The organism is Saccharothrix deserti, assembly GCF_009769385.1.
GTDB lineage: Bacteria > Actinomycetota > Actinomycetes > Mycobacteriales > Pseudonocardiaceae > Actinosynnema > Actinosynnema deserti.
This window is the reverse complement of sequence record NZ_ML775963.1, coordinates 1-56,530: the sequence shown is the minus strand read 5'-3', so window position 1 is coordinate 56,530 and position 56,530 is coordinate 1. Positions and strand designations below refer to the sequence as shown.

Annotated in this window: 58 protein-coding genes, 1 tRNA gene and 2 pseudogenes (1 of these 61 cut by a window edge); 31 read left to right on the top strand and 30 right to left on the bottom strand. The window is 70.2% G+C overall.

The window, feature by feature from the left end; genetic code table 11:
* A protein-coding gene (locus FM051_RS08955) for a S41 family peptidase (protein ID WP_202918750.1) crosses the window boundary here: on the top strand, window positions 1–489 show its 3' portion. The gene continues 2,685 nt to the left of window position 1, outside the view; only the last 489 of its 3,174 coding nucleotides appear in the window; its start codon lies beyond the left edge, outside the window; the stop codon is at window positions 487–489.
* 234 nt (window positions 490–723) lie between these two features.
* Here the strand turns inward: FM051_RS08955 and FM051_RS08950 are convergent, their stop codons facing one another.
* The 4 genes and pseudogenes from FM051_RS08950 to FM051_RS08935 form a co-directional block, all read right to left on the bottom strand.
* Entirely contained in the window at window positions 724–1,143 is a 420-nt protein-coding gene (locus tag FM051_RS08950) for a hypothetical protein (RefSeq protein WP_158842449.1), read from the bottom strand.
* A gap of 325 nt (window positions 1,144–1,468) precedes the next feature.
* Window positions 1,469–2,665: a Dyp-type peroxidase gene (locus FM051_RS08945; RefSeq protein WP_158842448.1), complete on the bottom strand. Its 1,197-nt coding sequence runs from the start codon at window positions 2,663–2,665 to the stop codon at window positions 1,469–1,471.
* Window positions 2,662–3,147 (bottom strand): cupredoxin domain-containing protein, encoded by a 486-nt coding sequence (locus FM051_RS08940; protein WP_420803579.1) that lies wholly within the window; start codon window positions 3,145–3,147, stop codon window positions 2,662–2,664. Before FM051_RS08940 ends, FM051_RS08945 begins: the two co-directional genes overlap by 4 nt.
* Window positions 3,148–3,290: 143 nt before the next feature.
* Window positions 3,291–3,767, bottom strand: a pseudogene (locus FM051_RS08935) (FTR1 family iron permease); the annotation flags it as partial.
* 165 nt (window positions 3,768–3,932) lie between these two features.
* Between FM051_RS08935 and FM051_RS51580 the strand changes: the two are divergent.
* Window positions 3,933–4,781, top strand: coding sequence for a lytic transglycosylase domain-containing protein (locus FM051_RS51580; RefSeq protein WP_238412246.1), 849 nt, complete (start codon window positions 3,933–3,935; stop codon window positions 4,779–4,781).
* An 11-nt stretch (window positions 4,782–4,792) separates the two neighbouring features.
* On the opposite strand, the gene FM051_RS08925 is transcribed toward FM051_RS51580, so the two are convergent.
* The 3 genes from FM051_RS08925 to FM051_RS08915 form a co-directional block, all read right to left on the bottom strand.
* Complete coding sequence (locus tag FM051_RS08925; RefSeq protein WP_158842447.1) at window positions 4,793–5,500, bottom strand: isopentenyl transferase family protein; 708 nt, start codon at window positions 5,498–5,500, stop codon at window positions 4,793–4,795.
* 282 nt (window positions 5,501–5,782) lie between these two features.
* Window positions 5,783–6,160 carry a tetratricopeptide repeat protein gene (locus FM051_RS08920; RefSeq protein WP_158842446.1) on the bottom strand — a complete coding sequence of 126 codons (378 nt, stop codon included), beginning with the start codon at window positions 6,158–6,160 and terminating at the stop codon, window positions 5,783–5,785.
* Window positions 6,161–6,228: 68 nt separating this feature from the next.
* Window positions 6,229–6,942: an alpha/beta fold hydrolase gene (locus FM051_RS08915; RefSeq protein WP_238412245.1), complete on the bottom strand. Its 714-nt coding sequence runs from the start codon at window positions 6,940–6,942 to the stop codon at window positions 6,229–6,231.
* A gap of 109 nt (window positions 6,943–7,051) precedes the next feature.
* Here FM051_RS08915 and eno point away from each other — a divergent pair, with 109 nt between their 5' ends.
* From eno to FM051_RS08890, 5 genes are all read left to right on the top strand, one after another.
* Window positions 7,052–8,338, top strand: a complete 1,287-nt coding sequence (gene eno, locus FM051_RS08910) for a phosphopyruvate hydratase (RefSeq protein WP_158842444.1) — start codon at window positions 7,052–7,054, stop codon at window positions 8,336–8,338.
* Window positions 8,338–8,991, top strand: coding sequence for an FtsB family cell division protein (locus FM051_RS51575; RefSeq protein ID WP_238412244.1), 654 nt, complete (start codon window positions 8,338–8,340; stop codon window positions 8,989–8,991). Before eno ends, FM051_RS51575 begins: the two co-directional genes overlap by 1 nt.
* Window positions 8,988–9,479, top strand: coding sequence for a DUF501 domain-containing protein (locus FM051_RS08900; RefSeq protein WP_158842443.1), 492 nt, complete (start codon window positions 8,988–8,990; stop codon window positions 9,477–9,479). The genes FM051_RS51575 and FM051_RS08900 overlap by 4 nt, the downstream gene beginning before the upstream one ends.
* Window positions 9,480–9,644: 165 nt before the next feature.
* On the top strand, window positions 9,645–11,264 hold the full coding sequence (locus FM051_RS08895; protein ID WP_158842442.1) for a lytic transglycosylase domain-containing protein: 1,620 nt from the start codon (window positions 9,645–9,647) through the stop codon (window positions 11,262–11,264).
* A 293-nt stretch (window positions 11,265–11,557) separates the two neighbouring features.
* The gene (locus tag FM051_RS08890; protein ID WP_158842441.1) at window positions 11,558–12,508 is read left to right on the top strand and encodes a Ppx/GppA phosphatase family protein; all 951 of its coding nucleotides are present in this window, start codon (window positions 11,558–11,560) and stop codon (window positions 12,506–12,508) included.
* A gap of 525 nt (window positions 12,509–13,033) precedes the next feature.
* Here FM051_RS08890 and FM051_RS08885 read toward each other — a convergent pair.
* A complete protein-coding gene (locus FM051_RS08885) occupies window positions 13,034–14,521 on the bottom strand; it encodes a S10 family peptidase (RefSeq protein WP_158842440.1) in 1,488 nt (495 codons plus the stop codon).
* Between the two features lie 30 nt (window positions 14,522–14,551).
* Here FM051_RS08885 and FM051_RS08880 point away from each other — a divergent pair, with 30 nt between their 5' ends.
* From FM051_RS08880 to FM051_RS08825, 13 genes are all read left to right on the top strand, one after another.
* Window positions 14,552–15,262 (top strand): uracil-DNA glycosylase, encoded by a 711-nt coding sequence (locus tag FM051_RS08880; RefSeq protein WP_158842439.1) that lies wholly within the window; start codon window positions 14,552–14,554, stop codon window positions 15,260–15,262.
* Between the two features lie 92 nt (window positions 15,263–15,354).
* A complete protein-coding gene (locus FM051_RS08875) occupies window positions 15,355–16,419 on the top strand; it encodes a type IV toxin-antitoxin system AbiEi family antitoxin (protein WP_158842438.1) in 1,065 nt (354 codons plus the stop codon).
* Window positions 16,416–17,231, top strand: coding sequence for a nucleotidyltransferase family protein (locus FM051_RS08870; protein WP_202918749.1), 816 nt, complete (start codon window positions 16,416–16,418; stop codon window positions 17,229–17,231). Before FM051_RS08875 ends, FM051_RS08870 begins: the two co-directional genes overlap by 4 nt.
* A 138-nt stretch (window positions 17,232–17,369) precedes the next feature.
* Window positions 17,370–18,029, top strand: coding sequence for a DUF4129 domain-containing protein (locus FM051_RS08865; protein ID WP_158842437.1), 660 nt, complete (start codon window positions 17,370–17,372; stop codon window positions 18,027–18,029).
* Complete coding sequence (locus FM051_RS08860; protein WP_158842436.1) at window positions 18,026–18,493, top strand: hypothetical protein; 468 nt, start codon at window positions 18,026–18,028, stop codon at window positions 18,491–18,493. Before FM051_RS08865 ends, FM051_RS08860 begins: the two co-directional genes overlap by 4 nt.
* Window positions 18,490–19,476, top strand: coding sequence for an AAA family ATPase (locus tag FM051_RS08855; RefSeq protein ID WP_158842435.1), 987 nt, complete (start codon window positions 18,490–18,492; stop codon window positions 19,474–19,476). The genes FM051_RS08860 and FM051_RS08855 overlap by 4 nt, the downstream gene beginning before the upstream one ends.
* Before the next feature lie 13 nt (window positions 19,477–19,489).
* Window positions 19,490–20,890, top strand: coding sequence for a DUF58 domain-containing protein (locus FM051_RS08850; protein ID WP_158842434.1), 1,401 nt, complete (start codon window positions 19,490–19,492; stop codon window positions 20,888–20,890).
* A 196-nt stretch (window positions 20,891–21,086) separates the two neighbouring features.
* Complete coding sequence (locus FM051_RS08845) at window positions 21,087–21,593, top strand: hypothetical protein (protein ID WP_158842433.1); 507 nt, start codon at window positions 21,087–21,089, stop codon at window positions 21,591–21,593.
* 170 nt (window positions 21,594–21,763) lie between these two features.
* Complete coding sequence (locus FM051_RS08840) at window positions 21,764–23,089, top strand: NAD(P)/FAD-dependent oxidoreductase (RefSeq protein WP_158842432.1); 1,326 nt, start codon at window positions 21,764–21,766, stop codon at window positions 23,087–23,089.
* A gap of 194 nt (window positions 23,090–23,283) precedes the next feature.
* Window positions 23,284–23,406, top strand: a complete 123-nt coding sequence (locus FM051_RS53070) for a hypothetical protein (protein ID WP_267935188.1) — start codon at window positions 23,284–23,286, stop codon at window positions 23,404–23,406.
* Between the two features lie 3 nt (window positions 23,407–23,409).
* On the top strand, window positions 23,410–24,528 hold the full coding sequence (locus tag FM051_RS08835; RefSeq protein WP_158842431.1) for an ATP-grasp domain-containing protein: 1,119 nt from the start codon (window positions 23,410–23,412) through the stop codon (window positions 24,526–24,528).
* The gene (locus FM051_RS08830; protein ID WP_158842430.1) at window positions 24,509–25,594 is read left to right on the top strand and encodes a SagB/ThcOx family dehydrogenase; all 1,086 of its coding nucleotides are present in this window, start codon (window positions 24,509–24,511) and stop codon (window positions 25,592–25,594) included. Before FM051_RS08835 ends, FM051_RS08830 begins: the two co-directional genes overlap by 20 nt.
* An 87-nt stretch (window positions 25,595–25,681) precedes the next feature.
* A tRNA-Leu gene (locus tag FM051_RS08825) sits at window positions 25,682–25,755 on the top strand.
* 102 nt (window positions 25,756–25,857) lie between these two features.
* Here the strand turns inward: FM051_RS08825 and FM051_RS08820 are convergent.
* From FM051_RS08820 to FM051_RS08770, 11 genes are all read right to left on the bottom strand, one after another.
* The gene (locus tag FM051_RS08820; RefSeq protein ID WP_158842429.1) at window positions 25,858–27,498 is read right to left on the bottom strand and encodes a DUF885 domain-containing protein; all 1,641 of its coding nucleotides are present in this window, start codon (window positions 27,496–27,498) and stop codon (window positions 25,858–25,860) included.
* A gap of 53 nt (window positions 27,499–27,551) precedes the next feature.
* On the bottom strand, window positions 27,552–28,199 hold the full coding sequence (locus FM051_RS08815; RefSeq protein WP_158842428.1) for a LuxR C-terminal-related transcriptional regulator: 648 nt from the start codon (window positions 28,197–28,199) through the stop codon (window positions 27,552–27,554).
* Entirely contained in the window at window positions 28,151–29,431 is a 1,281-nt protein-coding gene (locus FM051_RS08810) for a sensor histidine kinase (protein ID WP_158842427.1), read from the bottom strand. Before FM051_RS08810 ends, FM051_RS08815 begins: the two co-directional genes overlap by 49 nt.
* 266 nt (window positions 29,432–29,697) lie before the next feature.
* Window positions 29,698–30,573 (bottom strand): pyrroloquinoline quinone biosynthesis protein PqqB, encoded by an 876-nt coding sequence (gene pqqB, locus FM051_RS08805; RefSeq protein ID WP_158842426.1) that lies wholly within the window; start codon window positions 30,571–30,573, stop codon window positions 29,698–29,700.
* 30 nt (window positions 30,574–30,603) lie between these two features.
* Window positions 30,604–31,659, bottom strand: coding sequence for a pyrroloquinoline quinone biosynthesis protein PqqE (gene pqqE / locus FM051_RS08800; protein ID WP_158842425.1), 1,056 nt, complete (start codon window positions 31,657–31,659; stop codon window positions 30,604–30,606).
* Window positions 31,652–31,921, bottom strand: coding sequence for a pyrroloquinoline quinone biosynthesis peptide chaperone PqqD (gene pqqD / locus FM051_RS08795; RefSeq protein ID WP_158842424.1), 270 nt, complete (start codon window positions 31,919–31,921; stop codon window positions 31,652–31,654). The genes pqqE and pqqD overlap by 8 nt, the downstream gene beginning before the upstream one ends.
* Window positions 31,918–32,625 (bottom strand): pyrroloquinoline-quinone synthase PqqC, encoded by a 708-nt coding sequence (gene pqqC, locus FM051_RS08790; protein WP_238412243.1) that lies wholly within the window; start codon window positions 32,623–32,625, stop codon window positions 31,918–31,920. Before pqqC ends, pqqD begins: the two co-directional genes overlap by 4 nt.
* A gap of 73 nt (window positions 32,626–32,698) precedes the next feature.
* Window positions 32,699–32,794 (bottom strand): pyrroloquinoline quinone precursor peptide PqqA, encoded by a 96-nt coding sequence (gene pqqA / locus FM051_RS08785; protein WP_077008179.1) that lies wholly within the window; start codon window positions 32,792–32,794, stop codon window positions 32,699–32,701.
* A 142-nt stretch (window positions 32,795–32,936) separates the two neighbouring features.
* Window positions 32,937–34,091 (bottom strand): polysaccharide deacetylase family protein, encoded by a 1,155-nt coding sequence (locus tag FM051_RS08780; RefSeq protein WP_158842423.1) that lies wholly within the window; start codon window positions 34,089–34,091, stop codon window positions 32,937–32,939.
* Between the two features lie 88 nt (window positions 34,092–34,179).
* Complete coding sequence (locus FM051_RS08775; RefSeq protein ID WP_420803578.1) at window positions 34,180–34,896, bottom strand: class F sortase; 717 nt, start codon at window positions 34,894–34,896, stop codon at window positions 34,180–34,182.
* Complete coding sequence (locus FM051_RS08770; protein WP_238412241.1) at window positions 34,893–36,329, bottom strand: MSCRAMM family protein; 1,437 nt, start codon at window positions 36,327–36,329, stop codon at window positions 34,893–34,895. The genes FM051_RS08775 and FM051_RS08770 overlap by 4 nt, the downstream gene beginning before the upstream one ends.
* 229 nt (window positions 36,330–36,558) lie before the next feature.
* On the opposite strand from FM051_RS08770, the gene FM051_RS08765 reads away from it, so the two are divergent.
* On the top strand, window positions 36,559–37,359 hold the full coding sequence (locus FM051_RS08765) for a Bax inhibitor-1/YccA family protein (RefSeq protein ID WP_158842422.1): 801 nt from the start codon (window positions 36,559–36,561) through the stop codon (window positions 37,357–37,359).
* A gap of 157 nt (window positions 37,360–37,516) precedes the next feature.
* Here the strand turns inward: FM051_RS08765 and FM051_RS08760 are convergent, their stop codons facing one another.
* The 3 genes from FM051_RS08760 to FM051_RS08750 are packed head-to-tail and all read right to left on the bottom strand — an operon-like array spanning window position 37,517 to window position 39,914.
* Window positions 37,517–37,729 (bottom strand): hypothetical protein, encoded by a 213-nt coding sequence (locus tag FM051_RS08760; protein ID WP_158842421.1) that lies wholly within the window; start codon window positions 37,727–37,729, stop codon window positions 37,517–37,519.
* 56 nt (window positions 37,730–37,785) lie between these two features.
* Window positions 37,786–39,006: an acetyl-CoA C-acetyltransferase gene (locus FM051_RS08755; RefSeq protein ID WP_158842420.1), complete on the bottom strand. Its 1,221-nt coding sequence runs from the start codon at window positions 39,004–39,006 to the stop codon at window positions 37,786–37,788.
* 56 nt (window positions 39,007–39,062) lie between these two features.
* The gene (locus tag FM051_RS08750) at window positions 39,063–39,914 is read right to left on the bottom strand and encodes an SGNH/GDSL hydrolase family protein (protein WP_158842419.1); all 852 of its coding nucleotides are present in this window, start codon (window positions 39,912–39,914) and stop codon (window positions 39,063–39,065) included.
* Between the two features lie 148 nt (window positions 39,915–40,062).
* Between FM051_RS08750 and FM051_RS08745 the strand changes: the two genes are divergently transcribed.
* The 3 genes from FM051_RS08745 to FM051_RS08735 all read left to right on the top strand — a co-directional run bounded on the left by FM051_RS08745 (window position 40,063) and on the right by FM051_RS08735 (window position 43,945).
* Complete coding sequence (locus FM051_RS08745) at window positions 40,063–41,433, top strand: cystathionine beta-synthase (RefSeq protein WP_158842418.1); 1,371 nt, start codon at window positions 40,063–40,065, stop codon at window positions 41,431–41,433.
* A gap of 105 nt (window positions 41,434–41,538) precedes the next feature.
* Entirely contained in the window at window positions 41,539–42,678 is a 1,140-nt protein-coding gene (locus FM051_RS08740) for an RDD family protein (RefSeq protein ID WP_158842417.1), read from the top strand.
* A gap of 115 nt (window positions 42,679–42,793) precedes the next feature.
* Window positions 42,794–43,945 carry a cystathionine gamma-synthase gene (locus tag FM051_RS08735; protein ID WP_158842416.1) on the top strand — a complete coding sequence of 384 codons (1,152 nt, stop codon included), beginning with the start codon at window positions 42,794–42,796 and terminating at the stop codon, window positions 43,943–43,945.
* Window positions 43,946–44,168: 223 nt separating this feature from the next.
* Here the strand turns inward: FM051_RS08735 and FM051_RS08730 are convergent, their stop codons facing one another.
* From FM051_RS08730 to hppD, 3 genes are all read right to left on the bottom strand, one after another.
* Entirely contained in the window at window positions 44,169–44,441 is a 273-nt protein-coding gene (locus FM051_RS08730) for a DUF2277 domain-containing protein (protein ID WP_158842415.1), read from the bottom strand.
* A 22-nt stretch (window positions 44,442–44,463) separates the two neighbouring features.
* Window positions 44,464–44,694, bottom strand: a complete 231-nt coding sequence (locus tag FM051_RS08725; RefSeq protein ID WP_158842414.1) for a hypothetical protein — start codon at window positions 44,692–44,694, stop codon at window positions 44,464–44,466.
* Between the two features lie 145 nt (window positions 44,695–44,839).
* Entirely contained in the window at window positions 44,840–46,021 is a 1,182-nt protein-coding gene (hppD, locus tag FM051_RS08720; RefSeq protein ID WP_158842413.1) for a 4-hydroxyphenylpyruvate dioxygenase, read from the bottom strand.
* Between the two features lie 75 nt (window positions 46,022–46,096).
* Here hppD and FM051_RS08715 point away from each other — a divergent pair, with 75 nt between their 5' ends.
* Entirely contained in the window at window positions 46,097–46,591 is a 495-nt protein-coding gene (locus FM051_RS08715) for an Lrp/AsnC family transcriptional regulator (RefSeq protein ID WP_158842412.1), read from the top strand.
* A 218-nt stretch (window positions 46,592–46,809) separates the two neighbouring features.
* Here FM051_RS08715 and greA read toward each other — a convergent pair whose 3' ends face one another.
* Together greA and FM051_RS08705 are read right to left on the bottom strand one after the other, a co-directional pair.
* Complete coding sequence (gene greA, locus FM051_RS08710) at window positions 46,810–47,304, bottom strand: transcription elongation factor GreA (protein WP_158842411.1); 495 nt, start codon at window positions 47,302–47,304, stop codon at window positions 46,810–46,812.
* A 185-nt stretch (window positions 47,305–47,489) separates the two neighbouring features.
* Window positions 47,490–47,900, bottom strand: coding sequence for a DUF4307 domain-containing protein (locus tag FM051_RS08705; protein ID WP_158842410.1), 411 nt, complete (start codon window positions 47,898–47,900; stop codon window positions 47,490–47,492).
* 111 nt (window positions 47,901–48,011) lie between these two features.
* Here FM051_RS08705 and mca point away from each other — a divergent pair, with 111 nt between their 5' ends.
* Window positions 48,012–48,893 (top strand): mycothiol conjugate amidase Mca, encoded by an 882-nt coding sequence (mca, locus tag FM051_RS08700; RefSeq protein WP_158842409.1) that lies wholly within the window; start codon window positions 48,012–48,014, stop codon window positions 48,891–48,893.
* 14 nt (window positions 48,894–48,907) lie between these two features.
* The gene (locus FM051_RS08695) at window positions 48,908–49,198 is read left to right on the top strand and encodes a hypothetical protein (RefSeq protein ID WP_158842601.1); all 291 of its coding nucleotides are present in this window, start codon (window positions 48,908–48,910) and stop codon (window positions 49,196–49,198) included.
* 187 nt (window positions 49,199–49,385) lie between these two features.
* Here the strand turns inward: FM051_RS08695 and FM051_RS08690 are convergent.
* A pseudogene (locus tag FM051_RS08690) lies at window positions 49,386–50,108 on the bottom strand (metallophosphoesterase); the annotation flags it as partial.
* 68 nt (window positions 50,109–50,176) lie between these two features.
* On the opposite strand from FM051_RS08690, the gene FM051_RS08685 reads away from it, so the two are divergent.
* The 3 genes from FM051_RS08685 (at window position 50,177) to FM051_RS08675 (ending at window position 53,842) form a co-directional block, all read left to right on the top strand.
* On the top strand, window positions 50,177–52,144 hold the full coding sequence (locus tag FM051_RS08685; RefSeq protein ID WP_158842407.1) for a thioredoxin domain-containing protein: 1,968 nt from the start codon (window positions 50,177–50,179) through the stop codon (window positions 52,142–52,144).
* Between the two features lie 74 nt (window positions 52,145–52,218).
* On the top strand, window positions 52,219–52,776 hold the full coding sequence (locus tag FM051_RS08680) for a hypothetical protein (RefSeq protein ID WP_158842406.1): 558 nt from the start codon (window positions 52,219–52,221) through the stop codon (window positions 52,774–52,776).
* A gap of 43 nt (window positions 52,777–52,819) precedes the next feature.
* Window positions 52,820–53,842, top strand: coding sequence for a M1 family metallopeptidase (locus tag FM051_RS08675; RefSeq protein ID WP_158842405.1), 1,023 nt, complete (start codon window positions 52,820–52,822; stop codon window positions 53,840–53,842).
* Window positions 53,843–53,849: 7 nt separating this feature from the next.
* Here the strand turns inward: FM051_RS08675 and trhA are convergent, their stop codons facing one another.
* Window positions 53,850–54,527: a PAQR family membrane homeostasis protein TrhA gene (trhA, locus tag FM051_RS08670; protein ID WP_202918748.1), complete on the bottom strand. Its 678-nt coding sequence runs from the start codon at window positions 54,525–54,527 to the stop codon at window positions 53,850–53,852.
* 82 nt (window positions 54,528–54,609) lie between these two features.
* Between trhA and FM051_RS08665 the strand changes: the two genes are divergently transcribed.
* Complete coding sequence (locus tag FM051_RS08665; protein ID WP_158842404.1) at window positions 54,610–55,389, top strand: isoprenyl transferase; 780 nt, start codon at window positions 54,610–54,612, stop codon at window positions 55,387–55,389.
* A 718-nt stretch (window positions 55,390–56,107) separates the two neighbouring features.
* Here FM051_RS08665 and FM051_RS08660 read toward each other — a convergent pair.
* Window positions 56,108–56,455 (bottom strand): hypothetical protein, encoded by a 348-nt coding sequence (locus tag FM051_RS08660; protein WP_158842403.1) that lies wholly within the window; start codon window positions 56,453–56,455, stop codon window positions 56,108–56,110.
* Window positions 56,456–56,530 lie beyond the last annotated feature (75 nt).

Here is a 56,530-nt window from a genome sequence, read left to right as displayed (position 1 = left end):
GAGAACGGCGGCGGGCACACGTCCGAGCTGGTGGTGGAGAAGCTGGGGCGCAAGATCATCGGCTGGTCGGTGGCCCGCGGGTACACGACCGCGGACAGCTACCCCGGTGACGCGCCGCGCGGGCCGGTGGTGGCGATCGCGGACGAGTTCGCCGGGTCCGACGGGGACATCGTGAACGTGGCGATCAAGGAGATGGGCATCGGGCCGGTCGTCGGCACCCGCACGTGGGGTGGCGTGATCGGTATCGACATGCAGTACCACCTGGTCGACGGGACGTTGGTGACGCAGCCCCGGTACGCGACGTGGTTCGCCGGGCCGGGGTGGGGCGTGGAGAACCACGGCGTCGACCCGGACGTCGAGGTGGTGATCACGCCGCAGGACCGGGTGGCCGGTCGTGACCCGCAGTTGGACACGGCGGTGCGGCTGGCCCTGGAGGCGTTGGCGTCGCGTCCGGCGGCCACTCCGCCGCAGCTCCCGCCCCTCACCTGAGCAAGACCACCCGGGCGTGTGACGCCGAGGTGGTTGCGGCTGGTGGCCCGATCCCGATCAATGAGTAGCACGCAGGATCGTGGTCGGGGGTTCGGTGAGTCATCGCGAGTTTCCGCGCAGTGGGCGCGGGTGTTTTTCGGCAGTCGTCGTGTTGCCGTTGGTCGCCGTGGGCGGGGTGGCGGCGCTGGTGTTGACCGTCGGTCAACCCGAGTCGCCACCGCACGAGTCGGGTAGTCAGGTGGACGTGACGGGCCGCCAGACGCTGGTGAGCGTCCGCACCAGCGTGCCGCCCGTCCCGGTGCCCCAGGCGGGCCAACCGTCCCAGCCGGGCCAACCACCGGACCGCCGGGAGATCCACAAGGGCAAGACACCGCCGTCCGGCAAACCGTCCACACCGGACGGCACGCCGCACCCCGCCTTCCCGCCTGTCCCAGGTGTACCGGGCGTACCGGGCGTGCCACCGCCGTTCGCGACACTCCTGCCACCGGAGCCGTCTTCGTGGACGTTGAGCCCCAAGCCGACGCCCACCACCACAACCGTTCCCACCACCACCCAACCGCCGGCCACCACCACGCCCTCACAACCGCCCCTGGACCCGACCCAGCCCGACCACTCCACCGCACCCACGTCCCCCGGCACGAGCCCCCCGACCACCGAACCCACCCCCACCCCAACTCCCACCCCACCAACCCCCTAACCCCAAGCGCCGAACCCTCCGCCCCCGAGAGTCGAACGCTCAAGTCCCGAGAGTCGAACGCTCACGTGCCGTGAGTCGAACACTCAGGTGCCGTGAGTCCTACGTTCAGAACGCGTGTGTCCTACCTTCGCAACACGTGTGTCCTACATTCGGGACAGGGACCGACGCACCTGAGTGTTGAACTCAGGTGCTCTGAACGTAGGACTCTCGCTACGCGAACGTAGGACACACGCGTTCTGGAGGTTCGACTCTCGGCGCCTGAACGTAGGACTCTCGGGTTGGTCAGGGGAAAGGGGTGTCGCCCCAGTGGCCGCCCTCGCGCACGCCGGGCGGGACGGCGAAGTGGCCGGAGCCGTTGTGCTCCAGGTACTCCATCATCTCGTCCTTGGTGGCCAGCGCCGTCTGCATCGGCACGAACTGCGCGCCCGTGTCCCGGTTGAAGCAGATGAAGAACAGCCCCGCGTCGAGGTGCCCGAGCCCGTCCGACCCGTCGGTGAAGTTGTAGCCACGCCGCAGGATGCGCACGCCGCCCAAGTGCTCGGCCGACGCGAGCCGCACGTGCGCCACCTCGCCGACGCCCTTGGTGCGCCCGACGATCGCCTCCTGCTCGGCCAACGACGTCCGGTCCCAGATCTCGACGTGCATCCGGATCCGCCGTGCCACCAGGTGCGTGCCGCCGACGAGCCAGTCCGGCCCGTCGCCGGGCGCGACCCACACGTGCGTGCGCAGCGCGTCGCCGTCCTCGGCCTTGACGTTGTTCGTTCCGTCCTTGAACCCGAACAGGTTGCGCGGTGTGACCTGCGACGTCGACGTGGACGACGTGCGGCCGAACCCGAGCTGCGACCAGCGCACCGCCACCCGCCCGAACCCGATCCGGACGAGGTTGCGGATCGCGTGCACGGCCACCTGCGGGTCGTTCGCGCACGCCTGGACGCACAGGTCGCCACCGGTCCGCCGCGGGTCCAGGTCGTCACCGGGGAACCTCGGCAGGTCGATCAGCTTCGCCGGCTTGAGCGAGCTCAACCCGAACCGGTCGTCGAACAGCGACGGCCCGAACCCGATGGTCAACGTCAACGCGGACGCCGGCAGGTCCAACGCCTCACCGGTGTCCTTCGGCGGCGCCTGCACGTTGCCGCCGACCGCACCGCCCTCGGCCGCCTCCAGCCCCGCCGTCATCCGACGCGCCGCCTCGGTCCACTCCTTCAGCAACGAGACCAGCTCGGCACGCTTGGTCGTGGTCACGTCCAGCGCCACGAAGTGCATCCGGTCCTGCGCGGGCGTGACGATCCCGGCCTGGTGCTCCCCGTGGAACGGCACCGCCTCCGCACCGGTCAGCCGCACCTCGTCACCCGAGCCACCCGAGCCACCAGAGCCACCCGACCCGGACGCCGACAACGCGCCCGCCGCCGCACCCGCGCCCGCCAGCGCGACACCCGCCCCGGCGAACCCGAGGAGCCTCCGTCGAGGGACCCCGGTCACTGCGACACCACCTCGGCGACCTTGCTGATCGGCTCACCGAGCGCGTCCACCGCCGCGGCCAGCGCCTTGACCTCGTCCTCGGTCAGCTCGGTGTAGAGCTTGAAACCGTCACCGGCGCGGTGCGTCTCCAGCTGCGAGTTCACGTACCGCTGGTAGCTCTTGGTGGCCTCGGCGAGCTTGGCGTTCGTGTCGGTGGACTTCTTGCCGTCACCCGAAACGGTGAACTCGCCGCGGATGCCGTCGCCCTTCATGCCGGGCTTGCACGCGGTCTGGAGCCTGCCCGCCTCGGTGACCTCCACGATCAGCCGTCTGGTCAGGCCGGGGCCGATGTTCTCCACCTCGCCGAGGATCCGGTCGCCCTCGGCGTACAGGTAGAACTCGGTGACCTTGGTGCCCTTGTTGGTCACCTCGAACGTCACGTTGCCGGTGTTCGCGGTGTTGCGGGCGACCTTGCAGGCGTCGTCGGATGCCTCGACGGCGATGGGACCGTCGGCCCCGGCGGGCGCGGCCTGGTTGCCGCAGGCGGCGAGCAGGAGCGGCGAGCAGGAGCAGTGAGCCGAGGGCAGTGGCGCGGACGGCCGAGTTGCGGACCGCAGTGGGAACGGACACGGGTGGGTCTCCGGTTTCAGCTCTTCGCCGCGACGCGCGGGCGGATCAGGAACAGCGGCAGGACGATCACGACGTACGCGGTCCAGGCGGTGGCTTGGAGCACGGTGGTGCGCTGCGAGTAGTTGAAGATGCCCTTGAGCAGCGCCCCGTACCAGGAGTCCTCGGGGATGGTCTCGCTCAGGTCGAACGCGAGCGTGTCGAGGCCGGGCAGGATCGCGGCTTCCTGGAGGTCGTGCAGGCCGTAGGCGAGCACGACCGCCGCGACGAACACCAGCAGCGCGCCGGTCCAGGTGAAGAACTTGCCGAGGTCTAAGCGGATCGCACCCCGGTAGAGCAGGTAGGCGAGCGCGATCGCGGTGCCGATGCCGATCAGGAACCCGATCATCGGCTGGGTCGTGCTGCCCGCGCTCTGCACGCTGGAGTAGAAGAAGACGGCGGTCTCCAGGCCTTCACGCCCGACCGCGAGGAACGCCAGGGTGACGACGGCGGCCGGGCGTCGTCCTCACGGGAGTTGACTACCAAGGCCCGTCGAACTTAGGCAAGGCTAGGCTGTCCGTCTAGAGGTTCAAACGGGGGCTCAACCTGCGAAAACGGTCATCGGGGACGTATCGCGGTGTGATCCGGGCCCGGCCGGGCCACAAACCCGTAGCCTGGGGTGGTGGTTGTCCCGCCGACGTCGAAGTCCCAGCCGCGCCCTCCCGCCCGCGGCGGTGCGGGCAACTTCGTCGGACGCCTGGCGCTGGTGCTGCTCCTGCTGGCCTTCGTGGCCGGTGGCGCGTGGGCCCTGGGCACGTTCAACCGACTCGGTCCGAGGACCGCCGTCGACCCGCCGTTCCCGATCCCGTTCCAGGCGGTCGAACCGGGCGTCGCCGCGCCGGGCTCGGCGGGTGAGCTGCCGGCCGGTCAACCACAGGCGTCACCCGCCGTCACGGGCACCGCCGAACCCCTCACCGCGTGGGCGGCTGCTTTAGCCGAGAAAACCGACATCCCGCCCCGCGCCCTGCGCGCCTACGCCATCGCCGACCTGCTGATGCGCGCCCAGAAGCCCGCCTGCCGGGTGTCGTGGGCGACGCTGGCGGGCATCGGCAGGGTCGAGTCGCGGCACGGCACCATCGGCGGCCGGAGCCTCGGCGAGGACGGCAGACCGTCGCGCCCGATCACCGGCGTCCCGCTCGACGGCTCACCGGGTGTGAAGGCGATCCCCGACAGCGACGGCGGCACCCTGGACGGCGACACCACCTGGGACCGCGCGGTCGGCCCGATGCAGTTCATCCCGACCACCTGGGCCCGCTACGCGGTCCGCGCCAACGGCGACGGCCAGGCCCCGGACCCGCACAACATCGACGACGCCGCCCTCACCGCCGCCCGCTACCTCTGCTCGGGCACCCGGGACCTGGCCACCGGCGCGGGCTGGTGGGCCGCGGTCCTCGATTACAACAACTCGACCGAATACGGTCAGAACGTCTTCAGCGGAGCCGACGCCTACGCCCGCGCCAGCCTCGGCTGACCGTTCCGCGGTCAGGCGTGATTCCAGCCGAACAGCCGGGTGAACAACGCGTCCTGTTCGAGGCTGTGTTCCAGGTGCACTTCCGCGACCCGGTCGGCCAGTTCGGACGTCACCCGTTCGTCGTGGTCGAGCCCGGCCAGGTCGTCCGGTGTCATGTTCTTGTCCGCACACCACCGCGCCAGCGCTTCCAGTCCGTTGACGGAGGCGACGAACGGCCGCTGTTCCCGGTGCTGCCAGGCTTTCGCGAATTCGGTCAGCATCCCGTCGGCGAACATTTGCAACGCCCGGGTGCGCAATTGGGTGAAATGAGCCGATTCGTCCCGCACGCCGAGCACCTGGGCGGTCAGGTGGAACGGGAACCGGCCGCGGCAGTCGGCGAACCGGCGCAGCAGCGACATCGAGCCGCCCTCGACCACGACGAGCGGGTGGTGCCTGGTCAACGCCTCGACCCGGAGCAGCAGCGCCTGTGCCGCCAGGTGGGACGGGTAATCGCCGTCCGACACCGTCCGGGCGCCGAGGTGGTAGCGGCGGGGTCCGTCCGGGTCGGTGAACCGCGCGCTGGTGACGGGCAGGTCCACGTAGCACTGGATCCGGTCGGCGACCACCACCGGCGCTTTCCGCTTGGTGGCCAATTCGACCGCCACTTCCGTTTTGCCGGTTCCGGTGGCGCCGACGATGAGGTGGACTTGGGGCGGCTTGGAGGAATCGTCCGATTTCACTGCTTCGCTCCCTCGCGACGAGCCGACGAATGCCTTTCGCATTCGGACGGTACGCCGGGAGGGGTTTCCGTTTTGAGGGCTATGCCGGGGAATTCGCGTGATGCCCGGAAACGCGTTCCAGCTTATACGGATTCTTAACGCCGACCAGTGCGCGGAAAGCGTTGGCGGGGACGGCGTTGCGGGCGTGGTGCTGCGGGGATGGCGTTGCGGACATGGCGTTGCGGGGATGGCGTTGCGGGGATGGCGTTGCGGGGATGGCGTCGGGGGCCGACCCGGTGGGCGTCAGCGGTCGCGTTCGACCGCGAGGCGGGCGCTGACCTCGCCCAACGCCTCTTGGTACTCCGGTGACGGGTTCATCGCCGCCGCGATCCGCAGCTGCGTCAACGCCTCGGTCAACCGGCTCTGCCGCTGCAACGTCCGACCCAGCGCGAACCGCGCGTAGTGGTCGCTCGGATCGATCTCCACGACCTTCCGGAACGCCGCCTCGGCGCGGACGAACTGGGCCGAACCCAGGTAGGCCCGTCCCGCGAGCAGCTGCACGCTCGCCCGGTTCGGCGCCGCTTCGAGCACGACCCGCAGCTCGCGCAACGCCTCCAGCGGTCGGCGTTTCGCGAGCAGCTCCTCGGCTCGGCGGAACGCCTCGAAGGTGCTGTCCGTCATGGTTCGATCAACGCTACCCGCGCATCCGGTCGCAGTACGACAGCCGACCGGATGAAGGGACGGGCGTGTCACATCACGAGAGCGCCGTGCAGCCGGTCCAGCACGGGCTTGACCGACGCGGGTTGCTCCACATGGGCGTTGTGACCGACCCCTGGCAGGACTATTCCACCCGGCTGCGCCGCTCTCAGGTGCTCCGGCGGGCACATGTCGTCCGACTCGCCGGCCGCCAGCACCACCGGCGCCTTCGCCACCGCCAGCAACCCCGCCACGTCCGGCTCGCCCACCCCGAACGCCGCCGGGTCCAACGCCGCCCGCCAGCCGCCGTCCACCTCGACCACGCCGTCCTCCAACGGCACACCGGCCAGCCGGGACGCCCACGCCGACGCCTCCTCGCGCGTTCCGAACACCCGAGCGGGCTTCGCGGCCAGCGACGCCGCCCGCCCGAGCTCCTCCGACGTCCACCGGAGCTTGATCCCCAACCCGCCCGCGGCCCGCACGTCCACCCCGAACCACCCGCTGGCCAGCGTCAACGCCACCACGCCACCCAACGAGTGCCCCAGCACCGCCACCGGCCCCGAACCGATCGCCGACGCCACCGAAGCCGCCAACGACCCGAACGAGTACCGCTCCGGAACCGGAGACCGACCGTGCCCCGGCAGATCCACCGCCAACCACGACCCGGGCCACGAATCCGCAGCTCCACGCCACACCGACCCGGTCGCACCCAGCCCGTGCAGCAGCACCAGCAGCGGCCCGTCCCCACCCCGCGTCACGTGAACCACGCGTGAATCCCTTCCGACCGGCGCCCCAACAACCGAGCCGGGGCCGTCCCACACCTTGCACCAACTAGGCTCGACACCGATACACAGATGGTCTGACGAGGGAGCGCACGTGGCGGTCATCGAGCAGGTCGGCGCCCGCGAGATCCTGGACTCGCGAGGCAACCCGACCGTCGAGGTAGAGGTGGCGTTGGACGACGGCACGCTGGAGCGCGCCGCGGTCCCGTCCGGCGCGTCGACCGGCGAGCACGAGGCGGTCGAGCTGCGGGACGGCGACCCCAAGCGCTACCTGGGCAAGGGCGTCGAGCGCGCGGTCACGGCGGTGCTCGACGAGATCGGTCCCGAGCTGGTCGGCATCGAGGCCGTCGAGCAGCGCGTGGTGGACCAGAAGCTGGTCGACCTGGACGGCACCCCGGACAAGTCCCGCCTGGGCGCGAACGCCATCCTCGGCGTGTCGCTCGCCGTGGCGAAGGCGGCGGCGGCGTCCAGCGGCCTGGAGCTGTTCCGGTACGTCGGCGGCCCGAACGCGCACGTCCTGCCGGTGCCGATGCTCAACATCCTCAACGGTGGCGCGCACGCCGACACCGATGTGGACATCCAGGAGTTCATGATCGCGCCGATCGGCGCGGAGAGCTTCCGCGAGGCCCTGCGCTGGGGCGCCGAGACGTACCACGCGCTGAAGTCCGTGCTGAAGTCGAAGGGCCTGGGCACCGGCCTGGGCGACGAGGGCGGCTTCGCGCCGTCCCTGTCGAGCAACCGCGACGCGCTCGACCTGATCCTGGTCGCGATCGAGAAGGCCGGCTTCACGCCGGGCCGCGACATCGCGCTCGCCCTGGACGTGGCCGCCACCGAGTTCTACTCCGACGGCGCCTACACGTTCGAGAAGACCAAGCGCAGCGCCGAGCAGATGACCGGCTACTACACCGAGCTGGTCAATGCCTACCCGATGGTGTCGATCGAGGACCCGCTGTCCGAGGACGACTGGGACGGCTGGGTGCAGATGACCGCCGAGCTGGGCGAGCGCGTGCAGATCGTCGGCGACGACCTGTTCGTGACCAACCCGGAGCGGCTGGAGGAGGGCATCTCCCGCCGCGCGGCGAACGCGCTGCTGGTGAAGGTCAACCAGATCGGCACGCTGTCCGAGACGCTGGACGCGGTCGCGCTGGCCACGTCCTACGGCTACAAGTCGATGATGTCGCACCGGTCCGGCGAGACCGAGGACACCACGATCGCCGACCTCGCGGTGGCCGTCGGCGCGGGCCAGATCAAGACCGGCGCCCCCGCCCGCGGTGAGCGCACCGCGAAGTACAACCAGCTCCTGCGCATCGAGGAGGCCCTGGGCGACGCCGCGCGCTACGCCGGTGACCTGGCCTTCCCGCGGTACACGCCGGAGAGCTGATGGCTCGACGGGAACGGGACCCTCGGCGTGGCCGCGACGGCACGCCGAGGGCCCGCCCTGCGCGGGCACAGGCCCGCGACGGTGAACCCCGAAAGGGTGAGCCGCGGAAGGCCGAGCCGCGTCGAGGCGAGCCGCGCAAGGGCGAGCCGCGCAAGGCGGGGTCTCGGAAGCCGGGGACGCAGTCGGCGAGCAGGAGCGAGGCACCGCCCCGCACGCGCCCGGCCACCCGCAAGCCGCAGTCCAGGGCCCGGACCAGGGCGGGCGCGGGCACCGGCGGCGCGTTCGGCATGACCGGCACCCGCCGCGCCGCGTTGCTGGCGATGGTGGTGTGCGCGCTGGCGTTGAGCATCGCCGTGCCGCTGCAGACGTACCTGGCGCAACGCGAGGAACTGCGCGAGGTCAACGCCTCGCAGGAGACCCTGCGCGCCGAGGTCTCCCAACTGGAGCAGCGCAAGCAGGAACTGGCCGACCCGGCCCACGTGGAGGCCGAGGCACGACGCCGGCTGCACTACGTGCGACCCGGTGAGACGCCCTACATCGTGCAGCTCCCCGGTGACGCGGAGCGCGAACTGGACGAACAGCGACCGGCCACCAAACCGGCCGAGGACAAGGCGTGGTACGAGCAGTTGTGGGATTCGGTGGCGGCACGATGACGGTGAGCGACGAGGACCGGGCGGCGGTCGCGGCGCAGTTGGGCCGCGCGCCCCGTGGCATGCGGGAGGTCGCCGCGCGGTGCCCCAGCGGGCACCCGGCGGTCGTGCAGACCAGCCCCCGGTTGGAGGACGGCACCCCGTTCCCCACCCTGTACTACCTGACCTGCTCGCGGTTGAACTCCTACGTCAGCAGGCTCGAAGGGGCCGGGCTGATGAAGGAGATGACCGACCGGTTGGCCGTGGACGAAGAGCTGGCGGAGCGCTACCGCCACGCCCACGAGTCCTACCTGGCCGAACGGGACGCGATCGAACCGCTCGGCACGACCGTCACCGCGGGCGGCATGCCCAGCCGGGTCAAGTGCCTGCACGTCCACGTGGCGCACTCGCTGGCCGTCGGCCGGGGCGTGAACCCGTTCGGCGACGAGGCCCTGGACCTGCTCGCGCAGTGGTGGCCTAGCGGGGAATGCGCGTCAACGGTGAATAACTGACCGTACGGGCAGTTCTTTGGACATAAAGCCGGCGCACGCCCGTGACACGGCCGTTCTTATCAGGCAGGCTGGGTTACGGGCCGGGTGACGACTATTGGGGAGTTCGTGGCTGTGCCGAAGTCGAAGCGTCGGGGGCGGAAGCGGACCGAGGTCCATCCGGGCACGATGACGCCACGGCAATGGGGCTTCGCCGCCACGGCCACGGCCGCGATGCTGGTCCCCGCGCTGCTGCACGGCGTGAGCCCGATCGACTGGGTCAACCTCGCCAACCCGTCCGAGGTCGAGGCCATCCCGCCCGGCCCCGGTGACGTGCTCGGCACGCTCGCCCTCAAGGACAGCGGGAAGCTCGGCGCGACCGGCAAGCTGCCCGAGACCGACGAACTGAGCGCGGAACTGCTCTCCGACGCCGACGACCCGTCGGAGTTCGAGGACGACCTGCCCCCGTTGGAGGGCGGGTTCCTGCGCGAGGGCCAGCACGGCATCCCCGGTGTCGTGCTCGACGCGTACATGCGGGCGGCGGACCGGCTCGCCCAGACCACGCCCGGGTGCAACCTGGACTGGCCGTTGCTGGCGAGCATCGGCCGCATCGAATCCGGCCACGCCCGCGGCGGTCGGGTGACCGAGGACGGCACCACGGTCGACCCGATCGTCGGTCCCGTGCTCAACGGCGGTCAGGGCGTCGCGGCGATCCCCGACTCGGACGACGGCCGGTACGACGGCGACTCCACGTGGGACCGGGCTGTCGGCCCGATGCAGTTCATCCCGACCACGTGGGCCGGTTATGCCGCCGACGGCAACGAGGACGGCGAGCGGAACCCGAACAACATCTACGACGCCACCGTCGGCGCGGGCAACTACCTGTGCGCGTACGGGGCGAATCTGGGCGATCCGGTGCAGCGCGCGCGTTCGGTGTTCCGCTACAACCAGTCCGAAGAGTACGTACGGACGGTGTTGTACTGGGCGGACGTGTACGCGAACGGCGTGACCCCGCTGCCCGACCTGGTCGGCTCGGACGACGACTTCGGGCAGGGCCTGAACAACGGCACCCCGCCTGGCACCACGCCTCCCGGTACCACCCCGCCTGGTACGACGCCGCCGCCGTCGCAGGGCACGTCGAACCCGCCGACCACGACCACCACGAGCCGTCCCGGCGTGACGATCACCGTGGTGCCGACCGCGCCGACGAGCACCACGACACCGCCGGTGTGCCCCACGCCGCCGACGAGCACGACGACCAGCACGAGCACGACGGCGCCCACCACGACGCCCTCGATCCCGCCGGGCTGCCCGACGCCGACCACTACCACCACTACCACCACGACGACTACGACGACTACGACGACCGAGGCCGCCAGCAGCCCGGCCGAGACGACTCCGGCCCAGACGACTCCGGCCCAGACGACTCCGGCCCAGACGACTCCGGCGCAGACCACCGTGCCCGGTAGCACGTCGGGTGGGAGTTCCGACGGTTCCTCGTTGTCGTCCTTCTCCTCCGGGGAGTCGTCGATGACGTCGTCTACGACGACTACGACGACGCCGACCACCACCACGACTACGACCACGACGACTACGACTACGACAACGCCGACCACCACCACCACCACGACTACGACGACTACGACGACCGAGGCCGCCAGCAGCCCGGCCGAGACGACTCCGGCGCAGACGTCCCCGGCGCAGACCACTGTGCCTGGTAGCACGTCGGGTGGGAGTTCCGGCGGTTCCTCGTTGTCGTCCTTCTCCGCCCGGTCGTCGTCGATGACGTCGTCCATGAAGGCCGTCTGAGCCCGGCACGCCCCAGCTCGAACCCCTCGTTCGGGCCGCTGAGCCTGCCGCACCCCCGGCGCGACCGCCCGAAATTGTCGGACCTCTCTGGCAAGATAAAAGCAGGGGTCCCCTTGGCGAGGACCCCTGCGAAGCACGACCGCACACCACGTCGGCGCTGTTCGTGGACGGCGGCGGCGCCGACTCAGGGCGGTGGCGCCGGTTCGGAGCGGTGGCGGACGTGGCCGGGGCCAGGGTGGTGCGGCGACTAGTCTGCTGGGAGCAGCACCAACCGGCAGGGAAGGAAACCGGGCATGGCACGCGTGGCCGCGATCGATTGCGGGACCAACTCGATCCGCCTGCTGGTCGCCGACGTGACCACTTCGGACACTGGTGAACGGTGGCTGCGCGACGTGCACCGCGAGATGCGCGTAGTCCGGCTCGGACAAGGCGTCGACGCCACCGGCGAACTGCACCCCGACGCCATCGCCCGCACCCGCGCCGCGCTCATCGACTACACGAACGTGTTGCGCCGCAAGGGAACCGAACGCGTCCGCATGGTGGCGACCTCCGCCACCCGGGACGCCGCCAACAAAGCCGCCTTCTTCGACATGACCCGTGAAGTCCTCGGCGTCGAAGCCGAGGTCATCACCGGCGACGAGGAAGCCCGCCTCTCGTTCACCGGCGCGGTGTCCGATCTGGACGCCGACGAAGGCCCGTTCCTGGTCTCCGACATCGGAGGCGGGTCCACTGAACTGGTCCTGGGCACGTGGGACGGCGTACGCGGCGAAGTCGAGGCCGCACGTTCCGTCGACATCGGCTGCGTCCGGCTCACCGAACGCTGCCTGCACACAGATCCGCCGACCGAAGCCGAGGTCGAGGACGCGGTCCGGGTGACCAGGGACGTCCTGGCCGAGGCGTTCGCCGCCGTGCCCACCGCCAAGACCAAGACGTGGATCGGCGTGGCCGGTACCGTCACGACCCTCGTCGCCCTGACCAAGGAACTACCCCGGTACGACCCGGAAGTGATCCACCTCGCCCGCGTGAGCATCGACCAGATCCGCGAGACCACCGCCAAGCTGCTCACCATGAGTCACGACGAGCGCGCCGCACTGGGCCCCATGCACCCAGGTCGCGTGGACGTGATCTGCGGCGGCGCACTGATCGTCCGCACACTGGCCGACCACCTGGAATCGCAGGGCGTGACCGAACTGGTCGCCAGCGAGCACGACATTCTCGACGGCATCGCGTTCGCCATCGCCTGACAACACCCCACCGCGCCGCACCCCACCGCGCCGGTCCACTGGTCGCACCCCCGTCGCGCCGGCCGCACCTCGTCGACCGCACCCATGCCGCGCCGACCTCACCCCCGCCGCGCGATCCGCCGCACTAGCGAATGCCGCGAACACCCGCCGAGCTTCCGCACAGAACCGCTTGACATCCGCGACGTCCGGCTCCTCACCGCTATCCATCATCCGCGCCTGTCCCGCCGCGAGCCGTTCCTCTTGGCCTGCGGCGGGACAGGGTGGGTGTGCGCGGGTGGCCAGGGCTGGCGGGTGGTCGGAGGCAACCGAGTGTCGAACCCGAGTGTCGAACCCAGGTGTCGAACCCCGGGTGTCGAACCGGGGGTCGATGGGCTCGGGTGTCTCTGCCTACGGGTCCCGCCGTGTGCGCCGCCTCCATATTTCCGGCAACGAATCCGGCGATGACATTGATCCCGTTCGACGGCCGGTTAGCACGTCCAGGTGATCTTGGTGAAGTCCATTCACATCCTGGACCCCACCGCAGACCTAGCGGTTCGAGGCGGATTGGACGAACTCGGCCAAGTCCTTCGACTGCTGCACCCGTGACGGCTCGTGCACGTACATCATATGTCCGGCGGGGTAGTAGGCGGCCTCGATGTTGGTGTGCAGTTCCTCCGGGATCTGCAAGTGCGCCACCACGTGCTCGGCCGCGTAGTAAGGCGTCGCACCATCCAGGTACCCGTATGCGATGTGCACCCGCAGGTGGGGGTTGGCGCGCATCGCCGACGACAGCTTGTTCGCCACCGTCACGTGCACCCCCTCGAACTCCTTGAACGACCAGGGCCGCACGTTCATCGTCAAGATCTCGTACGGCAAGTCGTTCTCGTACTCCAACTCCGCCCGCACGTAGTGGTTCAACGCCGCCGTGTACGGCCCGAGGATCGCCGAGTACGAGGGGTCCTCGCTGAAGTGCTCCCGACCGTAATCCCCGTCCGGCCCGGTGAACCGCGAGTCCAACCGCCCGACGACCTTGCGCTCCGACCGCAGCAACTCGGTGAAGAACCGCACGTGCTCGATCCGCAGGTTCACCCGGTCCACGTAGTCCTCGCTGAGACCGGTGAGCCGCGCCAGCCGCGCCACCACGTCCGCACGCTCCTCTGTGGACAGTCGGCTGCCACGCGCCAGCGCCCACGGGTAATCGCGCGACGCGAAGTCCTCCGCCTCGGCCAGCACCTCCTCCAGAGGACGCGACCCGTGCAGCCCGTGGTAGTGCGCGATCGCCGCGTAAGTCGGCATGAACAACGTGTGCGGCAGGTCGTTGCCCTCGCTGAAGTCCAACGTCGCGAAGTCCAGCACCGACGAGATGAGCATCAACCCGTTGAGGTACATCCCGTACCGCGATTGCAGGTACTCGGCCAACCCGGCCGCCCGCGTCGTGCCGTACGACTCGCCGGCCAGGAACTTCGGCGACATCCACCGCCCGTTGCGCGACGTCCACAACCGGATGACCTCGCCGACCGACTCCAGATCGCCCTGGAACCCGTGGTACTGGTCGGGCTTCTCGCCCTTCACCGCCCGTGAGTACCCGGTGGACACCGGGTCGATGAACACGAGGTCGCTGTGCGCGAGCAGCGTCTCGGCGTTGTCGACCACCTCGTACGGCGGCGGCGTGAGGGAACCGACGTCACCGGACACCACCCGGCGCGGCCCGAGCAGCCCGAGGTGCAGCCACACGCTGGACGAACCGGGCCCGCCGTTGAACGCGAACGTCACCGGCCGCTTCCCCGGGTCGGCCCCGTCCAACGTGTACGCGGTGACGAAGACCTCCGCCTTCGGCTGGTGCCCGTCGAACTTGCCCTCGGTCAGCACCTCCTGGCGCAACACCACCCGGCCGGTGGTCGTGGTGTAGTTCAACTTGCGCCGCTTGACGGTGATGCTGTGCTGGGTGGTGACGAGGTCGTCGGCCGGGAGGTCCTTCTCGTCGCCGAGATCGTCCTTGGCGGTCTTCTCGTCGCCGTTGTCCTTGTCGGTCATGGTCGAACTCTACGATCGGAGTCGCGGTCGGTGCTCCCGCTTTCCGCTCTTGACGAACGGGTTACCAGTTGCCGGGCATGCCCGCGGTTGGTGGCGTGGCGCGAGGAGGTGGCGCGGGTCAAGCGGGCGGCGTTCCGGGATCAGGAGTACTGGGGACGTCCGGTGCCGGGTTTCGGACCGGCCGACGCCTCCCTCGCGATCATCGGCCTGGCCCCGGCCGCGCACGGAGCCAACCGCACGGGCCGCATGTTCACCGGGGACCGTTCCGGTGACTTCCTGTACGCCGCGATGCACGCGGTCGGCCTGGCGACCCAGCCGACGTCGACCCACGTCGACGACGGCCTCCAGCTGATCGGCACCCGGATCACGGCCCCGGTGAAGTGCGCGCCGCCGGAGAACAAGCCGACCCCGGAGGAACGCGACAACTGCCGTCCGTGGTTGATTCGGGAACTCGAACTGCTCCGCCCGACGTTGCGCGCGGTGCTCGCGCTGGGCGCGTTCGGCTGGCAGGCGGTGCTGCCGGTGCTGGCCGCGTGCTGGCAGGTGCCCCGCCCGCGTCCCGTCTTCGGCCACGGGGTGCGCTACACACTGGCCGCGCAGGACGGCGGCGCGCCACTGCACCTGTTCGGCGCGTACCACGTGAGCCAGCAGAACACGTTCACCGGCAAGCTCACCCAACCGATGCTCCAGGACGTCCTGCGCGCGGCGGCGCACGCGAGCGGGCTCCTCACCAACGAGTGACACGGGTACGGTCGACAACCGGTGTTCCGCAAAACATACTGTTCCATGTGTCACGGAACAGCGCTGAACATGGAACGACCAGCTCGGAACTCATGGAGCTGGTCGAGCAGGCGCTCCAATCGGCCTTGCCTTCCGGGTGGCGGGTCCACAGCAGGCGTGAAGTGCGGGTCGAAACGCCGAGGGGCATCGTCCGGCCCGATCTGATCGTCGCCATCACCGCGCCCGACGGGACCGGATCCGAGGTGCTGATCGAGGTCAAACGCACCGCAGTGCCAAGAGACGTCGCCAACGTGGCTGCCCGGCTCAACGCTCTCGCCTATCCGGCCGGGGGGAGGATGCTGGTGGCGGAATTCGTGTCCCCCGCCACCCGCGCGTACCTCGACCAGGTCGGGATGGGGTGGTTCGACCCAACCGGGAACATGCGGTTGAGGCTGGACAAGCCGGCGGTGTTCATCGACCGTGCGGGGGCAGATCGAGGCGGGACGCGCGACCCCGCCGAGCGATTGCTCAAGTCCCTTCGTGGTTCGGCCGCCGCAAAGGTGGTGCTCGAACTCCTGGAGACCGCCCTTCCCGTCGGTGTGCGCGAACTGGCCGGCCGAGCTCGAGTCGGTCCGGCGACGAGTGCCAGGGTGCTGGAGTTGCTGGACCGGGACGCGGCCATCGTCCGGAGTGACGACGGGTCGGTCACCACGGTCCGGAAACGCGCACTGGTCGATCGGTGGACAGCCGACTACAGCGTCATGAAGCACAACGAGGTCATGACCACGCTCGACCCGCGTGGGGTGAGTCATGCGATGAACGCGTTGTCGACCGCGAAGGCGCGCATCACGGTGACCGGCTCGGCAGCTGCCAGGGCTTACCTGCCGGAAGGCGTGACGCCGGTGTCGCCACTGGTCTCACTGAGTCTTTACGCCGAAGACCCGATGGGCCTGTTGCGACAGTTGGGGCTCAAGAAAGTCGAACGAGGGATGAACGTGCTGGTGATGCAGCCGTACGACGAGGTCGTGCACGCGAAGGCGCGACTGGTCGGCGGACTGAGGTGTGCCGCCCCTGCGCAGGTCGTGGCGGATCTCTTGACCGGGCCTGGTCGATCAGGTGAAGAAGCGGAGCAGTTGATGGCCGCGCTCGCGGTGACGGACCCCGGGTGGTTGTCGTGATCCCGGTCGAATACGTGATGGCCCGATCCGTGCTGCTCGACGCCCTCGACGCGTTGGGGCCGCATCGCGATGCCGCCGTCCTGGTGGGTGCGCAGGCGGTTTACCTGCACAGCGGCGACGCGGACCTGTCGACCGCACCGACCACGACGGATGCCGACCTGGCGCTTTCGCCTGACCGGCTGGCCGACGAGCCGCTGATCGCGGCGGCCATGGGCGGGGCCGGTTTCGTGCCGGGCGGGCAGCCGGGTACTTGGCTGGGACGTGGTCTGGTCGCGGTCGACCTCATGGTGCCCGAGGCGCTCAGCGGTGCCGGTGGAAGACGAGGGGCGCGGCTTCCCGGACACGGGAATCGCGTCGCCCGGAGGACCTCGGGGCTCGAAGCCGCGATCGTGGACAACGACGTCCACCTGATCAGCGCTCTTGAGGACCAGGACACGAGGTCGTTCCCGATCAAGGTGGCCGGGCCTGCGGCCTTGGTCGTGTCGAAGATGATCAAGATCGTCGAACGGCGGGATCAACCGGGTCGGTTGAAACCGAAGGACGGGCTCGACATCCTCAGGTTGCTGCGGACAGCCGATCCGGCGGGGCTGGCCGGGACACTCCACGACCTCGCGTCGGACGACTTGGCGGGAGCGGTGGTCGTGAACGCCCTTGAGGCGATGCGGGTCCACGGAACGGACCCGGAGGGTGTGTTGCCGGTTCTGGCGGCTGCCGCGGAACAGGGTTTCGAGGACACCGATGTGATCAAGATGTCCACGGTGGCGCTCGTGGAGGACCTGCTGCGTGAGCTGGAAGCCGTGGCAACGCCCTGAAACCGGTTGAGGACGCCGGCTGCGAGGGTGAAGACGGATCCGTCTTCACCCCCGGCCGGGCGGCTTCGGTTGTGATCTCGACGATCGTCTTGTCGGGAAGCGCGAACGCGGAGGCGGGGCGGCGGGCATCCTTGGTTCATGAAGCCCCGGCTCGCGCTCGTCCTCGCGGTGGGGGCCGTGCTCGTGTTGATCGCCCTCGCCGCGAGGGGGACTTCGCCGGTCCGGTACGGGGAACGGCCTGCCGCCGTGGAGGAGACGACCGCACCGCCCACCGCGTCGGTCGACGTGCTGGACAGCGAGCTCGACGGGTCGGCGGCGGCCGGGTCGCTGCTCGTCCTGCTGATCGTGATGATCGTGGTGGCGGTGATCGGGGTGATCGCGTTGCTCGTCTCGTTCGGCGGGTTCCGGCGTAAACGGCGGCGTGGCGCGGGGCCCGCGGCCGATGCGCCCGATCTGCCCGAGGGGAACGCGGATCCGCCGGCGATCCTCGTCAGGCGTGCGACGGAAGCGCTCGAAGAGCTGCGCGACCACGAGCGACGTCCGCCCGGTGACGCGGTGATCGCGGCCTGGCTCAGCCTGGAACGTGCCGCCGAGGACAGTGGTGTGCCACGTCAGGGCCACCAGACGGCGACCGAGTTCACCGGTGACCTGCTGCGCCGCTACCGGGTGGACGAGAACGCGGCCGGCACGCTCAAGCGCGTCTACCAGCGGGCCCGGTTCGGCACGGCCGAGGTGACGGCGGCGGACGCGCGGACGGCGACCGAGGCGTTGGAGCACATCGTGCGGGACCTCGGATGAGCCCGTTGATCGGCAGCATGGCGCGCGCGGTGGTGCTGGCGGTGGTCATCGCCGCGGTCACCGCGTTCGTCCTGGTCCGCGTCGGCGCGCCGTGGTTGTGGGCGGCGCTGATCGCGTTGCCCGTCGGCGCGTTGGCCCTGCTCGTCTCACGTCTGCCGCGCGCGACGGACATCGTGTGGGCGCCGCGGCCCGCCAACATCGCCACCGCCACGTCCTCGCAGGCCAGCGCGTTGGCGGGCCGGCTCGCCGAGGCCGCCGTCGACCAGGACCGGTTCGTCGGTCGCGTCCAGCCACGGCTGCGGCGGCTGGCGGAGGCACGGCTGCGGCAAGTGCATGGTGTCTACGACATCCACGATCCCAGGGCGCGCGAACTGCTCGGCGCGGACCTGCACCGCCTGCTCACCGACCCGAAAGCCCCGCTGCCCGAGCCGTCGAAGCTCGCCGACCTCTTGGAGAACCTGTGACCTCACCGGACCCCGATCAGGACAAGACGGGCGTCGAGACGATCGCCGCCGAGGCCAAGGCGGTCCTCGCCGCCGTCGGCACCGTCGTCGTGGGTCGGGAACGGTCGCTGCGGCTGGCGTTGGCGGCGATCCTCGCGGGCGGGCACGTGCTGCTGGAGGACGTGCCGGGCCTGGGCAAGACGCTGATGGCGCGGTCGCTGGCGCAGGCGTTGAAGCTGGACTTCAAGCGGCTCCAGTGCACGCCCGACCTGCTGCCCGCCGACGTCACCGGCTCGTTCCTCTACAACCCCGGCGACCGCGAGTTCACCTTCCGCGAAGGCCCGCTGTTCACCGGCCTGCTGCTGGCCGACGAGATCAACCGCACCCCGCCGAAGACGCAGTCCGCACTGCTGGAGGCCATGCAGGAACGGCAGGTCACGGTCGAGGGCCGCACGTTCGCGCTGCCGCGCCCGTTCCACGTTCTGGCGACCGCGAACCCGGTGGAGTACGAGGGCACCTACCCGCTGCCGGAGGCGCAGCTCGACCGGTTCCTGCTGCGGCTGGACATCGGCTACCCGCCGCCCGCCGAGGAGGTCGAGGTGCTGCGCCGCAGGCTTTCCCGGCAGCGCGAGGAGACCGAGGTCGAGCCCGTGCTGGACGCCGCCCGGCTCCGGCAGCTCCAGCACGGCGTGGAGCAGGTGTCGGTGGACGACGACGTGCTGCGGTACTGCGTGGACCTGGCGTCCGCGAGCCGCGCGCACGCCGCCGTGGAGGTCGGGGCGTCGCCGCGTGGCGCGCAGGCGTTGGTGCTGGTGGCGCGGGCGTTGGCGGTGCTGGACGGGCGGGACTTCGTGCTGCCGGAGGACGTGAAGGAGTGCGCCGTCGCGGCGCTCGCGCACCGGATCACGTTGCGCCCGGAGACGTGGACGTCCGGCGTCACCGGTGTGGAGGTCGTGACCGAGCTGCTGGGCCGCGTGGCCGGTCCGGCGAGCACCCGCTCGTGAACAGGTGCCCGTCATGAACAGGGCGGAGCGGCTCCGCGAGGCGTTCACCAGCGGACGCGGCGCGCACTGGCACCCCACCGACGCGATGGTGCGCGGTCTGGTGCTGGGCGTCGGGATGGTGGTGCTCGGCGTGCTGGTGCACGAGGTGGCGCTGGTCCTGTTCGGCGCGCCGCTGCTGATCTCGACGCTGTTGGCGCTGGTCACGCCGGTCGTGGGCACGCCGACCGTGCGTGTGCGCGGGCTGCCTCGAACCGGTGAGATCGGCGCGGCCAAGTCGGTGGTGGAGGTCGAGCCGGGGTTGGGCGCCGAGGTGATGGCGATCCGGCTGCCGGGCGTCGGCGAGGGCATCGGCCCGGTGCACCTGGTGCCCGCGTCGGCACGGGAGATCGAGGTCGTGCTGCGCCGTGACGCGTGGGGCGAGGGCGTCGACCTGCGGCCGGACCACCTGGTCGCGGGGCCGGACGCGTTGTTCGTGCACGGTCCGATCACCGCCGCCGAACGCGGCCGGGTGATCCTGCCGCCGGTGGAGGCGTTGCCCGCCGGTCTGCTGCCCGCGCGGGCCGTGGGTCTGGTCGGCGCGCACCGGGCTCGGCGGCCGGGTGACTCGGTGGAGCTGCGGGACATCCGGGCGTTCCAGCCGGGCGACCGGCTGCGGCGGATCGACTGGCGGGTGTCGTTGCGCAGCAGTGCGATGGCGGGATCCGCCGAGGGCGCGAACCTGCACGTCCGGGAGCACCACGCGGAGGCGGACGCGGACGTGGTGCTGGCGTTGGACACGCGGCAGGACGTCGGCGCGGAGCTGGGGGAATGGGCGGCGCGGGCGCGCGCGACGTCGGCCCGCCCGCTCGGCATGTCGCTCGGGGAGTGGTCGTTGGCGTCGCGCGGGACGACGGTCCGCCCAGGAGGCAGCCTGGACCTGGCGGTGCGGGCGGCGGCGTCGTTGGCGGCCGGGTACCTGCGGCAGGGCGACCGGGTGAGCCTGGTGGATCTCGGTCGGCCGCAGCTCGGCGCGCGTCCCGGTGCGGGGCGGCGGCAGTTGTTGCGGCTGCGCAACCAGCTCGTGGTGTGCGCGCGGTCGGCGGGGTGGGCGCAGCGGCCCGTGCTGCGGCCCGAACAGGTGCCGCACGGTGCGCTGGTGGTGGTGCTGTCGCCGTTCCTGGACGCCGAGGTGGTGGAGCTGGCCGTGCACGCCGCGCGGCGCGGGAACGTCGTGCTGGCGCTGGACGTGCTGCCGCAGCCGTTGCGGGCCGATCCCGAGACGCCGTGGGGTGAGAGCGCGTTGAAGGTGATCAGGTTGGAGCACGACGTGCGGCTGGAGGCGATGCGGCAGCACGGTGTGGCCGTGCTGCCGTGGGGCGCGCCGATCGCGGGCGTGCTGCGGGAGGCCCGGACCGGCAGGAGGGTGTTCCGATGACGCGAACGATGACGCGAACGTCGACGCCAACGGTGGCGCGAACGTCGACGCGAACGTTGAACTCAGGCCCCCTGAGCGTTCGACTCTCGAGGCCTGAACGTAGGACTCACGCGAGAGTCGAACGCTCGGAGTGCGAGAGTCGAACGTTCGCGACCCCTGAGTTCAACGTTCAGGACGTGCGCCGCAGGTGGACGCGGTGAGGGCCGAGTTGGGGGTCGGGCTGCCCGGTTGGGTGTTGCGGGCGGCGATCGGGGTCGTGGCGGCCGGCGTGGCCGGTGTGCTGGCGGCCAACGGGGTCGAGTGGCCGGCGCTCGCGCTGTACGGGGTGCTGGCGGTGGCCGCGATGGCGATCCCGGCGTCCGCCGCGGTCGCGTTGATCATCGGCTACCCGGCGGCGGCGATGGTGTTCGCGGGCGACGAGCCGTCGTGGCCCGGCGTGCTCGCGCTGGTCGTGCTCCTGCACCTCTTGCACGTTTTGTCCGCTTACGCGGCGATCATCCCGCTCTCGTCGCGCGTTCACCCGGAAGCACTAAAGGCACCCGCGAAGAGGTTCGCCGCTGTTCAACTCTCCGTGCTCGTCCTCGCCGCCGTCGTCCTACTGTTGCCCGGCGGCCGAACGGACGAAGCGGTCGAGGTGATCGGGCTCGCGGGCGCGGTCGGACTGGTCGTCGGAGCGGTTCTCCTGATGCGCCGCAAAGGCTGAGGAATCACTTCTCCGCGCTCAGCGCGAGCTGAACGTCTGGATCGTTCCTCTCAGCGGGTTCGTGCCCTTGCGCTGGTCAGCGGCGGCGTGTCCGTCATCACCCGGCGACTGTGGTCACAACGGGCCCCGTCGATGCGCAGGAACGCCCTACGCGGTGCGACCATAGGTGTATGGCTGCTGTGAAGTCGCAACCCACACGGATCGTGATTGTCGGCGGTGGGTACGTCGGCATGTACACCGCGCTGGGATTGCAGAAGAAGCTGCGTTCCGGCGAGGCGTCCGTCACGGTGATCGACCCCCAGCCGCACATGACCTACCAGCCGTTCCTCCCCGAGGCGGCGGCCGGCTCCATCGAGCCCCGCCACGTCGTGGTGCCGCTGCGCCGCGTCCTCAAGCGCTGCCACGTCGTCACCGGCCGCGCCACCCGGATCGAGCACTCGCGCAAGGCCGTCACGGTCGAGCTCGCCGACGGCCACGTCGAGGAGTTCGAGTACGACGTGCTGGTCTCCGCGCTGGGTGCCATCTCGCGCACCCTGCCCATCCCCGGCCTGCCCGAGGTCGGCATCGGCATGAAGACCATCGGCGAGGCGATCTACCTGCGCAACCACGTGCTGTCGCGGCTCGACCAGGCCGCCAGCACCAACGACGCCGAGCTGCGCAAGCGGCTGCTGAGCTTCGTCGTCATCGGCGGCGGCTTCGCGGGCATCGAGACGCTGGCGGAGCTGGAGGACATGGCCCGCTACGCGCTGCGCTACTACGAGGGCCTCAAGCAGGACGACATGCACTGGGTCCTGGTCGAGGCCACCGGCCGGATCATGCCCGAGGTGAGCGCGCGGCTCGGCGTCTACACCGTCGAGCAGCTGGAGAAGCGCGGCATCAAGTGCTACCTCGACACGCGCGTCAAGAGCATGGAGGGCGGCCACGTCGTCCTCGACGACGGCACCGAGTTCGACTCGGACACCATCATCTGGACCGCGGGCATGAAGGCCAACCCGATGCTCCGCAACACCGACCTGCCGCTGGACGAGCGCGGTCGGGTGCGGTGCACGGCGGCGATGCAGGTCGTCGGCCTGCCGGGCGTGTGGGCGGCGGGTGACTGCTCGGCCGTGCCGGACCTGTCGCGCACCGAGGAGGACCCGACGGCGACCTGCGTGCCCAACGCGCAGCACGCCATCCGCCAGTCGAAGCTGCTGACCAAGAACATCGTGGCCACCCTGCGCGGCAAGCAGCCCAAGGAGTACTTCCACAAGTACCTGGGCTCGGTCGCGGGCCTCGGCCTGTACAAGGGCGTGGCGGACGTGTTCGGCCTGCGCTTCAAGGGCGTCGTCGCCTGGTTCATGCACCGCAGCTACCACGTCATGTTCATGCCCACGGTGAACCGCAAGTTCCGGGTGTTCGTGGACTGGACGCAAGCGCTGTTCTCGGGCCGCGAGGTCGTCGCCCTCGGTCAGATCCACGAGCCGAAGGCCGAGTTCGACCGCGCCACCAAGAGCTGAGCGGAACGGCCCCTTGCGTGCTGCGCCGTTCGGGCGTGACGCTCAAGGGGCCGTTTGGCGCATCGTTCTCACTTGAGCCCCCATACGGGCTAACGTACAGCGCGTCGCCTTGACATTGCGTAACGTGAACCAGAGAATACAGCTGGTGTATCGCCTGAATGTGTGATGCATCAGTGGGGAGAGAGGTGACCGCGATGTCTCTCGAGGAGCTGGCCGCACAGCTTCGCCGCGGTGAGATCGAGGATCGTGCGCTGGCAGAGTACTCCGCGGAGTACGCCACCGCCGAAAAGCGTTTTTGCAGCAAGAAAGACGACTGAGTCATGACCGTCTCCGGGTGGGGGAACGAGGTCGTTCCTCCACCCGAGGCCGCCAGACCGGCGAAACCCACCCCGCTGTTGCTCCAAGGCCAGGACTACCTGTTCCGGTCGCAGCCGAAGTGCCTGGACTTCCAGGAGCAGGTGCACCGCCTCGGCATGGTCGACGAGGGCGACGGCAGCCCCGTGCCCTGCGTGCTGGTCCTCGCCCGCGCCGCCGACATGGAGATGAACGAGCTCTCCATCGCACTGGCCGAACGCGGCATCCGGATGGCCCGCATCGACGCCGACCGCTCCGTGGACCTGCCGCTGACCGTCTACACCGACCAGCCGCTGCTGGAACTGGACCGCTGGCTGCTGCGCCCGCTGCTGGTGTGGCGCAGGCACTTCGAGCTGTCCTCGCTGCCCGTCGAGCCCGGCACCCTGGCCGGCGCGTACGCCGTCGACCAGTGGGGCGCGGTCGCCGACTGGCTGTCCAGCCGGGGCGACTGGGCGCACGTCAACCCGAGCCGCAACACCTCCCACCTGAACCGGCTCACGCAGCTCGCGGACGCCTCCGCGTTCGGCCTGCGCGTGCCGCGCACCACGGTCACCACCCGACCCGGCCGCACCAGGCCGGGCGGCGGGCGGTGCATCGTCAAGACCTCCGGCCGTCACCTGCTGGAACCGCGTCCCGGCATGCAGCACGGCCTGTTCCCGCGCCCGCTGGAGACCAGCCGGGCCGGTGACGTGCCCGAATCCGCGCCGGTGATCGTGCAGGAGTACGTGCCTTCGGACACCGAGCTGCGCGTGTTCGTGGTCGGCGAGCGGTGCATGGCGTTCCAGGTGGACAAGCTGGACCCGGCGCAGCTGTGGGTCGACCCCGAGGCGGTCCGGGTCACGCCCGTCGACGTGCCGAGCGGGTTGAGCGACCGGCTGCTCGCGCTGGCCAGGCACTGGCGGCTCCAGGTGGCCGCGTTCGACCTGCTGGTCTCCGGCGGCGACCACGTGTTCCTGGAGGTCAACGTCAACTGCGACTGGCGGTGGTTCGAGTACCGGGCCGGGGACGCGCCGGTGTCCGAGGCCGTGCACGAGTGGGTGGCGGCGCGCTTCAAGGAGCTCCTGGGTGCGGGTAAAGGTCGCTGAGCACGCGACGCTGTTCTACCAGGACGGCGCCGTGATCTGGGACGACTACCTCCACCACCGGCAGTTCGCCATCAGTGAGACCGCCGAGCTGCTGTGCCGCAAGTTCGCCGAGTTCACCGATGTCGAGGCGCTGTTCGCGCCGCTCGGCGAGGCGGACCGGGCGGCGCTGCGCAAGGTGCTGGACGAGCTGGTCGACGCCGGTGTGCTGATCGTCGAGGGCTCGCCCCGGCACGACGAGGAACGCCGCCTGCTGGCCGGCTGGAGCGCCTGGGGCCCGTCCGCCCGGCACTTCCACTTCGCCAGCCGCACCCTCGCCGACGCACCGTTCCAGCAGTCCGACGAGCACGACGCCGTGCTGGATGCCAAGCTCGCCGCCGCACCGCCGCCCGCGCCGTTCCGCAGCCTCGGCCGCACCGCGGTGCTGCTGCCCCCGCTGGAGGTGCCCACCCCGGATGCCACCCCGAAGTGGGCCGCGGCGGGCTTGCTCGACGTGCTGCTGGCCCGGCGCACCACCCGGGAGTTCGGTGCGGGACCCCTGTCGTTGACGCGGGTCGGTGAGCTGCTGGGGGTGTTGGCCGGGCCGTCGCCCGTGCGGTCGCGGATCGGGCGGTCCGGGACGGTGTTCAAGACCAGCCCGTCGGGCGGCGGGCGGCACCCGGTGGAGGTGTACGCGCACGTGCGCGCGGTCGAGGCGTTGGAGCCGGGTTGGTACCACTACGACGGGCTCGCGCACGCGCTGGAGCCCATCGGGGTGGTGTGGGGGCAGGACGAGATGACCGCGGCGGCGGGCGACCAGGAGTGGGTCGGGCAGGCGCCGTTGGTCCTCGCGTACACGGGAGTACTCGAACGGACTAGATGGCGTTACGACACGTCACGTGCCTACCGTGTTGTGCAAATGGATGTAGGGCATCTGTCCCAAACGGCTTATTTGGTTGCTACGGCTATGGGTTTTGGTATCGGCTTCACCGCAGCATTGCGGGATGAGCTGGTCGAACAAGCACTTGGCTGTGACGCTTATCACGAAGTTGTACTTGGACTGAGTGCGCTGGGGCCATTACCCGAATGAGCGCAATAGTGGATCGCATTGAGCCGTGCGGGGGACTTCTTGCGAACCAGCCCCACGAACGCTCGGTAACGGCTTAGGCTCCCCGCTGCCCCCGTAGCCCAATCGGTAGAGGCAGGCTCCTTAAAAGAGTCACAGTACGGGTTCGAATCCCGTCGGGGGCACGTTAGGTGCCGCTTGGCTTCACCCGTCTGCTGGGTGATCACGAACGCGCGCACCGTGTCAGTCACCCACCGGGTCGGCTACTGCGTCGGCTACTGCATCACCTACTGCGTCACCCGATGGGTGCGCACCCATTCCGCGACGACCTCGTCCAACACGGCCAACGGGAGCGGTCCGCCGCCCAGCACCACGTCGTGGAACGCGCGGATGTCGAAGCGGTCGCCCAGCGCCTCCTCGGCCGCCGCACGGATCCGCTGGATCTCCAGCCGGCCGACCATGTACGCCAGCGCCTGGCCGGGCGCGGCGATGTACCGGTCGACCTCGTTCTCGATCTCCACCGAGGCCAGCGGCGTGTTCTCGCGCAGGTACTCGATGGCCCGCGCGCGGCTCCACCCGTACGCGTGCAGACCGGTGTCCACCACGAGCCGCCCGGCGCGCATCGAGTCCAGCGCCAGCATCCCGAGCCGCGCCACGTCGTCCGTGTACAGGCCCATCTCGTCGGCCAGCCGCTCGGTGTAGAGGCCCCAGCCCTCCAGGTACGCGGTCACCTGGGCGACCCGGCGCAGCATCGGCAGCCCGGTCAGCTGCTGGGCCAGCGTGATCTGGAAGTGGTGCCCCGGCACGGCCTCGTGGAACGCGGTCGCCTCGGCCTGGTACCGGAACCGCTCCCGCACCCGGTGGGTGTTCGCGGAGTACGTGCCGGGCCGCACCCCGTCCGGCGACGGCGGCGTGTAGTACGCGAGCGGCGCGCCCGGCGCGTCGGCCGCCGGCACCGGCTCCACCCGGCAGCGCTGCTCGGGCAGCCGGCCGAACCAGCGCGGCGCGGCCTCCTCCGCCCTGGTCACGGCCTCGCGGGCAGCGGTGATCAGCTCGTCCTCGCTGTTCCAGCGCAACGCCGGGTCGGTGCGCATCCGCTCGAAGATCTCGGCCACGTCGGACGTGCCGAACACCCGTTCGCCCAGTTCGGCGTACTCGCGGGCCAGCTCGGCCATGATGTCCAGGCCGGTCTGGTGCAGTTCCTTGGGCGTTCGGTTGGTCGTCGTCTGGACGCGCGCCAGCGCCGTGTACACCGCCTCGCCGTCGGACAGCCAGCTCAGGCCCACCTGGTCGGTGGGGCGTCCCCCGATGCCCGCGATCGCGTCCCGGTAGGCGGCGAACGCGGGCCGCACCACCTCGGCCAGCAGCCGTTCCCGTTCGGCGGTGAACGCCTCGCCGCCCTCCGGCCGCGCCAGCGGGTCCTCGTCGGCGGCCAGGTAGCGGTCGATGTGCGCCACGGCGGCGTCGACGAGGTGCTGGACCGGCGTGCGGCCCGACGCGGCGCCCGTGAGCTGCCGTTCGGCGACCCGGCGCAGGAACTCGGGGATGGCGGCGAGCCGGTCCAGGTACGCCCGCTCGGACTCCGGCCCGGACAGCACGGTCGTCGGCATGATCGACAGCACCTCGCCCGCCGGCGCGAAGAACGAGTCGGTGATCGTGTACTCGACGCCGAGCGCGTCGATCTGGTCCACGAGCGCCTCGGCCTGCTGCACGATCACCGCACGCGTCACCGGGTCGTCGTCCGCCGGCAGGGCGCGCGCCCGGTCGGCGATGTCCAGCGCCCGTGCCCGCGCCGATTCCTCGGTCACGGCCCGGTGATCGGTGAGCAGGTGGTCGTATCCGGGCACGCCGTAGATCGTCGCGCCCAACGGCGTCTGCGAGAACATCAAGTCGAGCAGTTCGTCGGCCAACTCCGCCGTCGTGCCCATGTGCCACCCCCGGGTCGTCGTGAAAACCCGATGGTACTTAGCCTGACAAACGACTACACCCGGTCCAAATACGCGAGCACGGCGAGCACCCGCCGGTTGTCGTCCTCGGACAACGGCAGGTCCAGCTTGCCGAAGATGTTCGCGATGTGTTTGCCGACGGCTTTCTCGGTGACGAACAGCCGCCCGGCGATCGCGCCGTTGGAACGACCTTCGGCCATCAGCGAGAGCACTTCGCGCTCGCGCGGCGTCAACGTGGTCAGCGGCTGGTCCCGCGCGCCGCGGGCGAGCAGTTGGGTGATGACCTCGGGGTCCATCGCGGTGCCACCGGCGGCGACCCGGCGAATGGCGTCCACGAACTGCTTGACGTCGGAGACCCGGTCCTTGAGCAGGTAGCCGACCGCGCCGCCCCGGTCGGACAGCAGTTCCCGCGCGTACAGCTGCTCGACGTACTGCGACAGCACCAGGACCGGCAGGCCCGGCACCCGTTTGCGGGCCTCGATGGCGGCCCGCAGGCCCTCGTCGGTGAACGTCGGCGGCAGGCGCACGTCGACCACCGCCACGTCCGGGCGGTGGTCGACCAGGGCCTTGAGGAGGGCGGGTCCGGAGTCGACCGCCTCCACCACGTCGAAGTCGTAGGCCTGGAGCAGCCGGATCAGGCCGTCCCGGAGGAGGACGAGGTCTTCACCGAGGACAACTCGCACGGCAGCTCCATGGTCACGATGGTCGGCCCGCCCACCGGGCTCGCGATGCCGAGTGTGCCGTCGAACGCGGCCAGCCGGCGCTCGATTCCGCGCAACCCACCGCCCTCGGACGCCGCCGCGCCGCCGCGCCCGTCGTCGCCGATCATCAGCGAGAGCCTGCCGTGCTCGTGCCGGACCCGCACCCACGCGCCGGTGGCGCCGCTGTGCTTGGCCACGTTCGTCAACGTCTCGGCCACCGCGAAGTAGGCGGCCGACTCGACCGGCGCCTCCGGCCGCCCGGACAGCTCCAGGTCCACCTCCACCGGCAACGGGTGCGCCAGCGCCAACGCGCGCAGCGCGCCGTCCAGCCCGCGGTCCGCCAGCACCGGCGGGTGGATGCCGCGCACCAGGTTCCGCAGCTCGGCCAACGCCAGGGTGGACGACTGGCGTGCCTCGGCCAGCAGCTCCTGCGCCGCTCGGGGGTCGCGGGCCAGCAGTTCCTCGGCCATGCCGAGGCTCATGCCGAGCGCGACCAGCCGGGCCTGCGCGCCGTCGTGCAGGTCCCGTTCGATGCGGCGCAGTTCGGCGGCCTGGGCGTCGACCGTGTCGGCCCGTGAGTCGGCCAGCACCCGCACCCGGTCCGTGAGAGTGGCGTTGGCGCTCGGCGCGAGCAGCCACTTGACGACCCTGGCGTGCAGCCGGGGGATTCGCGGGGTGGCCCACCACGCCAGCGCCAGGTAGGCGGTGCCGATCATCGGCGCGAGCACGAAGCCGCCCGGGGTGTCGATGTCGACCAGGGTGTACTCGATGCTGTTCGCGTTGGTCAGCCACAGCAACGGCACCATGAACCCGAACGCGCCGCCCAACCACAGCGCCATCGGCACCACGCCGCAGAACACGCCGGTGATCGCGTTGACCGGCAGGAACGCCAGGTCGCGCCACGTCGCCGGATCGGTGGCGACGGTGCGGACCCTGGTCATCGGGCCCCGGTTCTCGGGCAGTCGGTACGGCGGCGGGATCTCCACCCCCAGCACGCCCGCCGCCCAACGGCGGAAGAAGCCGGTGTAGCGGCGGGCCAGCGCGGTGAACAGCAGCAGCAGCGGCACGCCGACGGTCACCAGGATCAGCGGGTACGTGACGAGTTGGAGCGGGATCAGCGGCAACCCGAGCAGGCTCAGCGGCGTCCGCGCCAGCCCCGTCGCGGCCTGCGTCAACCGCTCGCGCGCACCGCGCACCAGGTCGTGGTCGGTCATGCACCGATTGTTGCGGCTACCTCCACGCCACGCGGTGGGCTTAACCCCCCAACCTGTCCCGAACGTTCAACTCACCCCTCCCGAACGTAGGACACACGCATCCTGAACGTAGGACACACCGCACTTGAGTGTTCGACTCTCGGCACGCGAACGTTCGACTCTCGCGAGAGTCGAACACTCAGGTCCCGAGAGTCGAACCTTCGCGTGCGGTGTGTCCTACGTTCGCGGCCGGTGTGTCCTACGTTCGCGAAGGGTGTGTCCTACGTTCAGAGGGTGAAGGTGGTGCCGTCGGGGACGATCTCCGCGCCGGACTCGGTGATCTTGGAGTGCTCGGGGGAGTCGGGGGACAGGACCGGGTTGGTGTTGTTCAGGTGGGTGTAGACGCGGCGGGTGGTGGGGTGGCGGCGGAGTTCCGGCAGGCTGTGGATCATCGGTAGGTGGCCCATCGCGGCCTGGCCGCTCGGCTTGCCGGTGGCCGCGCCCATCTCCGACGGCGCGTAGAACGTGCCGTCCAGCAGGACCACGTCGGCCTCCGCTACCAGGGCGTCGAAGCCCGGGGGCCAGGACGCGAGGCACGGCGCGTAGAGCAGCACACCGCCGGTCGCCGGGTCGGAGAACCGGTACGCCACGACCCAGTGGCCGGCCACCGGCGAGTCGGCGGCGTACCGGGGCCGCTTGCCGCTCACCGGGAACGCGGTGACCTCCAGCCCACCCGCGAGCGCGAACGTCTGCTCCGGCTCCACCTGCCGCCACGACCACTCGCCGTACGTCGCCAGCACGTCCCGCGTCGGCGCGAGCGCGTGCAGCACGGTCGCCGGCGCGTGCACCCGCAACCCGGCCGCACCGCGCAACACCGCCAAGCCCAACGTGTGGTCCAACTCGGCGTCGGTGAACAGCACACCGCGGACCGGCGTGTCCCGCGGGCCGGGACCAGGCGCGAGCGCGGGCGTGGCGGTGAGCTGCGCGCCGATGTCCGGCGACGTGTTGACCAACCACCACCCCACACCGTCCCCGCTCACCGCCAACGCGTCCTGCGTCCGGGTCGGAAGCGAACCCGCCCGCACCGCCGTGCACGGCCCGCACGCGCAGTTCCACTGCGGCACACCGCCACCGGCCGCAGTCCCGAGCACGACCGCCTTCACCGGAGGACCGCCTTCACCGGACGACCACCTTCACCGGACGACCGCCCGGTGCTCGACCGAGGCCGGACCGCCCGCCAGGATCAGGTCGACCACGCCCCGGTGCGGCGACAGCGAGCACACCGGGTCGGTCGCCGCCGCGTCCCCCGTCAGCTGGAACGCCTGACACCGGCACCCACCGAAGTCCAGCTCACGGCGCGCGCACGTGCGGCACGGCTCCTGCATCCAGTCGAACCCGCGGAAGGCGTTGAACGCGGGCGAGGAGTGCCAGATGTCGGCCAACGCCCGGTCCTTGACGTTCTCGACGCCCAACCCCTCGATCACCCCAGCCGCCGGGCACGGCAGCACATCGCCGTTCGGCGCCACGGTCAGCTGCCGCGCGCCCCACCCGTGCATGCACGGCTTCGGGTGCGCCTCGTGGTAGTCGGCGATCACGTACACGATCTCCATCGCCGAACGCGCCTGCGCGGCGGCCACCACCTCACCCGCCCGCGCCAACTGCTCCCGCGTGGGCAGCAACGCGGCACGGTTGCGCAACGCCCAGCCGTAGTACTGCGTGTTGGCCAACTCCAACCGGTCCGCGCCCATGCGCTCCGCCAACGCGACGATCTCGCCGACGTGGTCGAGGTTGAGCCGGTGCAGCACCACGTTCACGGTCAGCGGCAGCCCCGCGTCCCGGATCACCTCGGCGGCCTTGATCTTGTGGTCGAACGCCCTCACCCCGGCGATCCGGTTCGCGGAGGCCGACTCCGCGTCCTGCACGGACAGCTGCACGTGGTCGACCCCGCGCAGGTCCGCCAACCGCTCCGGCGTCAGCCCCAGCCCGCTGGTCACCAGGTTCACGTAGCAGCCGAGCCCGGACGCGTGGCGGACCAGTTCCGGCAAGTCCTTGCGCGCCAACGGCTCCCCGCCGGACAAGTGGACCTGCAACACGCCCAACGCGCGGGCCTGGTCGAACACCGCCCGCCACTGCGCCGTGTCCAGCTCGTCCGCGCGCCCGATCAGTTCCAGGGGGTTGGAGCAGTACCCGCACTTGAGCGGGCACCGGTGGGTCAGCTCGGCGAGCAGGCCGAACGGCGCGTCAGCCATCGACGTCCACCACCCGGCGCGCCACGAGCCGGGCGACGAGTTCGGCCACGTCGTCCACCTCCACCCCGTCGAAGTCCTCGGCCAGCCTGCGCGCGATGCCCTCGACGGACGTCCGCCCGTCGCACAGCCCGATCACCGCCGCCGCGGTCTCGTTGAGCACCAGCACGCCTTCCGGGAACAGCACCACGTGGCTGTCCCGGGTCTCGTCGTAGGCGGCCTTCACGCCACGCCTCAGGCGCGGCACCGCGCTGAGCGCGGTCATGAGTAGTAGTCCACGGCGTCCAGAACCGCCCGCAGCACGTCGCACTTGAAGGCCAGCGCGGCGACCGCCGCCTCCTGCTGCTCGCGCGTGCGGCAGTTGCGCACCACGATGTCCAAAGTGGACTTCCCTTCGTCGGCGATCACCTGGAGCCTGGTGGTGAAGTAGGTGAAGCCCTCCTCGGCGATCCACGGGTAGTGCTCGCGCATGTCGACGAGCCGGCGCGCCATCAGGCCGCGCGAGAACATCTCGGTGAGCCCGGACGCCACCGCCTCCACCCACGGCCGGGTGCGGGCGAACGTCACGTAGGCGTCCACGGCGAACCGCGTGCCCGGCAGCACGTGCCGCTCGTCCAGCACCTCCTCCCGGGTCAGCCCGACGGCCTCGGCCAGGCGGAGCCAGTTCTCCGCGCCGCCCTCGCCCGGCGCGCTGCCGTCGTGCCACACGATCCGCTCGCGCCACACGCGGCGGACCTCGACGTCCGGGCAGTTGGCCAGGATCGCGGCGTCCTTCTGCGGGATCGCGCGCTGGTAGTACCAGCGGTTGGCCGCCCACAGCTGGAGTTCGTGCTTGGTCAACCGGCCCTCGTGCAGCCGGAGGTGGAACGGGTGGCGGTCCCAGTAGCGGGGTGACAGGGCGCGCAGGCGCGCGACGAACTCGTCGGGGTCCAGGAACTCGTCGGGGTCCAACTCCACAGGGGTGAGCACGGCGGCAGGCACCTCTCGGTCCGCAGGCGCCGTGCCCCTCCGACACCGCGGCCGGAGGGGCACGGCGGATCGGTCAGCTGCGAGCTGCGTAAGCGGTGACTTCCATCGGGGTGTCGACGTCCCGGAAATCGGGCTTGACCCAGGTGCGCTTCTCGGGCTCGGTGGTCATGCGCTACTCCTCGGATGCGAGTGCTTTCCGTGGGGCGGCGGTAACCCACCGTAGAGCCTCGAACGGCCACCGCGCTAGATAGTCAAGAACCTTTCCCATCTTGTTTGGCTGCGCGGTGTCGGTCCCGGTGTCGGCTCGGGTGTCAGTTCCGGGCGGCCGGCATCCGCCTCAACTGTTCGAGCACCACCGGATCCTGCAGCTGCATCCACTGGATGACCTCGGTGTAGGTGGCGCACACCGTCTCCGGACGCACGCACGCCTCGCTCAGGAACCCCACCACCGCGTCGCTGAACGCGCCGCCCGCCCAGTCGTTGAAGTGGTTGCCGATCACCATCGGGGCGCGGTTGCCGTTGAACGCCGCCTGGTACACCGAGCGGTACGTGTCCAGCACGATCTGCGTGTACTCGGCGGCCTTCTCGGGTTCGTCCTTGGCGCCGTTGAGCGCGTACCAGAGGTTGAAGTCCATCATCACGACCTGCTTGCCGAGGGCGGGCACGCGCACCTCCGGCATCGGGAACTCCCACATCCCGTTCTGCACGGACGGCCACACCACGCCGAGGCTCACGTGGCTGGTGTCGTAGGCCAGGCCGCGTCCGCGCATCGCCGGGAACGCCTGGTCCCACTTGCCCTCCAGGCACGGCGTCCGCCCGCCGCGCACCGCCGCCGGGTCCAGCTTGAACCCCTGTTGCCTGGCCTTCTCCACGATCGCGAAGAACTGCTCCAGCTCGTTGTTCCACTGGTCGGTGTTCCAGGTGCCGACGTTCGGCTCGTCGCCGACGCAGAAGTGCCCGTTGTAGTGGGTGCCGATCTCGTGCCCGGCGTCGATGGCCGCGTTCAGGTACTCGATCCGCAGGGCGACGTCCGCGCGGCTGCCGCCGAAGCCGATGGACGACAGGCCCCGCGGGTGCCCCGGTCCGGTGTAGGTGGAGGCGTCCTGGTCGGGCACCAGGTACACGCCCGACAGCAGCCCGGTGACGTGCGCGTTCGCCGCCTTGGCCAGCGGCATGATCCGGTCCCAGTGCGGTTTGGACGCCGCGCCGTCGAACGAGAACAGCACGAACTGCGGCGGCTTCTCGCCCGGCTGCATCCGCCGCATCCACGCCGGTGGCGAGGCCGCGGCGGGCACGGTCGGCGGCGGCGAGGCGCTGCTGCTCGTCGTGCGCGGCGCCATCGGCAGCGGCGCGGCCAGGTCGCCCACGTCGTGACCCGGTCCGGGTTCACGGGCCCCGAGCACGGCGAGCACCACGAGGGTGAGTGCCAGCGCGACGCCAGTGCTGAGCCAGCCCCATCGTTTCACGCCAGGAAGACGAAGATTGGTAGCTCAAGGTTGCCTGATGGTTACCTTGAGCACCGAAATTACTCCGGGTTGCCGAAGGCAAACCCGATCAGGGGACGGGCGTGGCGATCACGACCTGGTTCTCCTCATACCCCGTGTTACCGCCGACCCACCGGCCGCCGCACGTCACCAGCACCAGTCGGTGCTCGCCGCGCGGCCCGAACAGCTCGACCGCGCGCGACGGCAGGGCGTCCTTCCGGACCGCCTCGACCCGGCTGACCTTGAACCGGAACGTCTTGCCCGCCGTGTCGACCACGGTCACGTCCTGCCCGACCGCCGACCGCCACAGCTCGTCGAACGGCCCGGTCACGCCCTTCCAGTTCACGTGCCCGGCCAGCACCGTCGCGCCCTCGGCCGCGCCCAGGTCCACGCCCCACCACGTCGCCTCGCCGACGCCCTCCGGGATCGGCAGCACGCCGTCGGCGGTGACCTCCTCGCGCACCAGCGTCGCCAACCCGCCTTCGGGCAGCCGCACCGTCCCCGGCTGCTGCTGCTGCTGCTGCGGCGGAGGTGCGGGCGGTGGCGGGGGAGGAGTGGTGGTGTCGGCGGTCGTCGGCGGCGGTGACGCGGGCGCGTTCGCACCGGCCGGCATCCCGGCCAGGTCGACGCCACGCCCGGAGCGCGCGCTGTCGCCCAACGGGTGCGGCACCGCGGCGTCACCGGGCACCGACCGACCCGCCAGCACGACGTCCGACGACTGGGTGAACACGAGCGCGGCGGAGGCGAGCAGAGCCGCCACCGCCGCACCCGTCAGCAGAGCCTTCACGATCGTGCGGTCGCCCGTCGCCGGACCAGCAGGCCGAGCAGCGTCGCGCCGACCAGCACCACGCCGCCGAACCCGACCAGCGCGCCGGTCGACACCTCGGTGGTGAACGACGCCGTCGCCACCACCCCGGCGCCTTCAGAGCCCGCCGGGATCGTGATGGGCACGACCGGTTTGTCCGGTTTGTTGGTCAACGCCAGCGCCAACGTCTGCCCCGGCTCGACGTTCCCGCACACCTTGGGCGGCGCGTTCGGGTCGAAGAACTCCTCGTAGCCCTTGACCGGTGCCACCTCGATCACGCAGATCTCCTGCGGTGTGCGCAGGTCCGGCACCACCGCGGTGCCGTCGGCGGCGGTCTGCAACACGATCGGCTGACCCTCGGGACCGGTCAACGCGGTGTCGTCCTGCCGCCTCGCGGGCGACGTGCCGTCGGCCGCGGTCACCCGCAGCGGCACGCCCGCGATCGCCTTGCCGGTCTCCGCGTCGGTCTTGGCGACCTTCACCACACCCGGCGCCGTCTTCGCGGTCGTCGAGGCGTTCGCGGTCAGCTTCTTCTCGCCGCCCGTGGTGACGATCCGCTGCATGTTCTCGTTCGCCGGGATGTGCACCCTCGGCCGGTCGGCCGGGCTGTCCAGCTTCACCGTGAACGACGGGTTCGGCCCGGTCGGCACCACCTTCACCGCGAGCGCCTTGCCGTCGGCCGGCGTGGTCACCTCGCCGGCGGGCGCACCGGACTCCAGCGTCGCGTCGGCGAGCTCGATCGTCACCGGGACACCGGCCACCTGGCCGCCGTCGGTCTTGGTGATGTCCACCACCCACGTGTCGGGCGAGCCGATGACCTGTTCCTTCGCCGGCGCGCTCACCTTGGCCGCCCACGGCCCGCGGTTGGCCACCGCGTCGGCCAGCAGCCGGTCCACCGTCTTCTGCGCCTCGCCGAAGCGGGCGAGCTGGTTGTAGTGGAAGTCGATGTTGTAGGCGATGTGCTTGTAGTCACTGTTCGGGTCGAGGGAGATCCCGTTGGCCGGGTCCTCGTACGCCGTCCACGAGTGCAGCAGGTGCGCCAGCGCCGCCGACTCGTCGGCCGACTGGGTGGTGGCGTACCTCAAAAGGAGGTACGAGATGTTGGCCGCGATGTCGTCCGGCAGCCTCGCACCACCCTTGGAGAGCAGTTCGTCGCCCTCCTTGTACTCCACCGAGCTGTCCGGCGCGAGCAACGAGTACTGCACGCACCACACCTGTTGGCCGCGCCAGATGTAGGAACCGAGCCAGTCTCCGGTGCCCGGGGGCTTGCCGTTGTACCCCTGCGCCTCGGTCTCGTGCCCGATGCCTTGCTGCACCTGGGCCCCGGCTGCGGCGGGCACGGCGAGCAGGGTCACACCGGCCGCGAGCACCGCGCCGGCGAGTCGTCTCCAACCCATCATGAACCCCTCGGGCACGTCTCCGTCAGGAGCGGCCGGTCGGTGAGAACTGCCGGAGGAGAGCCTTACGGGTCCGAGATCACTTCGACAAGCCACCAGCGGGGTGGAACGCCGACTACGCTCCGCAGCGCGGGGTGTGGATCCGAGATCGACAGCCCGAGTAAAGTCGCTTTTACCCGACGGGAACCGATCGACTCGTGTGGTCGTTGAACCCCGTGACGGCGTCAGCACGCCACAGGAGGACGAGGTGCGTACCACCAGCAACCCCGCGTTCCGCAACCTGCCGACCGGCGGCGGTAGCGGTAACTACGCAGGCTTCGGCCAGCCCTACGACGCGCAGCAGTACGGCGGTTACCAGGGTGCTCCGCCGACCACCGGCGAGCGCCCCATCACGATCGACGACGTGGTCACCAAGACCGCGGCGACGCTCGGTCTCGCCATCGTCACCGGTTTCATCTCGGCGTGGCTGGTGCTCTCCGGCCAGATCGCGCCGTTCGCGCTGATGCTCCCGGGCATGATCATCGGCCTGGTCATCGCGTTGGTCATCATCTTCAAGCGCACCCCGAGTGCGCCGCTGGTGCTCACCTACGCGGCGGCGGAAGGTGTGTTCCTCGGTGCGATCACCGGTGTGTTCGAGGCGATCTTCCCCGGTATCGCGTGGCAGGCGATCCTCGGCACGTTCGGCGTGTTCGGCGCGATGCTCGTGGTCTACAAGACGGGTGCGATCCGGGTCACCCCGCGCCTGACCAAGTGGATCATCGGTGCCACCGTCGGCGTGGTCGTGCTCATGCTGGGCAACCTGGTGATGGGTATGTTCGGCGTGAACATGGGCCTGCGTGACGGCGGGACCCTGGCGATCATCTTCAGCCTGGTCGTGATCGGTATCGCGGCGTTCAGCTTCCTGCTGGACTTCGAGGCCGCCAACGAGATGATCCGCAGCGCGCTGCCGGCGAAGTACGCCTGGCTGGCCGCGTTCGGCCTGATGACCACTCTCGTCTGGCTGTACCTGGAGATCCTGCGCCTGCTGTCCTACTTCCAGAACGACTAGCACCACCCAGCACGACCGAAGGGCGTCCCGGCACAGCCGGGACGCCCTTCCTCATCCCACCCACCCGTGTGTCCTACCTTCAGACCGCGAGAGTCCTACGTTCAGACCGCGAGAGTCCTACGTTCAGGACCACTGAATTCAACGTTCGGAACGCGCGTCAGTCGCGCCACCCGTGGTCGTCCTCGATGGCCGACCCCACCTCGACGAGGCACAGTACGCACAGCGCCCCACCCGGCGACCGGACCACGAACTCCGGCGGCACCGAATGGGTGCACGCCGCCTCGAAGTAGGCCTCCGAGGCCTGTTCCACCGAAAATGCGTGGCACAGCCGGTCGTACCCGCTGTGCCACCACACGTACGGCATCGTCACCCCCGACCTCCCTACTCAAGAGTAGGACGTCTGGTAACAGTAAAACGTGACGATGGTCAGCTCAGTCGTTCGATGACCATCGCCATGCCCTGACCGCCGCCGACGCACATCGTCTCCAGCCCGAACTGCTTGTCGTGGAACTGCAGCGAGTTGATCAACGTCGTGGTGATCCGCGCCCCGGTCATCCCGAACGGGTGACCGACGGCGATCGCGCCGCCGTTGACGTTCAGCCGGTCGAGATCGATCCCCAGGTCCTGGTACGACGGGATGACCTGCGCCGCGAACGCCTCGTTGATCTCCACCAGGTCGATGTCCGACACCGACATCCCCGCCAGCGCCAACGCCCGCCGCGACGCCTCGACCGGCCCGAGCCCCATGATCTCCGGCGACAAACCGGACACACCGGTCGACACGATCCGCGCCAGCGGTGTGATGCCCAACTCACGCGCCTTCACGTCGCTCATGATCACCAACGCCGCCGCGCCGTCGTTCAGCGGGCAGCAGTTACCCGCGGTGACCCGCCCGTCCGGCCGGAACACCGGCTTCAGCCCCGACACGCCCTCGAGCGTCACGCCGGCACGCGGGCCGTCGTCGGTCGACACGACCGTGCCGTCCGGCAGCGTGATCGGGGTGATCTCGCGCGCCCAGAAGCCGTTGGCGATGGCCTTCTCGGCGAGGTTCTGCGACCGCACGCCGAACCGGTCCATCTCCTCGCGCGAGATCCCCTTGGTCAGCGCCAGGTTCTCCGCCGTCTGCCCCATGGCGATGTAGATGTCCGGCAGCTGCCCGTTCACCCGGGGGTCGACCCACTCCGACGCGCCGGACTGGGCCACCTCCGCCGTCCGCGCCTCGGCGTCGGCGAACACCGGGTTGTGCGTGCCCGGCCACGAGTCGGACGACCCGCGCGCGAAGCTCGACACCGTCTCCACGCCGGCGCTGATGAACACGTCACCCTCGCCCGCCTTGATGGCGTGCAGCGCCATCCGGGTCGTCTGCACGCTGGACGCGCAGTAGCGCGTGACCGTGGTGCCGGGCAGGTTGTCGTACCCCGCCAGCACGGACACCACGCGGCCCATGTTGAAACCCTGCTCGCCGCCGGGCAGACCGCAACCCAGCATGAGGTCGTCGATGTCGTTCGGGTCGAGCTGCGGCACCTTCGCCAGCGCGGCCTTGAGGACCTGCACGGTCAGGTCGTCGGCGCGCATGTCCTTGAGCGAGCCCTTGCCCGCGCGCCCGATGGGCGACCGGGCGGCGGAGACGATCACGGCCTCAGGCATTACGGAACTCCTTTGTTTCGCCGTAACGTGTGGCGAGAAGCCTAGTTAACGCCTGTTCAGCGCGGCCACCACTCGTGACGAAGGACGCCGCACAACGGCGCCAGCAGGATCGACGTCGCCGCCTCGTACCCGGCCGCGCTCGGGTGGAACCGGTCACGGCTGAAGTAGTGCAAGTACCGCGCGTGGAACTCCGCCGCCAACAGGTCGCCCAACGCCACCGCCACCCCGCCCGCCCGTTCCACCTCGACCCGCTGGGCCCGCGCCAACCGCCGTGACCAGGCACGCGCCACCGACCGCAGCGGCTCGGCGATCGGCCGCACCGTCCCCAGGTCCGGGCACGTGCCAACGACCACCCCGATCCCGGCCGCACGCAGTCGCCGCACCTCCGCGCCCAGCAACGCCGCCGACACCGGGATCGACAGGCGCGTGGTCACGTCGTTCGCCCCGATGATCACCAGCGCCAGGTCGGGCGGGTCGGCCACCACCCGGTCCACCTGGGCCGACAGGTCCCGGGTCGTGGAACCGGAGATCGCGTACGTCTCCAGCCGCACCGGCGACCCGATCTCGTCGGCCAACCCGGTCGCCAGCACCACACCCGGTAACTCGGCCGGGTCGTCCACCCCCAGCCCGGCCGCCATCGAGTCGCCGAGCACGGCGAACCGCACCGGCGAACCCGGCCCGTCACCGCCGTCCGGCCTCATCCCGCTGTGCCTCATCCCGCTGGGCTCCATCCCGCTGGGCGCACCGCTGAACACGCCGTACACCCCGTCCGCGCGCAACGGCGGCGCGTCCGGCACCCCGATCACCACCCGCGCCCGCCGCGACTGCTCGGTGAACAGCCCGTACGCCACCCCGGTCAACCCGCCCAACGCCCCCGCGACCACCGCGACGAGCCGGAACCCCCGCATAGCGACCACTCCTCTCCCGGTCCCTATCGTCCACCGCGCGACTCATCATCTGGGCGGAGTCGTCATCCGGGCGAAATCGTCCATCGGGCCGAACGCCGCTACACCCATATACGCTCAGCGCGTCATCTCAAGAAGTGGAAGGTCCGTCGTGGAGTACGTCGAGAGCGTCGTAGACCTGGTCGGCAACACGCCGCTGGTGAAGCTGAACGCGGTGGCCGAAGGCCTCCAGCCGCTCATCCTGGCCAAGGTCGAGTACCTCAACCCCGGCGGCAGCGTGAAGGACCGCATCGCGTTGCGGATGGTCGAGGCGGCCGAGCGCAGCGGCGAGCTCGAGCCCGGCGGCACGATCGTCGAGCCCACGTCCGGCAACACCGGCGTCGGCCTCGCGCTCGTGGCCCAGCAGAAGGGCTACAAGTGCGTCTTCGTCTGCCCGGACAAGGTCAGCGTGGACAAGCGCAACGTGCTCAAGGCGTACGGCGCCGAGGTCGTGGTGTGCCCGACCGCGGTCGCGCCGGAGCACCCCGACTCGTACTACAACGTCTCCGACCGCCTGGTCGCCGAGATCCCCGGCGCGTGGAAGCCCAACCAGTACGCCAACCCGGAGAACCCGGCCAGCCACTACCACGGCACCGGCCCCGAGGTGTGGCGGCAGACTGAGGGCAGGATCACGCACTTCGTCGCGGGCGTCGGCACCGGCGGCACCATCTCGGGCACCGGCAAGTACCTCAAGGAGGTCTCCGAGGGCCGGGTCAAGGTCATCGGCGCGGACCCGGAGGGCTCGGTCTACTCCGGCGGCACCGGCAGGCCGTACCTGGTGGAGGGCGTCGGCGAGGACTTCTGGCCGGACGCCTACGACCGCACCGTGTGCGACGAGATCGTGGCGATCACCGACGCCGACTCGTTCGAGATCACCCGGCGGCTGGCCCGCGAGGAGGGCCTGCTCGTCGGCGGCTCGTGCGGCATGGCCGTCGCGGCGGCGCTGCGGGTGGCCGAGAGCGCGGGCCCGGACGACGTGATCGTCGTGCTGCTGCCCGACGGCGGACGCGGCTACCTGTCGAGTGTGTTCAACGACAAGTGGATGGCGCAGTACGGCTTCCTGTCGCCCGACACGTCCGGTGCGACGGTCGGGGACGTGTTGCGGCGCAAGGACGGCACGATGCCGGACCTCGTGCACGGCCATCCCAATGAGACGGTCGCCGAGGCGGTCGCGATCATGCGCGAGTACGGCGTTTCCCAGATGCCGGTCGTCAACGCCGAGCCGCCGGTGATGGCCGCCGAGGTCGCGGGCGCGGTCAACGAGCGGGACCTGCTCGACGCGCTGTTCACCGGCAAGGCGCAGCTGACCGACCGGCTGGACAGGCACATGTCGTTGAAACTGCCCACGATCGGCGCGGGCGAGTCGATCAGCTCGGCCATGCAGGCACTGTCCTCAGCAGACGGTGCGCTGGTGCTGGAGGACGGAAAGCCCGCCGGTGTGGTCACCCGGCAGGACATCCTGGGTTTCCTCGCCGGTCGCTGATTCGGACGTGTTGACCGGTTGCTGGTGGCCGGCGCGGCGGCATCCGCTAGCGTTGGCCACCGACTCATACGCCTACGGCCCGTGCCAAGGGGGTTGGAAACTCCGATGAACGCTCCGCAGCCGCCAGAGAACCAGCAGTTCGGCGGTCAACATCCGCAGGAGCAGGGGCAGGGTGCCCAGCCCTCGAACGCCGACGCGACCCAGGTCGTGCCGAGCGGTGGTCAGCCCCCTGCCTTCCCGCCGCCGGAGGCGACCCAGGTCGTGTCCTCCGGCCAGCAGCCCGCGTCGAACCCGGACGCGACGCAGGTCGTTCCTCCGGGCGCGACCCAGCAGCAGCCCCCGTCGAACCCCTACGGCCAGCAGGCGCAGCAGCCGGGCTCGGGCGCGTTCCCGGCCCAGCAGCAGCCCGCCTACGGTCAGCAGCAGCCCGCCCAGTACGGCCAGCAGCCGTACGGGCAGCAGCCGTACGGACAGCAGCAGCCGGCCAACCCGTACGGCCAGCCTCAGGCCCAGCCCCAGGCTCAGCCCCAGGCGAACCCGTACGGCCAGCCGCCGTCGTCGAACCCCTACGGCCAGCAGGCCCCGTCGAACCCGTACGGGCAGCCGCAGCAGCAGGCGTGGGGCGCGCAGCCCGGCTACGGCCAGCCCGCGTACGCCGCTCCGGCGCCCGCCGGCGGGTACGCGGAGTGGGGCAGCCGCGCGCTCGGCTTCCTGATCGACTACTTCGCGCCCGGTCTCATCGTCGGCATCCTGGCGGGCATCGGCACGGTCACCGCGACCAGCGGTGACCCGACGATCTCGATCATCATCAGCGGTGTCGCCTACCTGGGCCTCCTCGGTTTCATCATCTACAACTCGTTTTACCTGGCGGGCACCACCGGCCAGTCGATGGGCAAGAAGATGGCCAAGATCAAGCTCATCAAGGAGGAGACGGGGCAGCCGATCGGCTTCGGCAACGCCTTCGTCCGGCACCTGTGCCACTTCGTGGACTCGATCGCCTGCTACGCGGGCTGGTTCGCGCCGCTGTGGGAGGCCAAGAAGCAGACGTGGGCCGACAAGATCATGGGCACCGTCGTGGTGAACGCCCCGGAGGCCGCGGCCCCCGGCGGTTACCCCGGTGGTGGCGGTGGTGGCGGGTACGGCCAGCAGCAGCCGAACCCCTACGGCCAGCAGCCCGCGTCGAACCCGTACGGGCAGCCGCAGCAGCCGAACCCGTACGGTCAGCAGCCGCCCCAGCAGTGGTGACTGGTTTATCTGATTCACCGGGTTCATCCGGAGAATTTCCGGCGATTTCACCCAACCGCCCGTCGGCCGTCCAGCCGACGGGCGGTTGTTTTTTCGGTCGCCGTACCCTAAAGGCATGACGGATACCGGCCACTACGGGTTCGCGACCAGGGCTATCCACGCCGGGCAGGACCCCGACCCGACGACGGGCTCGGTCATCGTGCCGATCCACGCCACCTCCACCTACGCCCAGGACGGCGTCGGCGGCCTGCGCGGCGGGTTCGAGTACTCGCGCACCGGCAACCCGACCCGTGCCGCGCTGGAGGAGTGCCTGGCGGCGCTCGAAGGCGGACGGCACGGGCGCGCGTTCGCCTCCGGCATGGGCGCGACGGACACCGCCCTGCGCGCGATGTGCCGTCCGGGCGACCACGTCGTCATCCCGAACGACGCGTACGGCGGCACGTTCCGGCTGATCGACAAGGTGCTCAGCCAGTGGGGTGTCGAGCACACGCCGGTGCCGCTGTCCGACGTCGACGCGGTGCGCGCGGCCGTCCGCCCGAACACCAAGGTGATCTGGGTCGAGACGCCGACCAACCCGCTGCTCAACATCGCCGACATCGCGCTGCTCGCGCAGGTCGCGCACTCGGCGGGGGCGCGGCTGGTGGTCGACAACACGTTCGCCTCGCCGTACCTCCAGAGCCCGTTGGAGCTGGGTGCGGACGTGGTGCTGCACTCGACCACCAAGTACGTGGGCGGGCACTCGGACGTCGTCGGCGGCGCTCTGATCACCTCGGACGACGACCTCGACGCGCAGTTCGGGTTCCTGCAGAACGGTGCGGGCGCGGTGCCGGGGCCGTTCGACGCTTGGTTGACGTTGCGCGGCATCAAGACGCTCGAAGTGCGCATGGAGAAGCACTCGGACAACGCCGAGAAGGTCGCCGAGGCCCTCGTCCGGCACCCGAAGGTGACCCGCGTGCTCTACCCGGGCCTGCCCGAGCACCCCGGTCACGAGGTCGCGGCGAAGCAGATGCGCCGGTTCGGCGGGATGATCTCGTTCACGGTCGCCGGCGGCGAGGAAGCAGCCCTGCGCGTCTGCTCCCGCACCAAGCTGTTCACCCTGGCCGAGTCGCTGGGCGGCGTCGAATCCCTGATCGAGCACCCGGGCCGGATGACGCACGCCAGCACCGCCGGCTCGCTCCTCCAGGTCCCCGACGACCTGATCCGCATCTCCGTGGGCATCGAATCGGCCGACGACCTGATCGCCGACCTCCTGTCCGCCCTCGACTAACCACGTGTGTCCTACGTTCGCGACGCGAGTGTCCTACGTTCGCGATGCGTGAGTCCTACGTTCAGAACACCCGAACCCCGCGCTCAGCCATCACGAGCGCGGGGTTCGGGGTGTTCCGAGTGTTCAACTCGGGTGTTCCGAACGTAGGACACACCTGTTCTGAACGTAGGACACACGCGGCCTGAACGTAGGACTCACGTGCGCTGAACGTAGGACTCTCGGGTCAGCTGGAGCCGTAGCGGGCGGCGGAGCGTTCCTTCGCCTTGGCGGCCTCCACCTCGCGGTCACGGGGCGGGGCCTTGGTGACCAGGGAGTCGAGGAGGACGCGGGTGGCCTCGGCGACCGCCTCGACGGCGGCGTCGAACGCCTCCTGGTTCACCGCCGACGGGTGGGTCGAGCCGCTCACCTTGCGCACGTACTGCACGGCCGCCGCACGGATCTCGTCCTCCGTGGCGGGCGGTTCGAAGTTGTGGAGCACCCTGATGTTGCGACACATGGCTCCACTATCGCCCAAAACGTCAGGGCTGGAAGTCGTACCGCGCGTTCTCCACCCGCGGCACGGCGGGCAGGTCCTGACCGTCCACGCACCCGCCGACGAACTCCACCACGCCGTCGCGATCCACGAACCGGCCGGTCTCCGCGCATCCCGCGTGGGCCACGGTGAAGAAGGCCGCGCCGGTCAACGCCACGGCCGTGGCCACCGCTCCGACGAGCGGGAGCACCGCGGTGACCCGTACCGCGAGCGCCATGCCACCCTCCAGGTGAATGCTGTGTGAGATATCCCCGCACCGAGAGTACCGGTCTCGGCGCACCCGGTAGGGCATCGTCAGCGTTCCGACAGGAAAAGGCCGGCCCGGGGGTTCGTCCGGACCGGCCCCTTGTCGACATACAACGTCAGAGGTTGCCCCGACGTTCCTGCTCACGCTCGATCGCCTCGAACAGGGCCTTGAAGTTGCCCTTGCCGAAGCCGAGCGACCCGTGCCGCTCGATCAGCTCGTAGAACACGGTCGGCCGGTCGCCGATGGGCTTGGTGAAGATCTGGAGCAGGTAGCCGTCCTCGTCCCGGTCGACCAGGATGCGGTGCTCCTTCAGCACCTCGATCGGCACGCGCACCTCACCGATGCGCGCCCGCAGCTCCGGGTCGTCGTAGTACGAGTCGGGCGTCTCCAGGAACTCGACGCCGGCCGCGCGCATCGCGGTCAACGTGGCGACGATGTCGTTGGTCGCGAGCGCGATGTGCTGCACGCCGGCGCCCTCGTAGAACTCCAAGTACTCGTCGATCTGCGACTTCCGCTTCGCCACGGCCGGCTCGTTGAGCGGGAACTTCACCCGGTGGTTGCCGTTGGAGACGACCTTGCTCATCAGCGCCGAGTAGTCCGTGGCGATGTCGTCGCCGATGAACTCCGCCATGTTCACGAAGCCCATGACCCGGTTGTAGAACTCGACCCAGTAGTCCATCCGGCCCAACTCGACGTTGCCCACGCAGTGGTCGACCGCCTGGAACAACCGCTTCGGCGCACCTTCCGGCCGCACGACCGTGCTCTCCTTGACCACGTACCCCGGCAGGTAGGGGCCGGTGTAGCGGGACCGGTCGACCAGGCTGTGGCGGGTCTCGCCGTAGGTCGCGATGGCGGCGACCCGGACGGTGCCGTGCTCGTCGGTGAGGTCGTGCGGCTCTTCGAGGACGGTCGCGCCCCGGGCCCGCGCGTGCTCGACGCACCTGTCGACGTCGACGACCTCCAGCGCGAGGTCCACGACGCCGTCGCCGTGCTTGCGGTGGTGGTCGAGCAGCGGGCTGTCCGGCCGGACGCCGCCGTTGATCACGAACCGCGCCGAGCCGGACTTGAGCACGAAGGACTTGTGGTCCCGCTGCCCGGTCTCCGGCCCGGAGTACGCGACGAGCCGCATCCCGAAGGCGACCTGGTAGAACCACGCGGTCTGGGTCGCGTTGCCGACCACGAAGACCACGGCGTCCATCGAGCGGACGGGGAAAGGGTCGCGCGTCCCGTCGTAGTCGACCAGGCCCACGAGTTGGCGGAGCTGGTCGTAGCTCACGTCGTCAAGCTGCTGCGTCATACCTCACAGGATGTGCGTGCCTGGGCAGGATGAGCAACAGTCGCTTGTTTAGCTGGTCGTTTTGTACAGTGATTCATGCCTTTTGACGAGCAAACTGAGCACTCTGACCAGGTTGTCGACGCTTTGGACGCACGGCTGTTGCTGCTGCTCACGGACGAGCCGCGACTGGGCGTGTTGGAGTGCTCACGACGGCTCGGCGTGGCGCGCGGCACGGTGCAGGCCCGGTTGGACCGGCTGGTGGCGCGCGGCGTGCTGACCGGCTTCCCGCCGGCGCTCGACCTGGCCGCGATGGGCTACGGGCTGACCGCGTTCGCCGTGCTGGAGATCGCGCAGGGACGGCGGCACGAGGTGTCCGACGGGCTGGCCGCGATCAACGAGGTGTGCGAGGTGCACGCCACCACCGGGCCGGGTGACCTGTTCGTGCGGGTCGTGGCCCGGTCGAACGCCGACTTGCAGCGGGTGATCGACTCGATCGTGGACGTGCCGGGCGTGCAGCGCCTGTCCACGTCGATCGCGCTCTCGACCCCGGTCCCGCCTCGCGTGCGCCCGTTGTTGGAGGACATCGTCTGAGGTCGCGTGTTCCGAGCGTTGAATTCGGGGGTCCTGAACGTAGGACACACGCGTTCTGAACGTAGGACACACCCGACGCGAACGTGGGACACACGCGTCCTGAACGTAGGACACACGCGGCTTGAGTGTTCGACTCGCGCGGGAGCTGGGGGTTTGACGTGGGGGACAGCAGAAGGGCGGCCACCCCGCGTGGTGGCCGCCCCTCCGATGTCTTGGGGTCAGCCGGCGTACGGCACGGCCTTGATGAGAGTGACCTTCATCGTGCTGCCGTTGGGCAGTTCGTACTCGCGTGTCTCGCCCTCCTTGGCACCGAGCAGAGCCTTGCCCAGCGGGGACGAGGGGGAGTAGACCTCCAGAGCGCCGTGCGCGCCCTCCTCACGGGTCGCGAGCAGGAACTCCTCGGTCTCGTCATCCCCGTCATAGCGGACGGTGAGCACCATGCCGGGCGCCGCGACGCCCGTGACCGTGGGTGCCTCGCCGACCTTGGCGACCCTCAACAGCTCCTGCAGCTGGCGGATTCGGGCCTCCTGCTTGCCCTGCTCCTCGCGGGCCGCGTGGTACCCGCCGTTCTCGCGGAGGTCACCCTCTTCGCGACGCGCGTTGATCTCCGCAGCAATGACCGGGCGATTCTCGATCATCTCGTCCAGCTCTCCCTTGAGCCGGTCGTAGGCCTCCTGGGTCAGCCAGGTCACCTCAGTGTCGCTCACGGTCACCAACTCCTTGTCTTGCTCCGGCCCACGGCGTGGGCTGGCAGTTCCCGGGCGCACCAGCCCGGAACGGAAAAACACGGCCCGCGTCGGGGCCGTGCTGAAAGGCCAGAGTAACACGCGTACAACGCTCAGCGACGGTGTTTTGTTCCCGGACCCGCCACTAAACCTGCAGATCACCCGCTTGGCCGCTACCTCGTGGACAGGTAAGCCGGAACCTGGTAGGTGCAGCCGAAGACCTCTCCGGTGACCGGGGGTTTGGACGTCTTCAGCACCGTCGTCGCGCGCACCGTGTCGGCACCCGGCTCGACCAGCACCTCACGCCGACCCGCCTCGTCGCCGTCCTGGGAACGCGCCCGCACGATGCACACGACCGGCTGCTCCGGTGTCTGCCTGACCACTTCGAACGTGATTTCGACGGAGCTGTCGTCCAGCACCTCGAACGCGGTCTGCTTGGCCTCGACGGGCATCGTGCCGAGATTGCGGTAGCCGACCCAGGCGACGACCGCGCCGACCAGCACGGCGATCACGGGGAGTGACCAACGGGCCCACTTGGGCAGGGGCCTCCGGGGTTTGCCGTACCGACCCTCGGGCAGTGCCACTTGCCAACGCCTTCCTGCCCGTGGGGAACAATGGCCATCGACCACCGCGTTGAGTGTCGCAGGGGCTGGAGCGGTCCCGTTCGGCAGGGCCCAAGGAGGAGCACCACCGTCATGGTTGAGAAGCTGCGCCTGATGGCGGTGCACGCGCACCCCGACGACGAGTCGAGCAAGGGTGCCGCGACGATGGCGCGCTACGTGGCCGAGGGCCACGAGGTGATGGTCGTGACCTGCACCGGCGGCGAGGCGGGCAGCATCCTGAACCCCGCCATGGACCGCCCCGACGTGCTGGAGAACATGGCCGAGATCCGGCGCGGCGAGATGGCCGAGGCCGCCGAGATCCTCGGTGTGCAGCACCGCTGGCTCGGTTTCGTCGACTCGGGCCTGCCCGAGGGCGACCCGCTGCCGCCGCTGCCCGAGGGCTGCTTCGCCCTCGTCCCGCTGGAGGAGTCCACGCCGCCCCTGGTCGAGGTGATCCGCGACTTCCGCCCGCACGTGATCGTCACCTACGACGAGAACGGCGGCTACCCGCACCCCGACCACATCCGCTGCCACGAGGTCTCGGTCGCCGCGTTCGACGCGGCCGGCGACCCGGAGCGCTACCCCGAGCTGGGTGAGCCCTGGCAGCCGCTGAAGCTGTACTACTCGCACGGCTTCTCCCGCGCGAAGCTGATGGCGTTCCACGAGGCCCTGATCGCCCAGGGCCAGGAGTCCCCGTACGCCGAGTGGCTGGCGGGCTGGGACAAGGACAGGCCGGACGTCATCGAACGGGTCACCACCCGCGTCGAGTGCGCCGACTACTTCCCGGTGCGCGATGAGGCCCTCAAGGCCCACGCCACCCAGATCGACCCCGAGAGCCGCTGGTTCGCCGTGCCGCTGGAGATGCAGCGCGAGGTGTGGCCGACGGAGGAGTACGAATTGGCCCGGTCGCTGGTCGACAGCACCGTGCCCGAGGACGACCTGTTCGCGGGCGTCCGGGAGAGGGTGACCGCGTGACCTCGCTCGACCCGATGTTCGCCCCGATCCCCTGGGAGCAGACCACGGCGACCGTGCTGGCCCAACAGCCGTCCGTGCCGTCCACGGACAAGGACCCGGGCGGCCAGCAGGAGGACTTCGGCAAGTCGTCCCCGCTCGGCCTGCTCATCCTCGTGCTGTTCTTCATCGCCGTGTTCTTCCTGGTCAGGTCGATGAACAAGCACCTGAAGAAGGTGCCCGCGTCCTTCGACCAGCCGGACGCCGCGCCGGAAGCCACCGAGGCCAAGCCGGAAGCCAAGGCCAACGGCAACGGCAAGAACGACTAGGCGGCCTGCGGCCACAGGCGGACGATCTCCTCGACCGGGACAGCCCCGGAAACCGGAGACGCCAGGCGTAAAACGGCCAGGTCACCGGCATCCACCGGGCCCCTGGACTCGCCCGACGCGGCGACCGTCACCCCGAGGTGGACCAGCGTGACCGGTAGCTGGCGCGCAGTCCGCGAGCCTACTGCCGGTACCAGACGCGGCGGGCCGGTACGGACACGATCTCCCGTTCCGGGTACCGCAGGGCGGTCAGCCTGCCGCCGAACACGCAGCCCGTGTCCAGGCACAGGGTTCCGTTGACCCATTCCGGTTCCTCGACCGGTGTGTGTCCGTAGAGGACCATCGCGGCGCCCCGGTAGTCCTCCGCCCACGGGTGGCGGACGGGGAACCCGCGGGAGTCGTACTCGCCCGTGCTGACGCCCCACAACGCCAACGACCGCATCCGCGCCGACTCGCGGCCGTGGTAGCGCTCGGGGAGGCCGGCGTGGGCGATGACGAGCTTGCCGCCGTCCAGCACGTAGTGCGGCACCAGCGAGTCGCAGAACGCCAGGACCTCGGCGCGGAACCCCGGCGTCTCGCGGGCCAGTTGGTCCAACGACTGGCCCAGGCCGTGGTCGGCCCGGACGTCGTGGCCCTTCAACGCCCGCACCAGCTTCTCCTCGTGGTTGCCGCGCACCGAGATGGCGTCGCCCGCCGCCACCATGGCCATCACGAGCCGCAGCACGCCCGGCGTGTCGGGGCCGCGGTCCACGAGGTCGCCCAGGAACGCCACCTTGCGCCCCTCCGGGTGGACGCCGTCGCTGGAATAGCCCAGTTCGCGCAGCAGGTGGACCAGTTCCACGCGGCACCCGTGCACGTCGCCGATCACGTCGAACGGGCCGGTCTCGTGGCGCAGGTCGTGGGGAAGGGGCTCGTCCGAGGGCTCCATCGGCACAGTCTGATCGACCGGTCCCGGGATTGTCCGCGAATTACTGTGGAGCCATGACGAACCGGCTCGCGTCCTCGACCAGCCCCTACCTGCTCCAGCACGCCGACAACCCGGTGGACTGGTGGCCCTGGTCGCCGGAGGCGTTCGAAGAGGCCGGGAAACGGGGTGTGCCGGTCCTGCTCTCCGTCGGTTACGCCGCGTGCCACTGGTGTCACGTCATGGCACACGAGTCGTTCGAGGACGAGGCCACCGCGGCGTACATGAACGAGCACTTCGTGAACGTGAAGGTGGACCGCGAGGAGCGGCCGGACGTGGACGCGGTCTACATGGCGGTCACGCAGGCGCTCAGCGGGCACGGCGGGTGGCCGATGACGTGCTTCCTCACGCCCGACGGCGAGCCGTTCTACGCGGGCACGTACTACCCGCCGTCGCCGCGTCCGGGCATGCCGTCGTTCGGGCAGGTGCTGGAGGCCATCACGCACGCGTGGCGCGAGCAGCGCGACGAGGTGCGCGAGTCGGCGGCGGGGATCGTGCGGCAGTTGGCCTTCAAGCCACTGCCCCAGTCCACTGTGGACGCCGACGTGCTGTCGGGTGCGGTGGTGTCGTTGCTCGGGCACTTCGACCGGACCAACGCCGGGTTCGGTGGCGCGCCGAAGTTCCCGCCGTCGATGGTGCTGGAGTTCCTGTTGCGCCACTACGAGCGGACCGGGTCGGTCGAGGCGTTGTCCATGGCGCGGGCGACGTGCGACGCGATGGCGAACGGCGGGCTGTACGACCAGCTGGCGGGCGGGTTCGCGCGGTACAGCGTGGACGCGGCGTGGGTGGTGCCGCACTTCGAGAAGATGTTGTACGACAACGCTTTGCTGCTGCGCGTCTACACGCACCTGAGTCGCCGTGACGACAACCCGCGGTACCGGGCGGTGGCGCGGGAGACGGCGGAGTTCCTGCTCCGCGACCTCGGCACGCCGGAGGGCGGGTTCGCGGCGTCGCTCGACGCGGACACCGAGGGCGTCGAGGGTTCGACGTACGTGTGGACGCCCGCGCAGTTGGTCGAGGCGTTGGGGTTGGCGACCGGAGCGCGCGCTGCGGCGCTGTACGGCGTGACGGACGAGGGCACGTTCGAGCACGGCACGTCGACGTTGCGGATGCTCGGCGAACCCGACCCGGAGATCGCGGCCAAGCTGCTGGAGGTGCGCGACCGCCGGCCGCAGCCGGGACGTGACGACAAGGTCGTGACGGCGTGGAACGGGTTGGCGATCGTGGCGCTGGCCGAGGCGGGCGCGGTGTTCGGGGAGCCGCGGTGGGTGGAGGCGGCGGCGCGGGCCGCGCAGTTGATCCTGGACGTGCACATGGTCGACGGGCGGCTGTTGCGGACGTCGCGCAACGGTGTGCCGGGCACGGCGGCGGGTGTGCTGGAGGACTACGGCTGCTTCGCCGACGGCCTGCTGGCGTTGCACCAGGCGACCGGTGACGTCAAGTGGTTCACCGTCGCCTGTGGACTGCTGGACACCGCGCTGGCCCGGTTCGCGGGCGCCGAGCCGGGCGTCTACTACGACACGGCGGACGACGCCGAGGCGTTGGTGCAGCGGCCGTCGGACCCGTCGGACAACGCGAGCCCGTCCGGCGCGTCGTCGTTGGCCTCGGCGCTGGTGACGGCGTCCGTGCTGGGCGGGCCGTCGACCTACCGCGACGCCGCCGAGGCCGCCGTCGCGCGGGCCGGGCTGCTGGCCGCCCGTGAGCCCCGGTTCGCCGGGCACTGGCTGAGCGTGGCCGAGGCGTTGGCGCTGGGACCGGTGCAGGTCGCCGTGGTCGGTGACGCGTCCGACCTGGTCAGCGCCGCGTGGACCGGTGTGCACGGCGGCGGTGTGGTGGTGGCGGGCGCGCCGGGCTCCGCGCCGTTGCTGGTCGACCGGCCGTTGGTGGACGGCGCCGCGGCGGCGTACGTGTGCCACGGGTACGTGTGCGACCGGCCGGTGACGTCGGTGGCGGAGTTGTCCCAGGCCCTGGCTGTCCACCGGTAGCGAACCGACCTGTTCGACGGGTGTTGCAGGCGTAGCGTCTGCATCGTCGTAATCATGTAATCGAGGTGGTGGAGATGCGACGTGGATGGGGAGGCCGAGGCGGTTGGCAGCAGGCCGACCAACCCCCGGCGGACGACGCGGCGGCCTGGTTCAGCGGCAGGCTGCCCGACGGCTGGTTCACCGAGGCACCGGTGGTGACGGTGGACCGGGAGGAGATCCTGGTCGTGGGCACGCTGCCCGCGCTGGACGGCGAGTTCGCCGACGACGCCGAGCGGTCGGCGGCCGAGTCGGGCCGGATCAGCCGGTTCCGCGAGCAGACCAGGGACGAGCGGATCGAGATCGCCCGCCAGGCCGAGCACCGCTACCGGCGGAAGGTCGCCTGGGGTGCCCGGCTCGGTGGCACGGAAGAGCTGTTCACCACGCTGTCGGTGCCCGTGATGACGCGGCTGCGGCAGCCCGAGCGCAAGGTGCTGGACACCCTGGTCGCGGCGGGCGTGGCGCGGTCCCGGTCGGAGGCGCTGGCGTGGGCCGTGCGGCTGGTCGGCGAGCACGCCGACACGTGGCTGACCGAACTGCGTGACGCGATGACGCGGGTGGACGACCTGCGCGCGCAGGGCCCCGATCTCGCGTGACGGATCCCCCGTTCCCCGTTACTTTGGGGACGGGGGATTCGCCATGATCGCAGTGGATTCGTACGACCTGGCCTGGCACTTGGACCCGTCGGCGCCGGACGTCAAGACACGCACGACCGTCCGGTTCCGCGGTTCGCCCGAGCACGTCGACCTGACCGTTCCGGAAATTCTCAGTGCCTCGCTGAACGTCCGGTCGGACGGGCTCGACGAACTGCGGGTCGAGGCCGCGTTCCCGTTCGCCGAGCGCGGGTTCCGCCGCGTCACCGACCCGGTGGACGGCCAGGTCTACCTGTACGCGGCGAACTACCCGGACGTGCCGCCGCACGCCAGGTGGCACTCGGACGACCCGTGGCTCCGCGCACCGGTCGCGCTCACGGTCACCGTGCCGCCGTCGTGGACGTGCCTGTCGAACGGCCCGGCGGTGATCGACGCCGGCGAGATCCGCACGTTCACCCCGACGGCCCCGATCGCGTCGTTCGCGGCAACGGCGGCAGCCGGCCCGTTCGTCCGGGTGCACGAATCGGTGTACGTGCCGAGGTCGCGCGCCTCGGTGGACGGTGCGGCCGTCGGTGACCTGATCGCCAGGTCGATCGCGTTCTACGAGGGCCTGCTGGTCCCGTACCCGTACCCGTACCCGAAGTGCGACGCGGTGTTCGTCCACGGCCTGCCGTCACTGGCGCTGTCGGTAGCGGGCCTGATCCTGTTCGACCAGGCCGTGCTGGACCGCCTGGACGAACCGCGCTACCTCATGACAGTGGTGAGCCACGAGGTCGCGCACGTGTGGGCAGGCAACCTGCTGGGCACGTCGTCGTGGCTGGTAGAGGGCCTGGCGGTGTACCTGAGCAGGCTCTTCGTAGAACAGGCACTACCCGGCAGCCGCCCGTGGGACGACCTACCGGACCACCCCCTACCCGACCGCCCGTACGCGCCCCACCTGGCACGAGTCCTGGCCGTCGAGTCCCGCATCGGCCGCCCCGCCGTCCTCCACGGCCTGCGAACCCTGATGACCAACCTGGCCCACCACAACGCGACCGAAGCCGACTTCGCCACCCACTGGCCCACCTAACCGCAGGTCAGGAGTAGATCGCGAACCAGATGGCGATGTAGTGGCACAGTGCCGCCAGCACGGTGGCCGCGTGGAAGAACTCGTGGTAGCCGAAGACGTGTGGCCAGGGGTTGGGCCAGCGGGTCGCGTAGAACACGGCGCCGACCGTGTAGAGCAGGCCGCCTACCAGGAGCAGGACCAGTGCCGCCACGCCCACGTGGTGCAGGAGGTCGGGTAGGACGAACACCGCCACCCAGCCCAGGGCGATGTAGATCGGCACGCCGAGCCACCTCGGGGCGTGCGGCCAGGCCAGTTTCAGCGTCACGCCGCCCAGCGCGCCCGCCCACACCACCAGCAGCACGACGTTGCCGGTACCCGGGTCCATCGCCAGCAGCGCGAACGGCGTGTAGGTGCCCGCGATGAACACGAAGATCATCGAGTGGTCGAGGCGTTTCATCCACGTCCGCGCACGCACGCTGACCCAGTTCACCCGGTGGTACAGCGCACTCACGCCGAACAGGCCGAGCACCGTCGCCCCGTACACGGACGTGGCCAGCGCGGCCTTGGCCGACACGGTGGCCGCCGCCAGGGCGATCAGCGTCGCACCGGTCGCCACCGAAACGACGAAGGACCAGAGGTGCAGCCAACCCCGCAGGCGAGGCCGCAACGCGGGCGCGGGCGACTGTGGATGCGTCGGCGTCGTCACGCCCCCGAGGTTACGGGAGCGTAGGTGGGCTGGTCAGCACACGAGGGCGTGACCACGCACACCCGGCGTACCCTCTTCGAGCGTGGGTCTTCGCGAACGAGTCAAGAGCGTGCTGCTCAAGGGTTACGAGTTCCGCCTCAACCGATGGCTCGACGGCAAGCAACGACCACGTCACGTCGGCGTGGTGCTTGACGGCAACCGCCGGTGGGCCAAGGAGGCGGGCTTCACCGACGTCGCGCACGGCCACCGCGCCGGCGCCCGCAAGATCCTCGAGCTGCTGACCTGGTGCCGCGAGGCCGAGGTCGAGGTGGTGACGCTGTGGCTGCTGTCCACGGACAACCTCAACCGGCCGGCCGAGGAGCTGGGCCCGCTGCTCGACATCATCGCCGACATTGTCGACGAGCTGGCCGAGCCCGGTAACCCGTGGCGCATCCGGCACGTCGGCGCGCTGGACATGCTGCCGACCGAGACCGCCGCCCGGCTGTCCGCGGCCTCCCTGCGCACCAAGGCCCGCACCGGCCTGGAGGTCAACGTCGCGGTCGGCTACGGCGGCCGCCAGGAGATCGCCGACGCGGTCCGCAAGCTGCTCCAGAAGCACGCCGAGTCCGGCGGCACGATCGAGGAGCTGGCCGAGGTCTTGGACGTCGACCACATCGCCGAACACCTCTACACGTCCGGTCAGCCCGACCCGGACCTGCTCATCCGCACCTCGGGCGAGCAGCGGCTGTCGGGTTTCATGCTGTGGCAGTCGGCGCACTCGGAGTTCTGGTTCTGCGAGGCCTACTGGCCGGAGTTCCGCCGCACCGACTTCCTGCGCGCCCTGCGCGACTACGCGATCCGCCACCGCCGCTTCGGGTCCTGACCACGCGATAGGGGGGCGCCGCCGAGCGGCGGTGCCCCGACGGGGACCGAGTCCGGAGGTCGCAGTCCTCGTCGATGATGTCGACTCGTCGCCGTTGACGACACGACCTACGGTGCAGTTCCTGATCGACACAACGGGTGATGAACGCTCCGTCGACCCGGTCACACCGCGGCGTCGAGGACGGCCACAGTGTTTCCGCAGGCCGACAACCGCTTCAGGGTCATTGCTCGCCCACCAGCGGCCCGTTGGTGAACTCGAGCCCGCAGCTTGGGCGAATGCGGGATGGAGGCGCCGCTCACCTTCTTGAGCGTTCTTACTCTTCTGGGGGACTCGCGGAATCACCGGTGGCTCACGTTCGGCGAACACTGCGACCTCGGTTGTGTGAATGGAGAACACAATCGAGTGGGGGCCACCGGAATGCGTTCCGGTGGCCCCCGGGTCGAAACTCACGTGAAGTCGAGATCAGTCGTCGATGATGTTGACGTCGCCGCCTGCCTCTCCGGCACGCTCACTCTCCTCTGCGCGATCCCGACTCTTCCGGAGTCTTCGGTGATCCCCGGACGTCGAGGCCCGCAGTGGAATGGTCACCCAGGAATCAGGTACCAGGGGTATCGACAGCCGCCATTGTGTGACACGTCCATCGGAACTATCACCTTAACGGCTGAGTTCCGTTCCCCGGTTCGCTGAAGAAGGCGTCCTGTGGTGACCCGTCAGCCTGTCAGTCGTCGTTGTCGTGGTGGCCGTGGCCGTGGCCGTGCGGCTTGTAGCCGTGGTGGCCGTGGTGGCCGTGGTGGCCGTGGTCGTCATCGTCCTGCTCCACGATGATGATCACGTCCTCCCAGACCGTGCAGTCGTAGCTGCCGCCCTCGGTGGCCTCGTCCTCCGTGGGGAGGAGGCCAGTGACGGTGGTAGTGATGGCGGCGCCGGCGGCGGTGATGTCGTTGTGGCAGAAGTTGACGTTGCTGTCGTCGATGTCAATCGGGAGAATGTCTTGGGCGTTGGCGGGCGACGCGAACAGCAGCATCGCCACGGTGATGGCGGAAGCTGCGCCAATCTTCTTCAACATGAAACTGACTCCTTAGTGTGTTCGATGAAGCAAGGGCTGGCTGCGTCGTCGGCGTTCCCCCGGCCGCACTGGCCG

Coding starts and splice junctions, on each gene's coding strand:
- FM051_RS08920 (WP_158842446.1), bottom strand. CDS start 6,160: ATGACGGACAGCACCTTCGAGGCGTTCCGCCGAGCCGAGGAGCTGCTC.
- FM051_RS51575 (WP_238412244.1), top strand. CDS start 8,338: ATGGCTCGACGGGAACGGGACCCTCGGCGTGGCCGCGACGGCACGCCG.
- FM051_RS08900 (WP_158842443.1), top strand. CDS start 8,988: ATGACGGTGAGCGACGAGGACCGGGCGGCGGTCGCGGCGCAGTTGGGC.
- FM051_RS08895 (WP_158842442.1), top strand. CDS start 9,645: ATGACGCCACGGCAATGGGGCTTCGCCGCCACGGCCACGGCCGCGATG.
- FM051_RS08890 (WP_158842441.1), top strand. CDS start 11,558: ATGGCACGCGTGGCCGCGATCGATTGCGGGACCAACTCGATCCGCCTG.
- FM051_RS08885 (WP_158842440.1), bottom strand. CDS start 14,521: ATGACCGACAAGGACAACGGCGACGAGAAGACCGCCAAGGACGATCTC.
- FM051_RS08875 (WP_158842438.1), top strand. CDS start 15,355: ATGGAGCTGGTCGAGCAGGCGCTCCAATCGGCCTTGCCTTCCGGGTGG.
- FM051_RS08865 (WP_158842437.1), top strand. CDS start 17,370: ATGAAGCCCCGGCTCGCGCTCGTCCTCGCGGTGGGGGCCGTGCTCGTG.
- FM051_RS08860 (WP_158842436.1), top strand. CDS start 18,026: ATGAGCCCGTTGATCGGCAGCATGGCGCGCGCGGTGGTGCTGGCGGTG.
- FM051_RS08850 (WP_158842434.1), top strand. CDS start 19,490: ATGAACAGGGCGGAGCGGCTCCGCGAGGCGTTCACCAGCGGACGCGGC.
- FM051_RS08840 (WP_158842432.1), top strand. CDS start 21,764: ATGGCTGCTGTGAAGTCGCAACCCACACGGATCGTGATTGTCGGCGGT.
- FM051_RS53070 (WP_267935188.1), top strand. CDS start 23,284: ATGTCTCTCGAGGAGCTGGCCGCACAGCTTCGCCGCGGTGAGATCGAG.
- FM051_RS08835 (WP_158842431.1), top strand. CDS start 23,410: ATGACCGTCTCCGGGTGGGGGAACGAGGTCGTTCCTCCACCCGAGGCC.
- FM051_RS08820 (WP_158842429.1), bottom strand. CDS start 27,498: ATGGGCACGACGGCGGAGTTGGCCGACGAACTGCTCGACTTGATGTTC.
- FM051_RS08810 (WP_158842427.1), bottom strand. CDS start 29,431: ATGACCGACCACGACCTGGTGCGCGGTGCGCGCGAGCGGTTGACGCAG.
- pqqE (WP_158842425.1), bottom strand. CDS start 31,659: ATGGCTGACGCGCCGTTCGGCCTGCTCGCCGAGCTGACCCACCGGTGC.
- pqqD (WP_158842424.1), bottom strand. CDS start 31,921: ATGACCGCGCTCAGCGCGGTGCCGCGCCTGAGGCGTGGCGTGAAGGCC.
- pqqA (WP_077008179.1), bottom strand. CDS start 32,794: ATGACCACCGAGCCCGAGAAGCGCACCTGGGTCAAGCCCGATTTCCGG.
- FM051_RS08755 (WP_158842420.1), bottom strand. CDS start 39,006: ATGCCTGAGGCCGTGATCGTCTCCGCCGCCCGGTCGCCCATCGGGCGC.
- FM051_RS08750 (WP_158842419.1), bottom strand. CDS start 39,914: ATGCGGGGGTTCCGGCTCGTCGCGGTGGTCGCGGGGGCGTTGGGCGGG.
- FM051_RS08740 (WP_158842417.1), top strand. CDS start 41,539: ATGAACGCTCCGCAGCCGCCAGAGAACCAGCAGTTCGGCGGTCAACAT.
- FM051_RS08735 (WP_158842416.1), top strand. CDS start 42,794: ATGACGGATACCGGCCACTACGGGTTCGCGACCAGGGCTATCCACGCC.
- FM051_RS08730 (WP_158842415.1), bottom strand. CDS start 44,441: ATGTGTCGCAACATCAGGGTGCTCCACAACTTCGAACCGCCCGCCACG.
- FM051_RS08725 (WP_158842414.1), bottom strand. CDS start 44,694: ATGGCGCTCGCGGTACGGGTCACCGCGGTGCTCCCGCTCGTCGGAGCG.
- hppD (WP_158842413.1), bottom strand. CDS start 46,021: ATGACGCAGCAGCTTGACGACGTGAGCTACGACCAGCTCCGCCAACTC.
- FM051_RS08715 (WP_158842412.1), top strand. CDS start 46,097: ATGCCTTTTGACGAGCAAACTGAGCACTCTGACCAGGTTGTCGACGCT.
- mca (WP_158842409.1), top strand. CDS start 48,012: ATGGTTGAGAAGCTGCGCCTGATGGCGGTGCACGCGCACCCCGACGAC.
- FM051_RS08695 (WP_158842601.1), top strand. CDS start 48,908: ATGTTCGCCCCGATCCCCTGGGAGCAGACCACGGCGACCGTGCTGGCC.
- FM051_RS08685 (WP_158842407.1), top strand. CDS start 50,177: ATGACGAACCGGCTCGCGTCCTCGACCAGCCCCTACCTGCTCCAGCAC.
- FM051_RS08680 (WP_158842406.1), top strand. CDS start 52,219: ATGCGACGTGGATGGGGAGGCCGAGGCGGTTGGCAGCAGGCCGACCAA.
- FM051_RS08675 (WP_158842405.1), top strand. CDS start 52,820: ATGATCGCAGTGGATTCGTACGACCTGGCCTGGCACTTGGACCCGTCG.
- FM051_RS08660 (WP_158842403.1), bottom strand. CDS start 56,455: ATGTTGAAGAAGATTGGCGCAGCTTCCGCCATCACCGTGGCGATGCTG.